This window comes from Nocardioides sp. (assembly GCF_044226765.1).
GTDB lineage: Bacteria > Actinomycetota > Actinomycetes > Propionibacteriales > Nocardioidaceae > Nocardioides.
Genome location: NZ_JBGAGJ010000003.1, coordinates 1 through 57,671, shown reverse-complemented (window position 1 = coordinate 57,671; position 57,671 = coordinate 1). Strand labels below are relative to the sequence as shown.

At 71.5% G+C, this 57,671-nt stretch carries 44 protein-coding genes and 3 pseudogenes (1 of these 47 running past the window's edge); 20 read left to right on the top strand and 27 right to left on the bottom strand.

Annotated features, from left to right (window positions below; genetic code table 11):
• Positions 1-1,140 carry the 5' portion of a hypothetical protein gene (locus tag ACILRH_RS07880; RefSeq protein ID WP_395692177.1) on the bottom strand. It extends 459 nt beyond the left edge of the window, so the window shows 1,140 of its 1,599 coding nt (coding positions 1-1,140); its start codon is at positions 1,138-1,140; the stop codon falls past the left edge of the window.
• Positions 1,141-1,266: 126 nt separating this feature from the next.
• Here ACILRH_RS07880 and ACILRH_RS07875 point away from each other — a divergent pair, with 126 nt between their 5' ends.
• Positions 1,267-2,382 (top strand): acyltransferase family protein, encoded by a 1,116-nt coding sequence (locus ACILRH_RS07875; protein WP_395692176.1) that lies wholly within the window; start codon positions 1,267-1,269, stop codon positions 2,380-2,382.
• Here ACILRH_RS07875 and ACILRH_RS07870 read toward each other — a convergent pair.
• From ACILRH_RS07870 to ACILRH_RS07845, 6 genes are read right to left on the bottom strand one after another with little or no spacing between them, the layout of a single operon-like run.
• A complete protein-coding gene (locus ACILRH_RS07870; protein WP_395692174.1) occupies positions 2,333-3,514 on the bottom strand; it encodes a CDP-glycerol glycerophosphotransferase family protein in 1,182 nt (393 codons plus the stop codon). The genes ACILRH_RS07875 and ACILRH_RS07870 overlap by 50 nt on opposite strands.
• Positions 3,511-4,797 carry a lipopolysaccharide biosynthesis protein gene (locus ACILRH_RS07865; RefSeq protein ID WP_395692172.1) on the bottom strand — a complete coding sequence of 429 codons (1,287 nt, stop codon included), beginning with the start codon at positions 4,795-4,797 and terminating at the stop codon, positions 3,511-3,513. Before ACILRH_RS07865 ends, ACILRH_RS07870 begins: the two co-directional genes overlap by 4 nt.
• Positions 4,794-7,082: a hypothetical protein gene (locus tag ACILRH_RS07860; protein ID WP_395692171.1), complete on the bottom strand. Its 2,289-nt coding sequence runs from the start codon at positions 7,080-7,082 to the stop codon at positions 4,794-4,796. The genes ACILRH_RS07865 and ACILRH_RS07860 overlap by 4 nt, the downstream gene beginning before the upstream one ends.
• Complete coding sequence (locus tag ACILRH_RS07855; RefSeq protein WP_395692170.1) at positions 7,075-7,971, bottom strand: hypothetical protein; 897 nt, start codon at positions 7,969-7,971, stop codon at positions 7,075-7,077. The genes ACILRH_RS07860 and ACILRH_RS07855 overlap by 8 nt, the downstream gene beginning before the upstream one ends.
• Positions 7,968-9,071 carry a glycosyltransferase family 4 protein gene (locus tag ACILRH_RS07850; protein WP_395692169.1) on the bottom strand — a complete coding sequence of 368 codons (1,104 nt, stop codon included), beginning with the start codon at positions 9,069-9,071 and terminating at the stop codon, positions 7,968-7,970. The genes ACILRH_RS07855 and ACILRH_RS07850 overlap by 4 nt, the downstream gene beginning before the upstream one ends.
• Entirely contained in the window at positions 9,068-9,523 is a 456-nt protein-coding gene (locus tag ACILRH_RS07845; RefSeq protein WP_395692167.1) for a hypothetical protein, read from the bottom strand. Before ACILRH_RS07845 ends, ACILRH_RS07850 begins: the two co-directional genes overlap by 4 nt.
• Before the next feature lie 53 nt (positions 9,524-9,576).
• Here ACILRH_RS07845 and ACILRH_RS07840 point away from each other — a divergent pair, with 53 nt between their 5' ends.
• The 3 genes from ACILRH_RS07840 to ACILRH_RS07830 all read left to right on the top strand — a co-directional run bounded on the left by ACILRH_RS07840 (position 9,577) and on the right by ACILRH_RS07830 (position 13,127).
• The gene (locus ACILRH_RS07840) at positions 9,577-10,701 is read left to right on the top strand and encodes a glycosyltransferase family 4 protein (protein ID WP_395692165.1); all 1,125 of its coding nucleotides are present in this window, start codon (positions 9,577-9,579) and stop codon (positions 10,699-10,701) included.
• A 436-nt stretch (positions 10,702-11,137) separates the two neighbouring features.
• Entirely contained in the window at positions 11,138-12,250 is a 1,113-nt protein-coding gene (locus tag ACILRH_RS07835; protein WP_395692163.1) for an IS110 family transposase, read from the top strand.
• Complete coding sequence (locus ACILRH_RS07830; RefSeq protein ID WP_395692162.1) at positions 12,240-13,127, top strand: glycosyltransferase family 2 protein; 888 nt, start codon at positions 12,240-12,242, stop codon at positions 13,125-13,127. The genes ACILRH_RS07835 and ACILRH_RS07830 overlap by 11 nt, the downstream gene beginning before the upstream one ends.
• A 73-nt stretch (positions 13,128-13,200) precedes the next feature.
• Here the strand turns inward: ACILRH_RS07830 and ACILRH_RS07825 are convergent, their stop codons facing one another.
• The gene (locus ACILRH_RS07825; RefSeq protein ID WP_395692160.1) at positions 13,201-13,629 is read right to left on the bottom strand and encodes an Hsp20/alpha crystallin family protein; all 429 of its coding nucleotides are present in this window, start codon (positions 13,627-13,629) and stop codon (positions 13,201-13,203) included.
• Positions 13,630-13,731: 102 nt separating this feature from the next.
• Here ACILRH_RS07825 and ACILRH_RS07820 point away from each other — a divergent pair, with 102 nt between their 5' ends.
• The gene (locus tag ACILRH_RS07820) at positions 13,732-14,025 is read left to right on the top strand and encodes a MerR family transcriptional regulator (protein ID WP_395692159.1); all 294 of its coding nucleotides are present in this window, start codon (positions 13,732-13,734) and stop codon (positions 14,023-14,025) included.
• Positions 14,026-14,189: 164 nt separating this feature from the next.
• On the opposite strand, the gene ACILRH_RS07815 is transcribed toward ACILRH_RS07820, so the two are convergent.
• Both ACILRH_RS07815 and ACILRH_RS07810 read right to left on the bottom strand, forming a co-directional pair.
• Positions 14,190-15,173 (bottom strand): histone-like nucleoid-structuring protein Lsr2, encoded by a 984-nt coding sequence (locus ACILRH_RS07815; RefSeq protein ID WP_395692158.1) that lies wholly within the window; start codon positions 15,171-15,173, stop codon positions 14,190-14,192.
• 358 nt (positions 15,174-15,531) lie between these two features.
• Positions 15,532-16,968: an amino acid permease gene (locus ACILRH_RS07810; RefSeq protein ID WP_395692156.1), complete on the bottom strand. Its 1,437-nt coding sequence runs from the start codon at positions 16,966-16,968 to the stop codon at positions 15,532-15,534.
• Positions 16,969-17,047: 79 nt separating this feature from the next.
• On the opposite strand from ACILRH_RS07810, the gene ACILRH_RS07805 reads away from it, so the two are divergent.
• Together ACILRH_RS07805 and ACILRH_RS07800 are read left to right on the top strand one after the other, a co-directional pair.
• The gene (locus tag ACILRH_RS07805; protein ID WP_395692154.1) at positions 17,048-17,941 is read left to right on the top strand and encodes a DUF1295 domain-containing protein; all 894 of its coding nucleotides are present in this window, start codon (positions 17,048-17,050) and stop codon (positions 17,939-17,941) included.
• A gap of 56 nt (positions 17,942-17,997) precedes the next feature.
• Positions 17,998-18,384, top strand: a complete 387-nt coding sequence (locus ACILRH_RS07800; protein ID WP_395692152.1) for a hypothetical protein — start codon at positions 17,998-18,000, stop codon at positions 18,382-18,384.
• 18 nt (positions 18,385-18,402) lie between these two features.
• On the opposite strand, the gene ACILRH_RS07795 is transcribed toward ACILRH_RS07800, so the two are convergent.
• Positions 18,403-18,876, bottom strand: coding sequence for a TspO/MBR family protein (locus ACILRH_RS07795; protein ID WP_395692150.1), 474 nt, complete (start codon positions 18,874-18,876; stop codon positions 18,403-18,405).
• 52 nt (positions 18,877-18,928) lie between these two features.
• On the opposite strand from ACILRH_RS07795, the gene ACILRH_RS07790 reads away from it, so the two are divergent.
• The 4 genes from ACILRH_RS07790 to ACILRH_RS07775 all read left to right on the top strand — a co-directional run bounded on the left by ACILRH_RS07790 (position 18,929) and on the right by ACILRH_RS07775 (position 22,820).
• Entirely contained in the window at positions 18,929-20,413 is a 1,485-nt protein-coding gene (locus ACILRH_RS07790) for a gamma-glutamyltransferase (protein ID WP_395692149.1), read from the top strand.
• Between the two features lie 10 nt (positions 20,414-20,423).
• A complete protein-coding gene (locus ACILRH_RS07785; protein WP_395692147.1) occupies positions 20,424-20,858 on the top strand; it encodes a hypothetical protein in 435 nt (144 codons plus the stop codon).
• 438 nt (positions 20,859-21,296) lie between these two features.
• Positions 21,297-21,605, top strand: coding sequence for a hypothetical protein (locus ACILRH_RS07780; RefSeq protein ID WP_395692145.1), 309 nt, complete (start codon positions 21,297-21,299; stop codon positions 21,603-21,605).
• Between the two features lie 123 nt (positions 21,606-21,728).
• Positions 21,729-22,820 (top strand): IS110 family transposase, encoded by a 1,092-nt coding sequence (locus tag ACILRH_RS07775; RefSeq protein WP_395692143.1) that lies wholly within the window; start codon positions 21,729-21,731, stop codon positions 22,818-22,820.
• Positions 22,821-23,109: 289 nt separating this feature from the next.
• Here the strand turns inward: ACILRH_RS07775 and ACILRH_RS07770 are convergent, their stop codons facing one another.
• The 4 genes from ACILRH_RS07770 to ACILRH_RS07755 form a co-directional block, all read right to left on the bottom strand.
• Positions 23,110-24,123 (bottom strand): IS481 family transposase, encoded by a 1,014-nt coding sequence (locus ACILRH_RS07770; protein ID WP_395692141.1) that lies wholly within the window; start codon positions 24,121-24,123, stop codon positions 23,110-23,112.
• A gap of 183 nt (positions 24,124-24,306) precedes the next feature.
• Complete coding sequence (locus ACILRH_RS07765) at positions 24,307-24,768, bottom strand: hypothetical protein (protein ID WP_395692139.1); 462 nt, start codon at positions 24,766-24,768, stop codon at positions 24,307-24,309.
• A gap of 585 nt (positions 24,769-25,353) precedes the next feature.
• A complete protein-coding gene (locus tag ACILRH_RS07760) occupies positions 25,354-26,706 on the bottom strand; it encodes a DUF222 domain-containing protein (RefSeq protein WP_395692137.1) in 1,353 nt (450 codons plus the stop codon).
• A gap of 83 nt (positions 26,707-26,789) precedes the next feature.
• Positions 26,790-28,166 (bottom strand): peptidoglycan DD-metalloendopeptidase family protein, encoded by a 1,377-nt coding sequence (locus ACILRH_RS07755; RefSeq protein WP_395692136.1) that lies wholly within the window; start codon positions 28,164-28,166, stop codon positions 26,790-26,792.
• Between the two features lie 169 nt (positions 28,167-28,335).
• Between ACILRH_RS07755 and ACILRH_RS07750 the strand changes: the two genes are divergently transcribed.
• Complete coding sequence (locus tag ACILRH_RS07750) at positions 28,336-28,602, top strand: hypothetical protein (RefSeq protein WP_395692134.1); 267 nt, start codon at positions 28,336-28,338, stop codon at positions 28,600-28,602.
• Between the two features lie 91 nt (positions 28,603-28,693).
• Positions 28,694-30,196, top strand: a complete 1,503-nt coding sequence (locus ACILRH_RS07745; protein ID WP_395692133.1) for a S8 family peptidase — start codon at positions 28,694-28,696, stop codon at positions 30,194-30,196.
• 117 nt (positions 30,197-30,313) lie between these two features.
• Here the strand turns inward: ACILRH_RS07745 and ACILRH_RS07740 are convergent, their stop codons facing one another.
• From ACILRH_RS07740 to ACILRH_RS07730, 3 genes are read right to left on the bottom strand one after another with little or no spacing between them, the layout of a single operon-like run.
• Positions 30,314-31,513, bottom strand: a complete 1,200-nt coding sequence (locus ACILRH_RS07740) for a cysteine desulfurase-like protein (RefSeq protein ID WP_395692131.1) — start codon at positions 31,511-31,513, stop codon at positions 30,314-30,316.
• Between the two features lie 7 nt (positions 31,514-31,520).
• Complete coding sequence (locus tag ACILRH_RS07735; protein ID WP_395692130.1) at positions 31,521-33,104, bottom strand: S8 family serine peptidase; 1,584 nt, start codon at positions 33,102-33,104, stop codon at positions 31,521-31,523.
• Positions 33,071-35,551 carry a hypothetical protein gene (locus ACILRH_RS07730; protein WP_395692129.1) on the bottom strand — a complete coding sequence of 827 codons (2,481 nt, stop codon included), beginning with the start codon at positions 35,549-35,551 and terminating at the stop codon, positions 33,071-33,073. The genes ACILRH_RS07735 and ACILRH_RS07730 overlap by 34 nt, the downstream gene beginning before the upstream one ends.
• 160 nt (positions 35,552-35,711) lie before the next feature.
• Between ACILRH_RS07730 and ACILRH_RS07725 the strand changes: the two genes are divergently transcribed.
• Complete coding sequence (locus ACILRH_RS07725) at positions 35,712-40,778, top strand: fibronectin type III domain-containing protein (protein ID WP_395692127.1); 5,067 nt, start codon at positions 35,712-35,714, stop codon at positions 40,776-40,778.
• 4 nt (positions 40,779-40,782) lie between these two features.
• On the opposite strand, the gene ACILRH_RS07720 is transcribed toward ACILRH_RS07725, so the two are convergent.
• Together ACILRH_RS07720 and ACILRH_RS07715 are read right to left on the bottom strand one after the other, a co-directional pair.
• Positions 40,783-42,042 carry a lipase family protein gene (locus ACILRH_RS07720; RefSeq protein WP_395692125.1) on the bottom strand — a complete coding sequence of 420 codons (1,260 nt, stop codon included), beginning with the start codon at positions 42,040-42,042 and terminating at the stop codon, positions 40,783-40,785.
• Positions 42,043-42,289: 247 nt separating this feature from the next.
• Positions 42,290-43,822, bottom strand: a complete 1,533-nt coding sequence (locus ACILRH_RS07715; protein ID WP_395692124.1) for a M1 family metallopeptidase — start codon at positions 43,820-43,822, stop codon at positions 42,290-42,292.
• A gap of 626 nt (positions 43,823-44,448) precedes the next feature.
• Between ACILRH_RS07715 and ACILRH_RS07710 the strand changes: the two genes are divergently transcribed.
• From ACILRH_RS07710 to ACILRH_RS07700, 3 genes are all read left to right on the top strand, one after another.
• Positions 44,449-46,428, top strand: coding sequence for a cutinase family protein (locus tag ACILRH_RS07710; RefSeq protein ID WP_395692122.1), 1,980 nt, complete (start codon positions 44,449-44,451; stop codon positions 46,426-46,428).
• 1,159 nt (positions 46,429-47,587) lie between these two features.
• A complete protein-coding gene (locus ACILRH_RS07705) occupies positions 47,588-48,091 on the top strand; it encodes a hypothetical protein (protein ID WP_395692121.1) in 504 nt (167 codons plus the stop codon).
• A gap of 20 nt (positions 48,092-48,111) precedes the next feature.
• Positions 48,112-48,393 (top strand): DUF2442 domain-containing protein, encoded by a 282-nt coding sequence (locus ACILRH_RS07700; protein ID WP_395692119.1) that lies wholly within the window; start codon positions 48,112-48,114, stop codon positions 48,391-48,393.
• A 32-nt stretch (positions 48,394-48,425) separates the two neighbouring features.
• Here ACILRH_RS07700 and ACILRH_RS07695 read toward each other — a convergent pair.
• The 5 genes and pseudogenes from ACILRH_RS07695 to ACILRH_RS07675 form a co-directional block, all read right to left on the bottom strand.
• Positions 48,426-48,665, bottom strand: a pseudogene (locus ACILRH_RS07695) (HIRAN domain-containing protein); the annotation flags it as partial.
• Between the two features lie 28 nt (positions 48,666-48,693).
• A pseudogene (locus ACILRH_RS07690) lies at positions 48,694-48,921 on the bottom strand (integrase core domain-containing protein); the annotation flags it as partial.
• 7 nt (positions 48,922-48,928) lie between these two features.
• Positions 48,929-49,621, bottom strand: coding sequence for a transposase (locus ACILRH_RS07685; RefSeq protein WP_395692117.1), 693 nt, complete (start codon positions 49,619-49,621; stop codon positions 48,929-48,931).
• Positions 49,618-50,037, bottom strand: coding sequence for a transposase (locus ACILRH_RS07680; RefSeq protein WP_395692115.1), 420 nt, complete (start codon positions 50,035-50,037; stop codon positions 49,618-49,620). The genes ACILRH_RS07685 and ACILRH_RS07680 overlap by 4 nt, the downstream gene beginning before the upstream one ends.
• Positions 50,038-50,272: 235 nt before the next feature.
• Positions 50,273-51,322 (bottom strand): annotated as a pseudogene (locus ACILRH_RS07675) (IS3 family transposase); the annotation flags it as partial.
• Here ACILRH_RS07675 and ACILRH_RS07670 point away from each other — a divergent pair.
• Both ACILRH_RS07670 and ACILRH_RS07665 read left to right on the top strand, forming a co-directional pair.
• Entirely contained in the window at positions 51,321-51,758 is a 438-nt protein-coding gene (locus tag ACILRH_RS07670) for a hypothetical protein (RefSeq protein WP_395692113.1), read from the top strand. The pseudogene ACILRH_RS07675 and the gene ACILRH_RS07670 sit on opposite strands and share 2 nt — an antisense overlap.
• Positions 51,755-52,444: a hypothetical protein gene (locus tag ACILRH_RS07665; protein ID WP_395692111.1), complete on the top strand. Its 690-nt coding sequence runs from the start codon at positions 51,755-51,757 to the stop codon at positions 52,442-52,444. Before ACILRH_RS07670 ends, ACILRH_RS07665 begins: the two co-directional genes overlap by 4 nt.
• Positions 52,445-52,613: 169 nt before the next feature.
• Here the strand turns inward: ACILRH_RS07665 and ACILRH_RS07660 are convergent, their stop codons facing one another.
• Both ACILRH_RS07660 and nrdR read right to left on the bottom strand, forming a co-directional pair.
• A complete protein-coding gene (locus ACILRH_RS07660; RefSeq protein WP_395692110.1) occupies positions 52,614-55,538 on the bottom strand; it encodes a vitamin B12-dependent ribonucleotide reductase in 2,925 nt (974 codons plus the stop codon).
• A gap of 174 nt (positions 55,539-55,712) precedes the next feature.
• Positions 55,713-56,186, bottom strand: coding sequence for a transcriptional regulator NrdR (gene nrdR / locus ACILRH_RS07655; protein WP_395692108.1), 474 nt, complete (start codon positions 56,184-56,186; stop codon positions 55,713-55,715).
• 532 nt (positions 56,187-56,718) lie between these two features.
• On the opposite strand from nrdR, the gene ACILRH_RS07650 reads away from it, so the two are divergent.
• Positions 56,719-57,501 carry a SigB/SigF/SigG family RNA polymerase sigma factor gene (locus ACILRH_RS07650; RefSeq protein WP_395692106.1) on the top strand — a complete coding sequence of 261 codons (783 nt, stop codon included), beginning with the start codon at positions 56,719-56,721 and terminating at the stop codon, positions 57,499-57,501.
• The last annotated feature ends 170 nt before the right edge of the window (positions 57,502-57,671 follow it).

Below are 57,671 nucleotides of genomic sequence, written 5' to 3'. Positions count from 1 at the left end.
CCGGACGTCGCGCCACAGCAGCAGCACGAACCGACCGTCGCGCCGCTGGGTCAGCAGGTAGCGGGCGTCCGTCGGCAGCCCGTCGGCGGTCACGGCGAGCCGGCCGGGTGTGAACGTCGGCCCCGGGTCCGCCAGGAGCGCGAGCAGGCTCCGCATCGCCGTGTACGCCGGCTTGGGGCTCAGGTCGTGGCGCAGCAGCCCGAAGTGCGCCTCGGTGTCCGTCGCGCCGGGGTCGTCGAAGGAGTCGATCAGCTCGTAGGAGTACACCCGCCGCTCGCCGGCCAGGACGTGGTCGAGCAGCAGCCGCGGCAGGTAGGTGGCCGAGACGTCCTCGGGCACGGGCAGGTGGTGGCCCGAGCCGTTGACCGCGTTGGTGTAGCCGGCCTCGGTCGTGACGAGCGGCGCGGTCGGGACGACCGTCCGGACCGCCTGGGTGATCTGACCGATGACCGCCGACGGCTCGTAGCCGCCGGGGTACATGTGCGCGTTGGCGAGGTCGCTCCAGGCCGACAGGTCGCCGAGGTCGGCGTAGCTCCAGGAGAACGCGAGGGCCGGTGCCAGCACCGGGATGCCGGCGGTGGCCGGTTCGGCACGGGCCGCCGTGAAGAGGTCACGCTGCCAGGCGGTCACCTCGGCGGGCCAGTGGTCGCCGCCGCCGAACAGGTCCCACTCGTTGGCGCCCTCGAGGGCGTCGACCGAGCCGACGGGCAGGTGGTCGGCCACGGTCTCGACGTACTCGGTCGGGGTCGCACCCGTGCCGGGGCGGCCCATGATCAGGTCGAAGCCGATGCCGCGGGCGGCGACCGCGCGGATCGCGCGGTACTCCCGTGGCGCGTCGAGGTAGAGGTCGTCGCGGACGTGGCGCACCCCGAGGTCGCTCAGCGCGTCGGCCACGGCCTGGTAGTCCAGGTAGGGGGTGTCGAGGAAGTTGAGGTGGATGCCGACGCCGTACGCGTCGACGACCGAGCCCGAGCGGACCGCCGGCAGCGCGACGATCCGTCCCGCCCGGAGCGTCGGACCGGCGGCGGGCCGACGCGGCCCGACGGCGTCTGCCGCGGCGGGCGGCGTCGCCACGAGCGACGCGCCGAGCGCGGCGACGATCAGGGCGGCAGCCGTGAGGACCGCCGTGACGGCAGCCATGTCGGCAGCGGGGCGCAGGCTCCTGCGGTGGTGCGACACCGTTCTCCCTCCACGGCCAGCGCAGCGCTGGTCCGTACCTCCCCGTGCCCCGCATAACGGACGTCCGGTGGTCGTCGTTACGCGCACGTGGGAGAGACGGCGCGGTTCGCCTACCTTGACGGGATCCGGGCCGTCGCGATCGCTGCGGTCCTCGCCCTGCACTGGGTGAGCTGGTACGTCCCGCTGTTCCACGGCGGCTCGATCGGGGTCGACGTCTTCTTCGTGCTCAGCGGCTTCATCATCACCACGCTGCTGTGGCGCCCGGAGCAGGCCGGCTACCGGGCGTTCGTCCACCGCCGCGTGCTCCGTCTCTACCCCGCCCTCGTCGGCCTGGTCGCCGGCTCCGTCGTCCTCTACGCCGCCGTGCCGTGGGCGCCCGCGGGTCCGGTCGAGGTCGCCCGCCGCGGCGTCCTGGTCCTGACCCAGGCGTCGTCGGTGTGGGCGACCGACCAGTCCGGCAGCCTCTGGCTGCCCGGTCTGCAACCCTTCGGCCAGACCTGGTCACTGGCCGTCGAGTGGTACTTCTACCTGCTCTGGCCGCTGCTCGTCCTGCTCGCCCGCCGGCGCGGCTGGAGCGCCGCTCGCCTGGCCCGGCTCACCGCCGTCGCCGTGGTCGCGCTCTACCTGGTTGCGCTGCCGCTCCCGACGTTCCCCTTCTACTTCGGCCCGCTCGCCCGCTTCGCCGAGCTGCTCGCCGGCGGGGCGCTCGCGCTGCACCTGAGCGCGGGGGCGCGACCCACCAGCCGCGGCGGGCTCCCCGCGTCGGTCGCGCTCGCCGCCATCGCGGCGTACGCCCTGCTCGGCGCCGACGGGCACAGCCCCGTCTACGGGTTCGTCGGCATCCCGGTCGGCGTCGCAGCCACCCTCGTGCTGGTCCACCACGGGTACGCCGGCGGTGCCGGCCCCACCCGCTCCCCGGTGCACCGCCTGCTCAGCCACCCCGCAGTGGCCGCGGTCGGCCGGTGCAGCTACAGCCTCTACCTGTGGCACGTCGTGCCGTTCCTCCTGCTCGAGGACGCCCCGGCACCGCGGCTGGTCCTGGGGCCGATCGCGGTGGCGGCCGCCGTCGGCCTGACCTGGCTGAGCTTCCGGTGGCTCGAGCGCCCGTTCCTGCGCGGCCGGAGCGACGCGCTGCGACCGGCGGCCGCCGGCCTCACGTCCGGGAGCCGGGCGGCAGCACCCCGGCCGCGACCAGCGCGCTGACCAGGTCGTCCGCCGCGGACCGCGACCGCTGCAGGCCGATGCGCTCGGCGACCTCGTGGCGCCGCGCCGCCCCCAGCCGGCCGTCGGCGTCGAGGTCGGCGAGCAGCTCCACGAAGGGGCGGTCGGTGGGGTCCACCACCTCGCCGGGCACCCAGTCCAGCACGTCGGGCGGGTGGAGCGGCCGGTCGTAGGTGTCGCGGTCCGGCACCAGGAAGGCCAGCGGCCGGTCGAGCAGCAGGTAGTCCACCCACACGCTGGAGTAGTCGGTGACCAGGCCGGCCGAGGCGCCGAGCAGGCCGTAGATCGTGACGCCGGCGGCGACGAGGTCCGGCTCCTCGACCACCACCGCGCCGGGCCACCGGCGCCGGTCGGCGTCCATCGGGTGCGGCTTCACGACCAGCTGCAGCCCGCGCTCGCGCAGCCGCGCGAGCAGCTCCGGCACCAGCGCGGCCAGGCCGTCGTCCGCCTCGTCCGCCACCGTGCCGACCACCTGCACGGCACCGACGGGGCGGGGCCGCCGGAAGGTCGGCATCCAGACCACGAAGGGACCGGTGATGCCGAGCCGCTCGAGCCGGTCGGCCGGGGGCGGGTCCCAGAGCCGGTCGGTGCGCGGGTTGCCGGTGAGCAGCACCCGTTCGGGCCGGACGCCGAAGAGCGAGGCCTGCCAGGGCGAGAACAGCCGCGTGCTCCCGACGAACCAGGTGCTCGCGATCAGCGCCCCGACCCCGCGACCGGGGGTGACGTCCTTCGGGCCATCGCCGTGCCAGAGGTTGACGACGGGCTTGCGGGCGACCGGGCGCGGACTGCCGTAGAGGCCGTGGGTGAACAGCACCGCCTCGGCACGCAGGTAGGCCCACAGCCCCCGCAGGCTCGCCTTCGGCACGAGCACCAGGTCCTGCGCCGCGAGGACGGCGACCTCGGCCGGGACCGGCCCCCGGTCGCGCAGCCACACCACGCGGCCGGCGTACCCCCGCAGCAGGGCGGCCGCGGTCTCGACGCCGTTGCCCTCGGTCTCGGGGCTGGCCGAGACGACGACCGAGTGGCTCTGCGGGACGACGTGAGACAGCGCGCGCAGGACGACCCGCAGGGTGTGGAGGACGACCGTCAGGGCACCGTTGCGCACCGTCGTCACGCGGGCTCCATCTCCTGGACCGGCACCGGGGCGTCGTCGTCGAACGGCACCACGGTCGCGGTCAGCAGCCACCCGAGCGCGCCCCCGACAGCGTGGCCGATGCCCCAGGCCGCGGCCACCCAGGCCGTGCCGTGCCCGGCCAGGGCGGCCGCCAGCACCAGCATCACGACGGTGCTCACCACCTGGGTCCCGATCATCGCGGCGAGGTGCCCGGCCAGGCGCAGCCGCATCATCCCCCAGTAGTTGAAGGCCGCGCCCACGCAGGCGAGCGCCAGCACCCGCAGGGTGGCGGTGCCGGTGCTCGCGTAGTGGTCGCCGAAGATGGCCAGCAGCCACGGCGCGAGCACCACCATCGCCACGCACCCGACGAGGGACCCGGCGAGCAGCAGCAGACCACTGCGTCGTACGACGGCGTGCCGGTCGGTCCGCGCCCGCTCGACCTCGGCGTAGGTGAGGTTGGCGACCGCGAGCACGACCGCGTTGAGCAGTGCGGCGACCTGGAAGCCGATGAACCAGGTGCCCGCCCGCGCCGAGCCGAGCGCGTTGACCACGATCAGCGGGAAGACCAGCAGCGGCAGCACGGTCAGCACGTAGGTGACGTAGCCGGCGGCGGCGAAGCCCCGGTTGGCCAGCAGCTCGGGCGACGGGGTGGGCCGGCGCGGGCCCGGCAGGCCACGCAGGATCACCACGATGCTGGCGACGGCGCACGCGCCGACCGCCAGGCCGACCGAGCCGTAGAGGCCGAACGCCCCGGCCCCCGCCAGGAGGAACGGCAGCCCGATCTTGAGCGCGCCGAGGAGCACCCCGTTGAGCCGCAGGTAGGCCCAGACCCGGTCCAGCGCCAGGAACACGCTGTCGGTGAGCACGTTGAGGGCGGTCAGCGCGACCAGCACCGCGAACACGAGGACCGGGACCGGCGAGGACAGCACCTCCCCCAGCCGGGGCGACACGACCGGCAGCAGCAGCGCGTAGCCCAGGGCGAACGCCGCCCCGGCGGAGGCGACCACCAGCGCGGCGGTCACCACGTCGGCGGCGCGCCGGGTGCTGGCCGGCAGCGTGCGGACGATCGCGATGTTGAGACCCAGCTGGGCGAACAGCGCCAGGGCGTCGCCGGCCGCGACCAGCGAGCCGGCCAGCCCGACGTCCTCGGCCGGCGCCAGCCGGGCCGCGACCACCCAGAAGACCGCGCCGGAGCCGGCCATCAGCATCGTGGTCGCGAAGACCAGCACGGAGTTGCCGAGCAGCCGGCTGCCGGTCCTGGACCGTGTCGTGGGGTGATTCATCGGTAGACCCGGGCCTGGGGGGCGTCGAAGAGCAGGTCGAGCCGTCGGTCGACGCTCTCGAGCGGGTAGCGGTAGGTCAGCAGGTCGCCGGTCCAGAAGACCGTCGACTCCCCCCGGTCGAGCACCTGGCCGTCGACGAGGACGTAGGAGTCGCGCGACAGCAGGGTGGGGTAGAGCCGGTCCGCCACCGGCGCCCGGTTGAGGCTGAGGCCGAGCAGCCGCACGTCGAGGTTGCGATTGGCGATGAGCCGCTCGTTGGTGCGGTCGGCGTGGTCGACGGCACCGAGCCACCGCAGCCCCTGCATCTCGGAGTCGGTGACGTAGAAGCGGTCGTAGTAGGTGCCGGCGTTCGCCAGCGCGATCCGCTGCTGGGTGCCGGCCAGCACCACCAGCAGCAGGACCGGCACGACCGCGGCCAGGAACCGCCGACGGACCACCAGCCACATCCCGGCGGCCAGCACCGGGGCGACGACCAGCAGCGTCTGCTGGAAGGCCCGCAGCACGCCGTAGTCGACCGACAGGTTGGGCACCAGCACGATCAGACCCAGCGCCGCCATCGACCCCCACACCAGGAGCGCGACCTCCCGCGGCAGCGGGTCGCCGTCGTCGGTGAGCCGGCGCCGGCGCAGCAGCCGCACCAGGCCGAGCAGGAGGAAGCCCTCCATGACCACCGCGCAGAGCGCCTTGACCGGGGTGGACGGCTGGGTGCGGACCTCCGGCGCGAGCTCGGCCGGACCGGGGCGTGGGATGACCCGCAGCGCCGGGGGGATCTGCTCGCGGCGGTAGTCGAGCGTGGCCTGCACGAAGGAGTGCATCCGCTGCTCGGGCGTGGTGCGGTCGCCCAGGAGCCGGCCGAGCACGAAGTACGAGGTGTCCGACGACCCCGGCCCGGACCCGTGGCCCGTGATCGAGCGGATCGTGTCGCCGAGGACCTCGCGGGCGTGGCCGCCGGTGTGGGTCACCGGCCCGGCCCAGGCCAGCGTGGCGGCGAGGAGCCCGGCGACCACCGCCGGGTGCAGCAGCACCAGGGGTTCGCGGGGCTCAGGCTCCTGCGGGTGGTCGCCGCGGCGCCGCCGGACCAGGGCGAGCACACCCACCCCGACCAGGGCCGCCACGAGCGCCATCAGCAGGACGTACGTCGTGGAGTAGTGCGACAGCACGATCCCGGACGAGAGCGCGAGCACGAGCACCCGGGCGCGTCGCGGCGGGAGCGCCTCGGTCGCGGCGAGCAGCACCAGCGCGAGGAAGAAGAACGCGACCTCCTGGCGCACCAGGTAGGGCATGTCGGTGAAGAAGGTCGGGAACGCGACCGTCAGCACCGCCGCAGCGACGGCGAGGTGGCGCGGGACGAAGCGGCGCGCGAACAGGTAGGTGAGCACGGGCACGGTCGCGAAGAGCAGCTGCAGCAGGACCGTGAGGACGACCGGCCCCGGGAGACCGGTCGTCTGGGCCAGCACGGTCGGGAGGACGGTCACCGACAGGCAGGCGTTGTAGGCACTGGGCAGCGCGCCCATCGACCAGCTCTGCGCATGGTCGGTGAGCGAGAACGCGAGGTACTCGGCCTGGATGTCGTGGCCGGTGACCTGCCAGCCGCGCAGCGACGTCGCGAGCAGCAGACCGGCGGACACCAGGCCGATCACCCAGCCGTCCACCACCACCTGGTCCCGGGCGGACGGGCGCCCGAGCAGCAGCGCGAGCAGCGCGGCACCCGAGACGACGACCGCGGCCACCGCCACGGCTCCCGAAGCGCCGTTGTTCAGACGGACCGCGCCGGCGACCGACAGCACCAGCGCGGCAGCGGCCAACGTCGGAGCTGTCTCGAACCGGGCCGCGAGCAGCCGGCGACCGGCCCGGCGCACCTCGTTGCGGGTCACGAGCGGCACGTTCGCGCGCCGTCGCAACAGGGCCACGTCGACCACCAGCCACGCGGCCGCGAGCGGCGCCGGCGCGAGCGGCCGGTCGACGCCGACCCAGGGCAGCGCGGTGTCGAGCACCAGGCCACCCACCAGCAGCCCGAGCACGGCGAGCCCGAGCGCGTAGGGCAGCCGGTGGCGCAGGCCGTCCGGCAGGCCGCGGCGCTGCAGCACCAGCGTCGGCAGCGCCACGAAGGTCACCAGCGCGACCGCCGGGCGCAGCACCGGCACCGGCAGGTCCAGGGCGACGACCAGCTGGGCGGCGACCAGCGCGACCAGCGGCAGCAGCCGCCCGCGCGGGCGCCGCGGCACCGGGGTGATGTCCACGGAGACCGGCTCGACCGGGTCGAGCACGGCGGTGTCGTCACGCACGGCCGACCTCGGGGCTGCGCTCGGATCCGGGCTCAGGGTCGTCGACCGGCGTGCCCCAGCGCGACAGCGGCAGGTCGGTGGCCTCCGGCCACCGCAGCAGCACCCGCTCGTGGATGGCGATCATCCGCTGGAGGAGCTCGTGGGGCGAGGCGTGGTCGGCCGGGTCCAGCGGCTCGTGGAGGCGGACCAGCGGCCCCTCGTCGTCCTCCTCCGAGGTCAGGACGACGACCGGGGCGCCGGAGTCGCAGGCCAGCCGGGCCGCACCGAAGGAGCCGAGCACCCGACGGCCGGCCAGGGTCACGGGGGTGCGGCCGGGCACGTCCGAGGCGATCGCGACCACCTGGCCGCGGCGCAGCAGGTCCAGCAGGCCGTCGGTGCCGACCGCCGAGCTGACCGCGGTGCCGCCGTTGGCGGTCCCGATCCGCACGTGCTGCTGGAGCCACACCGGGGCCTCGGGCCCCAGCATGTAGGGGTGCACCACCATGTGTGCGGGCACGCCGAGCCGCGCGATCGAGGGGAACGCGCCGTCGTAGTAGCCGTGGTGGACGAAGTTGAGGACGACCCCGCGGCCGGCGAAGCGGGCCCCACGCAGGAACCCGAGGCCGTCGACGCGCAGGCTGGTCAACAGCTCCGGGTGCCACCGCAGCTCGCCGCGCCGGGCCTGGTAGCGCACGTAGGCACGGGCCACCCGGTCGACCTCGGCGTCGAGCCCGGCCGCGGGGCGGGTGTGCTCGAGCAGGAAGCGCATCTGGGCGCGGGCGTCCTCGCGGACCGAGGCGCGCCGCCACGCCAGCCGGGTGCGCGCGGCGACCAGCGCCGGCAGCAGCGCGGTGGGCACCCGGCTGCGGACGCTCGCGGCGAGCCGCTCAGCCCTCCGGTCGACGGTCATGCGACTCCCTCCACGACCGCCGGCCCGGCGGCCTGCGCGACGACGTCCTCGAGCACGGCGAGCCGGTCGGCCACCCGGCTCCCCCAGTCCCAGCGCGAGGTCTCGACGACCGGCGGGTCGGTGAGCACGGCCGCCAGGGCCGCAGCGAGGGCGGTCGGGTCGCCGGGTGGCACCAGGCGGCCGTCGACCCCGTCTCGCACCACGAACGGGATGCCGCCGACCGCGGACCCCACCACCGGGCAGCCACAGGCGAGCGCCTCGGCCAGGGTCATCCCGAAGGACTCCGCCTCGGTGAGCGAGGGCAGCACGGTGACGCCCGCCCGGCGGTAGCAGGCGGGCAGCTCGGCGTGCGGACGGGAGCCGTGCCAGGTGACCAGGTCGGCGACGCCGAGGGCTGCGGCCCGCGACTGCAGGGTCCGCACGTCGTCGCCGTCACCCACCACGTCCAGCCGGACGCCGGGCACCAGGTCGCGTAGCAGCGCCAGGGCGTCGAGCAGCACGTGCAGGCCCTTCCACCGCGAGGTCCGCTCGACGCGGCCGACGTAGAGCACGCTCCTCGACCTCGGCTCGGACCCGGGCGAGAACGTCGCCTCGTCGACACCCGGCGGGATCAGCCGCGCCCGGCCGGTCGCCTGGGCCAGCGACACCGGCGAGACCGCGACGAGCGCGGCGCACCGGTCGAAGACGCGGGGCAGCACCCGCCGCTCGTAGGCCCGCAGCAGCCGGTCGACGCGACCACCCTTGGCCAGCGAGCCGGCGTGGTAGGTGAGCACCACCGGGGCCGGGGAGAGGTACGCAGCGAGGTCGGCCAGGCCGGGCACCGGGGCGTGCGCGTCGACGACATCGACCCCCCGCAGGTGCCGGCGCAGCTGCCAGGCCCACAGCGGGTTGACCGGCGTGTTGGAGACGGTCCACCAGGTGCCCAGCCGCACGACCGGCACGCCGTCGTACGTCATGTGGCGGGTGCGCCGCGAGCGGCCGGTCGTGACGACGCGGACGTCGTGGCCGGCGTCGCGCAGGGTCCGGACCACCCAGGCTGCGTACTGCTCCACGCCGCCGGGGTCGGGAGGGAACCGGGGCGTGACCACGGCGACCCTCATCGCGGCGCCGTCCGGTCGCCACCGCACCGGGCGTGCACGACGCGACCGGCCTCGGGGAGGCGGACCACCACCGGCCAGGTGCGGGCGTGCGGCCGCGGCAGCACCCGGGTCACCCGGGTGACCTCCCCGGGGCGGGTGGCCACCGTCCCGGTGTGCCGGTGCGGGCCGACCGTGAGGACGTAGCGCAGGACCTGGTCGCCGGCGAGCTCGCTGCCGACGTCGAAGGCGACGCGCACCCCTGCCGCCCTCCCGGAGCGGTCGGGTCCGCACGGCGCCACGGTGCCGGCCGGTGTCGGAGCGAACGCGAGCGCGACGTACTCCTGCTGCTGGTGGGTCGCCGAGAGCGCGAGCTGGTCGCGCACCCCGGGCACGAGCAGGGCGAGCGCCGCCACCGTCCCGGCGCCGAGCGCGGAGACGGGAACGACACGTCGGTACCAGCCCTCCCCAGCCACGTCACCCCAACGCGAGGGGTGTCGGGCTGGTTACGCACCGGCATACTCCCCGCGTGACCCTGTCTAATCCACCGGCGCGGCTGCTCCACGTCGCCCACCAGGTGCTGCCGCACCTCGGCGGCCTGGAGACCGTGGTCGGCGCGGAGACCCGCGCGCTGGTCGCGCGGGGGTGGCAGGTGGCGGTGGTCAGCAGCGCGGGGACCGTCGGCCCCGGCACCCGGGTGGAGGACGGAGTCCGGACGGTGCGGGTGCGCGCGTGGAACGGGTTCGAGGAGCGCTTCGGCGTCCCGTTCCCGCTCCTCTCCCCCCGGCTCGTGCCCGCCGTGGCGCGCGAGGTGCGCCGCGCCGACGTGGTGCACGTGCACGACGTCCTCTACGTCAGCAGCTGGGTCGCGGCCGTGTGGTGCGTGCTGCTGCGCACGCCGTACGTCGTGCACCGCCACGTGGGCTTCGTCCACCACTCCTCGGCGCTGGTGCGGCTCGTGCAGCGCGTCGTGCTGGGCACCGCCGGGCGGTTCGTGCTCGCGCACGCCGCTGCCGTGCTGGCGATCGACGAGCACGTGGCGACCGGGCTCGACCGGGTCGGTCCGCCGGTGGAGGTGCTCGGCAACGGCGTGGACACCGAGCGCTACCGGCCCTCCGAGCTCGCCTCCGGCGACGGCCGGCGCGAGCGGCCGGTCGTGCTGTTCGTCGGGCGGTTCGTCCCCAAGAAGGGCTTCGACGTCGTGGCCGCCGCGGCGTCGGACGACTACGAGATCGTCTTCGCGGGCGGCGACCGTCCTCCCGGGGTCGACGACCCGCGGCTGCGCTTCCTGGGCCCGGTCCCGGCAGCGGACATGCCGGCGGTGTACGCCGGCGCCGACGTCATGGTGGTCGCCTCGGTCGGCGAGTGCCCGCTGACGGTGCTCGAGGCGATGGCATCCGGGCTGCCCGTGGTGCTGCGCGAGGACCCGGCGCTGCACTCCCCCTGGACCGCCTGCGACGGGGTCCGCTTCGTCGACATGGCGGCGGGCGACCTGGGCCGCACGCTGCGCGAGCTGGTCGCCGACCCGGCGACGATGCAGCGGATGGGGGCCGCCGGCCGGGCGCACGTCGCGACGGCGTACTCCTGGGACGCCCACGTCGACCGGCTGGCGGATGTCTACCGGCGCGTAACCCGCGGTTCGCTCCCCCGTTAGCGAGGTCAATGGCGATCTCGGGACCATCGACCAGGTCAGGGGACCGCTATGTCTTGGACTGAGACGCACCAGCAGACCGGGTGGGCCGAGCGCTACCGAGTCGCGGCGATCGTCCCGTGCCACAACGAGCAGGCCGCGGTGGCCACCGTCGTGGCGGACCTGCGCGCGGCGGTCCCCGGCATCACCGTCTACGTCTACGACTGTGAGCAGAATCGGGGGCTGCCTGGCCGGGGTCTGACCCTTGCTTACGACTGGCCGCGGTGCCTTGGCGTTGATCTGTCGGCGCCGGTCAGGTGGCGATCAACGCACATACCGGCTGGCCGGGAGGGCGGTGACCGAATAGGGGCCTGATCGCCAAACCCGACCTCATCACAGTCCTGTCCTACCCGCCCGACCAGCTGGCTTCGACCACCCAGCCAGACCAGGAAGGGCAGCCATGACCAGCATGACCGTCGGACCCACCGAGCAGGTAGTCAGCCGGCAGATCATCATCGGTGTCGACACCCACAAGTACGCGCACGTCGCGGTCGCCTTGGATCACCTCGGCGCACGGATCGCTGCGCAGCATGTCGCTGCGAACCGCGAGGGCTACGCGCAACTCGAGGCCTGGGCAGCCTCGTTGGCCGGTAACGGTCGAGTGCTCGCCTACGGCGTCGAGGGCACCGGCAGCTATGGCGTCGGCCTGGCCAGCTTCCTGCGCCGCGCCGGGCACCGCGTCATCGAGGTCAACCGTGGTGACCGGCGCAGTCGCCGCAGCAACGGCAAGAGCGACAGTCTCGACGCCGAGGCGGCCGCGCGGGCGGTGCTCGGTGGCCAAGCAAAGGCGATCCCGAAGTCAGCCGACGGGACCGCTGAGATGATCCGGCAGATCAAGATCGCCCGGGACACCGCACGCAAGGCAAGGACCAGTGCGATTGTCACGCTCAAGGCGCTCATCGTCACCGCCCCCGCGGACCTGCGCGAGCACCTCGCCGGGACGTCCGACAAGGTGCTCATCGATCGCTGCGCTTCATTGCGTCCGGGTGCGGTTACCTCACCCACTGCGAGCGCGAAGCACGCGCTGCGAACGCTCGCGAAGCGCTACCAAGCGCTAGCCGCCGAGATCCGCGATCACGACACGATCCTCGACGACCTCACCCGCGCCCACGCACCGACACTGCGGGAGGGGCTGGGCATCGGCGCTGACACCGCAGCCGAGGTGCTCATCGTCTTCGGCGACAACCCAGAACGTGTCCATTCCGAAGCTGCCTTCGCCAAGCTCTGCGGCACCAGCCCGGTCCCAGCCTCATCAGGCATGACGAACCGGCACCGACTTTCACGAGCTGGCCACCGCGAAGCGAACGCCGCCCTCTACCGAGCCGTGATCGTCAGGATGCGGTTCCACCAGCCGACGATCGACTACGTCGCCCGACGCACCGCCGAGGGGTTGTCGAAACGCGACGTCATCCGCTGCTTGAAGCGCTACCTCGCCCGCGAGGTCTACCAAGCCGTGATGACCGACCACCGCGCCCGGCAGGTGGATGCGTCCCAACGGAGTCTTGACCTATAGGGGCGTCAACGCCAGCACCGACCGCACCGTCGAGCTGGCCCTCGAGGCGGGGGCGACGGTCTGCAGCGAGCCGCTCAAGGGCAAGGGCAACGTCGTGCGGCGCGCTTTCGCCGACATCGACGCCGACATCTACCTGCTCATCGACGGCGACGACACCTACGACGCCGCGGCCGCGCCCGCGATGATCGAGCGGCTCGTCACCGAGAACCTCGACCAGGTCGTCGGCGTCCGGCGCGGCTCGGCCTACCGCGCCGGGCACCTGCTGGGCAACCGGGTGCTCAACCGCATCGTGTGCGGGATCTTCGGCGACACGATGGGCGACATGCTCTCGGGCTACCGGGTCTTCTCGCGGCGGTTCGTGAAGAGCTTCCCGGCGGTGTCGCGGGAGTTCGAGATCGAGACCGAGCTGACCGTGCACTCGCTCGCCCTGCGGATCCCGTCGGCCACGGTCGACGTCGACTTCCGTGACCGCGCCGAGGGCTCGGAGTCCAAGCTGCGGACCTACCGCGACGGCTGGAAGATCCTCAACGTCATCCTCACCCTCACCCGCCACGAGCGGCCGATGCACTTCTTCGGCATGCTGTCGGCGGGACTCGGCGCGCTCGCCACCCTGCTCGCCGTCCCGGTGTTCCTGGCCTACCTGGACACGGGCATGGTCTGGCGGCTGCCAACGCTGGTGGTCGCCGGCTTCCTGGTCATGGTCGCGTGCCTGCTGCTCGTCACGGGCCTGGTCATCGACGGCACCCGCAAGTCCCGCCACGAGGCGAGCCGGCTGGCCTACATGCGGCACCCGGCGGTGCGCGGCACCTACGTCCGCGACCCGGCGTACGCCGGCGACCTCACGCTGCCCGTCGTCCCCTCGCCCCGCTCGGGCTGAGCCGGACGCCGGCACCCTCCCGGGTGGGGAGGACGCCGGCGCGGTGGACTGGGCTTCGTCCGGCTCGGTGGCCTCAGCCCTGGATCGCGGTGTGCTCGGAGGAGCCGACGCCCGAGATCTCGATCTTGCGCGGCTTGGCCTTCTCGGCGACCGGGACGACGAGCCGCAGCACGCCGTCGGCGTAGCCGGCCTCGATGCGGTCGAGGTCGAGGTTGTCGCCGAGCACGAGCTGGCGGCTGAAGACACCGCGCGGCCGCTCGGAGGCCAGCGCCTCCCAGTCGCCGTTGCGGGCGACCCGCTCGGCGCGGACGGTCAGCACGTTGCGCTCGACGTCGATGTCGATGCTCTCGGCGGAGACGCCGGGCAGGTCGAGCTCGATCACGAACCGGTCACCCTCGCGCCAGGCGTCCATCGGCATCACCGCGGGACGGTTGGTGGTGCCGAAGACCTGCTGGGTCAGCCGGTCGAAGTCCCGGAACGGGTCGGTGGTGCGCAGCAACATCGGGGAGTCCTCCTGGTTCTCTGCCGGGGGCCGCGAGGGGCCCGGATCTGTATTGCTGGTTACGGTTTTGTTGTAGCGCAAGTGTGAGGCAGAATCAAGACCGTGACGCCCCCTCCCGTCCCGCGTTCCCGCGGGGTCTTCGCGATCTCGGTCGCCGCCGACATGGTGTCGATGGAGATCCAGAACCTGCGCGTCTACGAGCGTCGCGGGCTCCTCGAGCCCGACCGGACGGCCGGTGGCACCCGTCTCTACAGCGCCGACGACATCGACCGCCTCCACCGGATCCGCGAGCTGCTCGCCGACGGTCTCAACCTCGCCGGCATCGCCCGGGTGCTGCAGCTCGAGGACCGGGTGCGCCGGCTCGAGGCGCAGGTCGAGCGGCTCCGCCGGAGCTGAGAGGCCGCGGTCTGAGTGTGCTCCCGCTTCCTCAGGCGCCGCAGGTTCATCAAGGGATGCAGGTCAACCGGCACCTCCGGCGGCGTGCCCACCACGGGAAGTGCCGGTTCACCAACGGACCATGATGAAACTGAAGGCGGCAGTGATCCGGCAGCCCGCACCCGTCAATGCCCTGTCGGCGGGTCGTGGGCGCGCAGGAAGGCCTCGCGGACCTCGCCGGAGACCCGGCCGCGGTCGGAGACCGCCAGCCCCTGTGCCTGCGCCCAGGCCCTGACCTCCGCGGCGGTCGGCTCTCGGGGCGCGAGCGGGGCCGCCGCCGGGAGGTCGGCGAAGTACGCCGTCGCCGGCTCCTCGTGATCCGCAGCGGCCAGAGCGGCCCCGAGGAAGCGGTAGGTCCACTCCTGGGCGAGCTTCCTGGTCTCGCAGAACACGATCGGCACCTGCGGGAAGCGGACCTGGCACTCGGCGAGCCCCTCGGCGATCACGGCCGGACGCACGACCTCGTGGCGGAACACCTGGGAGTAGCGGTCCTCGACCACCACCGCCGCGTGCGGCACCGACGCGAGGGCCGCCAGCTGGAACTTCAGCTTCCCCGTCGTCAGCGAGCTGACCAGGTCGCCGAGGTTCTTCCGCTCGACCGCGCCCACGACCTCACCTCCTCGCAGCACCGCGTAGTCGCCGGCGGCCAAGCGCGCCCGCGTGGTCTCGACCTGGTGGTCGCGGAACGACCACGCATAGCGCTCCTGGGTGTCGACGACGATGTCGACGCGCGGCAGGCCGCTGGCCCGAGCGGTCGGTGTGCGAACCGCCGGACGAGCCTGCTTGGTGGTGCGGGCCGTCTGCCAGAAGATCACCTGCCGACCCCCGCGCACGAAGGACATCACGAACTGCGACCGGTTCTCCCGGCCCCGGTCGAGCACCAGGTCGATCGACGCACCGCGGCGGACACAGGCGCGGGTGGGCACGCGCTCGACGATCTCCGCGTCAGCCGGCCACTCCTCCATCCGGTGGCAGTAGACCTTGCTGGTGCGCGGCCACGTCTCGCGAGCCTTCAGCAGGATCCCGCGCTCGCCGTACGGCACCCGCAAGATGTACGGCAGCGACGTGCCTTCCTCCGGGTTGCGCGCGATCACGAAGTCGTCGGGCACTGCTGGAGTCTCGCAGATCAGGCGGCTCCTGCACCCGGCTGAGCGATCCGCCGACACAGGTCGGACGCCGGACCGACGAGCTTGTGGGAAAGGGCGAGCAGGTCATCCGGGTCGCTCGCCGCGAGCTCCTCGTCCCCACGGTCGAGGAGGAGCGGGTGCACGAGCGCCGCTTGTCACGCCCGCAGTGGCAGGTCCGCGGGTCGCCGCAGGTTCATCAAGGGGATGCAGGTGAACCCGCACCTCCCCCGGCGTGCCCGCCATGGGAAGTGCAGGTTCACCAACAGACCATGATGAAGCTGCGGCGGGAGTGATCAGAGCGACAACGGCCCGCCCCAGGACAGACAGAGCCCACACACCCTCAGGCGGTGTCCTTGGTCTGCACGACCTCGCCGTGCCCGAGCTTGCTGTGCCGGTAGCCGTAGCCGGCGTAGATGAGCACGCCGAGCAGGAACCACACGGCGAACCGCACCCAGGTGGCCGGCTGCAGCTGGGTGATCAGCCACAGCGAGAAGCCGATGCCGAGCAACGGGGTGAACGGCATCAGCGGTGTGCGGAAGGTCCGCGGGAGGTCCGGAGCGCGGTAGCGCAGCACGATCACCGCCGCCGACACGACGACGAACGCGAGCAGGATGCCGATGTTGGTCAGCTCCGCGGCGTCCCCGATCGACACGAACCCGGCGATGCCCGCCGCGACGACGCCGACGATCCAGACCGGCCGGCTCGGCGAGTGGTGCTCGTTGGTGCGCGCGAACCACGCCGGCAGCAGCCCGTCGCGGCTGATGGCGTACCAGATCCGCGAGGCCCCCAGCGTGAACGAGAAGAGCACGGTGATGATCCCGACGATCGCACCGACGGCGACCACCTTGGCGAAACCGCCCAGCCCGACGCTCTCGAACGCCGCGCTGAACGCGGCCGTGTCGGAGAGGTCGGTGTACTTCACCATCCCCGTCAGCACCGTCGCGGCGAGCAGGTAGAGCACCATCGCGATCGCCAGCGACAAGATGATCGCCTTGGGCAGGTTGCGCTCGGCCTCCTTGGACTCCTCGGCCGCCGTGCTCATCGCGTCGTAGCCGAACACCGCGAAGAAGACGGTTGCCGCGCCGGTCGCCGCGCCGCTGAGTCCGTAGGGGAAGTACGGCGTCAGGTTGCTCGTGTCGACGAAGAAGACGCCGACCACGACGACCGCCAGCACGATCGCGATCTTGACCCCGACCAGCCAGGTCTCGATCCGCACGCTGGTGCGGATGCCGCGGTTGAGCAGCCAGGCGACCCCGAGGCACAGCAGGACCGCGAAGAGGTCGATCCGGTGGCCGTCCCCGGTGCCGGGCGCGCCCAGCATCCAGGCCGGCAGGTCGAGTCCGACGGCGTCGGCGAGGAACGCGATGTACTGCGAGACGCCGATCGCGACGACGGCGACGATGGCGGTGTACTCCAGCAGCAGGTCCCAGCCGATGAACCAGCCGACCGCCTCGCCGAGCACGGCGTAGCCGTAGGTGTACGCCGACCCCGACGACGGGATCAGCCCGCCGAACTCGGCGTACGACAGCGCGGCGCACGCGCTGGCCACGCCGGCGATGAGGAACGAGAACGTCACCGCCGGTCCGGCGTCGTTCTTCGCGACCGGCCCGGCGAGCGCGAAGATCCCGGCGCCGATGATCGCCCCGAGGCCGATCGCGGTCAGCTGCCACAGGCCGATGCTGCGCTCCAGCCCGCCGTCCCCCACGGACTCCACCGGCTTGCGCCGGAGGATGCCGCTGCGTGCCGTGACCCGACGAGACGACTCCTGATCGACCATGCGCATCCTTACCCCGCAGCGATCCCGCGCATTCGGCCGCCGGTGCGCTCGCGGGCCGCTACGGTCGGGGCCCGGGGAGATGGGGACCGGGCAGGAGCAGGCGGGCAGGGGCGTCTCGCTGGCGCACGTCCTGCTGGCGTACGTCGTCGCGTTCGGTCTGGGGCTGGCCTGGCTGACCTGGGGCCCGAGCACCGGCGCCCTGTGGGCGGACGGGCTCGTCGCCGACGTGATCGCGACGGTCGTCGTCTTCGCGTTCAGCCGGTTCCACCACAACTCCAGCTTCTACGACCCCTACTGGAGCGTGCTGCCGCCGGCGCTCGCCCTCTACTGGTGGGCGGTCAGCGACCCGGACCCCGTGCGCGCCTGGCTGGTGATGGGCGTGATCCTGGTCTGGTCGGTGCGGCTGACCGGCAACTGGATCTACACGTGGCCGGGCCTGCACCACGAGGACTGGCGCTACGGGATGCTCCGGGAGGGCCGCAGTCCCGCGATGGCGTTCCTGGTCGACTTCTTCGGCATCCACCTGGTCCCGACCCTGCAGGTGTTCCTCGGCATGGTGCCGATCTACGTCGCGGTCACCCGCCCCGGGCGGCCGGTGGGCTGGCTGGACGCGCTCGCGGTGGTGGTGGGACTCGGGGCCGCGGCCATCGAGCTGGTCGCCGACACCCAGCTGCACCGCTTCGCGCGCACCCGCACGCCCGGCCACGTGATGGACAGCGGGCTCTGGGGGTGGTCGCGCCACCCCAACTACTTCGGTGAGGTGACCTTCTGGTTCGCCCTCGCGATCTTCGGCCTGGCGACCTCGCCCTCGGACTGGTGGTGGGTCTTCGTCGGTGCGGTCGCGATGGTCGGGCTCTTCGAGGGCATCAGCATCCCGATGATGGAGAAGCGCAGCCTGGAGCGCCGGCCGACGTACCAGGACGTGATCGACCGCGTGCCGCGGCTGGTCCCGCGCCCCCCGCGACGCGGGTGAGAGCGCTCTCATCCCGATCTCATCGCGGTCCCACCCGGGCCGTCCAGCCTGAGGGCATGAAGACGACACTCATCGCCACCGCAGCCGCCCTGCTCACCGTCCCGGTGCTCGCCGCCGGACCCGCCCAGGCCTCCGGGGGCTCGGACGCCGTACGCCGGGCCGGCTCGTGCTCGGGCGCCACCGCCTGGACGATCAAGGCCAAGCCCGACGACGGCCGGGTCGAGGTCGAGACCGAGGTCGACAGCAACCGCGCCGGCCAGACCTGGCGCTGGTCGCTGCGCCGAGACGGTGTCCTGGTCGACTCCGGCCGAGCGACCACCCGCGGACCGAGCGGCTCGTTCTCGGTCACCCGCCGCCCGGCCGGCGCGGCCGGTGCGGCGTTCGCGTTCCGCGCCACCAACCGCGCCACCGGCGAGACCTGCCTCGCGCGGGTCAGCCTCTAGACGCGCCGACTCGGTCGGTCACCTCGACCGGTTCCGCCACCAGACCGAGGCGTTCAGGGCGGTCGCGAAGCCGGTCCAGGCGACGTACGGCGCGAGCGCGGCCGCCGCCCTCCGGTCGTGCCGAGCGGCCTCGCGCAGGAGCGCGACGTTGAGGACGTCGAGCCCGGCGATCACCGCCAGGCCGGCCCCCGGCGACTGCCGCGCGAAGAACACCCAGCACCACCCGGCGTTCGTCGCGAGGTCGGCCGTGGTCAGCGCGAGCACGCGGCGCCCGTCCCGCGGCGACCGCCGCCGGGCGCGCTCGAGCGCCCGGCCGGTGCCCCACCCGATCAGCCCGTAGAGCGGCGTCCACACCAGCGGGAAGGCCGCCGGCGGCGGCTGCCAGTCCGGCTTGTCGAGCGAGGTGTACCAGTCGCTCGCGGGACGTGTGCCGAGGCTGCCGGCCACGGCGGCGGCTGCGGTGAGGGCGGCGGTGACCAGACGGGGGCGCATGCCCTCCAGCCTGCCCCACCGCCGGGCACGGACCGCTGGATACGGTGAGGACGTGCCCGACGTCGCGATCGCCACCCCCAACGAGGCCGCCGCGGACGCCGGCGAGGCGGTGGCCCGCGCGGGCGGCAACGCGGTCGACGCGGCCGTCGCCGCCGCGCTGGTGACGATGGTCAACGAGGTCGGGCTGGTCTCGCTCAGCTCCGGCGGGTTCGTCACCGTGCAGCCGGCGAGCGGCGGGACGCCGTACACGGTCGACGGCTGGATGGACATGCCCGGCCGCGGCCGCGAGCTCGGCGGCGGCACGTGGGACGTGCACACCGAGTACGGCGGCGGCGTCGACGTCACCATCGGCCCCGGGTCGGTCGCGGCCCACGGCTCGGTGGCCGCGCTCGAGCAGGCCCACGCCCGCGACGGCAGCCTGCCGTGGCGCGAGGTCGTCGCGCCGGCGGCGGACGTGGCCCGCGGCGGGTTCCGGCTCTCGGCGGCGTCGCGCTACTACCTGGACTACGTTCACGACTCGATCTTCGGCTGGGACGACGCCAGCCGGGCCGCCGTGCACGACGAGCAGGGTGAGGTGGTCACCGACCGGGTCGTGGTCCCGGACCTCGCACGGTCACTCGACCTGGTCGCCGACGAAGGCGCGGCCGTCCTGCACACCGGCGAGCTGGCGGCGCTGATCGCCGACGACGTGATCGCCCGCGGCGGCATCCTCGGCCGCGAGGACCTCGCCGCATACTCCCCCGCGGTCCGCAACTCGCTCACCACCCGGGTGGGCGGCTGGACCCTGGCGACGACCCCACCGCCCTCGGTCGGCGGGGTCTGCGTCGCTGCGATGCTCCGGCTGCTCGACGGCCGCCCGCACGAGCGGTGGACGCCCGAGGACGTCGAGTGGCTGGTGCGGGTCCAGCGCGCCGTCCTCGCTCACCGGCTGCAGGTGCTCGACACCGCGCCCGACCTGGAGGCCGACGCGACGGCGTACCTCGACCTGGTCGACCGCTCCTCGCTGCAGGCGCTGGAGTCGGGGTCGACGGCCCACTGCTCCGCGACCGACTCCGAGGGCCGGGCCTGCGCGGTCACCGTCTCGTCGGGCTACTTCTCCGGGATGATCGCGCGCGGCACCGGGATCTGGCTCAACAACACCCTCGGTGAGCAGGAGCTGAACGGCAGGGGCCTGCACACCCTGCCCCCGGGCTCGCGGCTCATGTCCAACATGGCGCCGACGGTCGGCCGGCACGCCGACGGCTCGGTGCTGGCGATCGGCTCGCCGGGTGCCGGGCGGATCGCCACCGCGATCGCGCAGGTGCTGGCCGGGTTCGTCGGCGGCCTGCCGCTGCAGGAGGCCGTGCACCACCCGCGCGTTCACGTGCACGACGCCGGGCGGGCCACCGAGGTCGTCAAGCGCGAGAGCGACGAGGGGCTGACGATGTACTACGGCGGCGTCGCCGCCACGCTGCTGCGCCCCGACGGCCGACTGGTCGCCGCCGCCGACCCCCGCCGCGAGGGCGCGGTGCGGGTGGTCCGCCGAGCGGCCTCCTAGGCTCGCAGCCATGTCCCTCCTCGACGCGCCGCCGACCTCGGCGCCACGCACGGTCGCCCGGGTGGCGCTCGGCGCGATCCTGGTCTTCGCCGGGATCAGCCACCTGACCTACGCCCGCGAGGAGTTCGTCGCGCAGGTGCCGGACTGGTTCCCGGTCGCCGACGACCCGGTGGTGGTCGTCTCGGGCGTCGTGGAGATCGGGCTGGGCGCGGCCCTCATCGCCTTCGGTCGCGGCCGCATCGGGATCGGTCTCCTCGCTGCGGCGTTCTTCGTCGCGGTCTTCCCGGGCAACATCGCGCAGTACGCCGAGCACACCGACGCGTTCGGCCTCGACACCGACCGCGCGCGCTTCATCCGCCTCTTCTTCCAGCCGGTGCTGGTGGTCTGGGCACTCTGGTCGACGGCCGCCTGGCGCGACCGCCCGTCGCGGCGCCCGCGGCCCTGACCCGCGCCCCTCATCCGATCCGCCCCAGCCGCCATGTTCGTGATGATCGCCGGGCGGCTCGCCGACCAGCGGGCGAGATCCGCCTCGATGACTCCGTCGCCGCCCTGACCCCTGCGGTGCTGTTGACGCATTCGCAGACGTATACCGCGGTTGAAGCGACCATGACACCGCAGCAGCGACCGTGTGCACCGACCTCGCATCGGCATGGGTGCGCGCTTGTCGCGGCAGATGCGGATCCTCGAGCCAGAAGAAGGGCAGGTGCGGGTCAGCGGTGTGTTGTCCACCGTCTCAAGCAGCCGATCGGTGGCTGGTTCACCACTGGGGGGCGGACGCCCGGATCTCGGCTGCTTGAACCGCGCAGATCGCGGCAGGTCCGTGCGTTGGGGACTTCACGTGGCGAACGGGCGCGCGGCCAGTCACGATGTAGCCGCCATGACGATGAGTGACGACGAGCGGCGCGCCGCCGTTGCCGAGTGTGAGCGACGACTTCACATCATGTCGGCCTTGGCCCGGGCCTTGGACGATCCGCAGATGGTTCTGGGCTTGCTTGTGAGCGCCGCAGATGTCGACGCCGCTCGAGCGGCTCTCCGGGTCAGTCTCGGCGTCGACGAGGTGCAGGCCAACGCAATCCTTGACCTGCAGTGGCGACGGGCGCCGAAGAGCGAGCGGGAGACGATTCGCGCCGACCAGGACCATCTGACTCAGGTGCTGAGGGACCTGCAGGCCGGCAGGACCGGCCCGGGCTAGACGGTATGGAGTGACCTCTCAGGGCTGCTGAGGGTTGTAGGCCGGGGCCCCACTCACAAATGGTCGTGGGTTACCGAGTAGGGCTGGCCTGCTCGGCCTATCCAACAGTTGTGGGAGGCCCCGGTGTTCACCGAGCGTACGAGCGTTGGGCTCGACGTGCACGCACGATCAGTCGCGGCGGCGGCGATCGATGGCGTCACGGGCGAGTTGGTCCAAGCGAAGCTGACCCCTTCGCACGAGCACATCCGGTCCTGGATCGAAGAGCTGCCGGGTCCGGTGGCGGTCACCTATGAGGCCGGCCCGACTGGGTTCGGGCTTCAGCGTCACCTGGATGCAGCCGGGATCCGGTGCGTGGTCGCGGCGCCATCGAAACTGCAGAGGCCCTCGGGCGATCGGATCAAGACCGACGCCAAGGACGCGGTCCACCTGGCCCGGCTGCTGCGACTCGACGAGATCACCGCAGTGGCGACTCCCACCGCGGACCAAGAGGCCGCCCGCGACCTGGTCCGTGCTCGCGAGGACTGCCGTGGTGACCTGATGCGGGCCCGGCACCGGCTGTCCAAGCTGCTGCTGCGCCACGGGATCGTCTACTACGGCGGTCAGGCATGGACCGGGAAGCACGACGCTTGGCTGCGGCACCAAGCCCTCCCGCAGCTGACCAGCCGTGCGACCCGGCTGACCTTTGACTCCGACTACGAGAACGTCTTGACGGCCAAAGCTCGCCGGGACCGGCTCGACACCGCGATCGGCCAGATGGCAGGCGATTCCGAGTTCACCGACCTGGTGCACCGCCTCGGATGCCTGCGTGGGGTCAGCACCCTGACCGGGTTCGCACTTGCGGTCGAAATTGGTGACTGGCACCGGTTCACCGGCAACACCATCGGCTCCTTCGTCGGTCTGGTGCCCAGCGAGTACTCCTCCGGGTCCTCACGTGTTCAGGGGTCGATCACCAAGACCGGCAACACCCACGTGCGTCGGCTACTGGTCGAGGCGGCCTGGCACCACCGTGCCCGCTACGTCGTGGGCAAGACCATGCGGGATCGGTGGGACCTGGCCCCCGCAGCTGCTCGGGTTCGTGGCGACGAGGGCAACCGGCGGCTGCACCAGCGGTGGGTGAAGTTCATCGACCGCAAGAAGAAGCCCACCATCGCCAACGTCGCGATCGCCCGCGAACTGGCCGGCTGGTGCTGGTCCCTGGCCGTGCTCGAGGAGTAGCCGACCACGATCTGCTTCGTCGTTCACGGCGGCCGGTGGCAGCGCGTGGAGCGACCCGCGAAACACCTATGAGCAGCCGACACCCTCGTCCGCGACGCTCGACGCTAGACAAGCGGTCCCGCTCCTGCCGAAAGCACCGTCCTGCGGTAACCAACCCGCGCATATCAGTCTGACCGCGCGTCGCCAACGACACGCTCACCAGCAACCACGACGGCGAAGCACGAGGCGCCCGCCCCGCAACGATCGGGACGGGCGCCTCACCCTGCTCTTGACAGGCGGCCACTACATATCAGATGTTCTGCCCGGGCAGGTTGGGCACGCGGTCGATGGGTGACTTGCCGTTGAGGCTGGTGTGGCCGCGGTGGTGATTGTAGTGGTGGAGCCAGTCGGGGTAGGCCTCTGCGCGGTCGGCCTCTGAGAGGTAGACGCGGGCGTAGGCCCACTCCTCGAGCAGGGTGCGGTTGAACCGCTCGACCTTGCCATTGGTCTGGGGCCGGTAGGGACGGGTGCGGCGGTGCTTGACCCGCTTGCCGAGGGTCTTGGCCCACAGCCGGGAGCGGTAGCAGGCACCGTTGTCGGTGAGCACGGCTTTGACGGTGATGCCGTGGGCGGCGAAGAACGCGCTGGCGCGCTTCCAGAACGCCGCGGCGGTTTCCTTGCGCTCGTCGGGGAGGATCTCGGAGTACGCCAGCCGGGAGTGGTCGTCCACGGCGTGGTGGAGGTACACGTAGCCCCGCGACGACGCAGCGCCGGCGCGGGCCGCGCGATCACGGTGCCCGCCAGCTCGTCGGTCCTGTGCGGATCCGCGGCCGAAGACCCGCCAGCCGCCACCGTCGGGGATCTTGCCGAGCTTCTTGATGTCGACGTGGACCAGGTCGCCGGCAGCGGGGTGCTCGTAGCGGTTCTTCTCGCGCGAGGAGGTCTTGATCCGGGTGCCGGTGGCTGGGTCGGTCCACTTCAACCGGGGACATCCGAAGCGGCGCAGGACCTGGTGGACGGTCGAGGGGTTCAGCCCCAGGTGGTAGGCGATCCGTGCCGGTCCCCAGCGTCGGGTCACCCGCAGCTTCACGATCCGTCGTTCGACCCGCTGCGGCAGCCGGTTCGGGCAGCGGTGCGGCCGCGATGGCCGGTCGACCATCCCGGCCTTCCCGAACTCGCGGTACCGGGTGGCCCACCGGCGCGCGGTGGTGATGGCAACCGAGAACCGTTCGGCCGCCCTGGCATAGGTCCAGCCCTGGTCAACGATCAACTGGGCCAGCCGCAGTCGCCCGGCAGGAGTCAGGGTCGCGTTAGCGTGGGACACGAAGACCTCCGTGGTGAGAGTGGTTGCTGTGGTAGCTCCACACCTCACCCGGAGGTCTTCGTCATGATCCAGCCGACCCGCCGTACCTAACGTCCGTGGTCAGAACAGCTAGACCGTATGCCTGGCGATTTGCCTGGTGGGCGACCCCGAGTCCAGTCGGAACAGGCTTCCTGGCGAACGTGTCTAGTCACTCAGGGTGGGAGCCGGGGCCTTCGTCTCAGTGCTGTCGTGTGTCACGTACTTTCGCCAGAAGGCACGGAAGACCAGGGCGGGAGCCTGCCACAGGCCAAAGCAGATCGTGCCTACGAAGAGCGCGAGGCTGAGGCTGCCGAGCGGGTCCACGCCGTTGAACAGGTATCCGGTATCAGGGTTGCGCTCTGCGTGCAGCCCAACGAGTAGGAAGAGTCCGGTCCACAGCGCAACAGCCGAGGTCCAGAGACCCATGAGGGTCCAAACCTCTTGCTTGACGGTCAGGTTCGGCCGCCCATACGACCGCGCCATGGCGTACGACCCGACCCCTACGTAGGTCGGGACAAGGAGCCAGATGAAGAAGTCCTCAACGCCGTGTACGTCCCACGGCCGCGAAAGCACGACGATCCAGAACAGTCCGACCAGGACAAGGCTGGCGAGCATGAGCGGGTCCACCCGCGCCCCCTGTCGGCCGTTCTGCACCCTGGCAGTCTAGGGATCACGATCGCGCACGCTGCTGGTTTCCCCAACAGGCTGGGCGTTCAGCGAAGTGGGGGCTGGCGACCAAGCCGAGTGGCAGCGGCGGAACCCGGGGGACGACGGCTCCGAGAGGCACGTGAGGAGGAGTTGGGCGAGGAGTTCCTTGTCCTTGCCATCTGAGTGCACGGACATCGGCTGCCACGACCACACCTCGCGCCAGATCGGGCCGTTCCTCGCAGCGCGGACTCTGGAGGTCATGCGGACGGAGCAAGGGGTGACACCGTCCGCATGACGTCCCAGGGGTGACCGGATCTCGGCTGCTCCGGTAACGCCGCGACGGCGCGCAAGACCGCACCCAGAAAGACCCGTCGAGATGTGGACGACCTCCAGGCGCTCGGCGATCGGCGCCGAGCGCCTCCCTCTGAGCACCAGGACAACGGGCACCAGCTCAGCGTCGAAGGCGCGAAGTGCAGAGAAGCCCCGCAACCCGCTGACCGTGCGGAAGCGTGCGGCAGCTCCCCCGCCTACCTGGTGATTCGCAACTGCCAGTAGCCGGCAGGCTCAGGCGGCCCGGTAGGGCGGTGCGACGTGCCAGGTGATCCGTCCGTCGTGGCTCAGAGGTGGTGGGTGCCAGGCCGGTCTTCGGGTGACGGGGTCGATCGTGAGGGTCCAGGCGGTCTGGTGCACGGTGACGTGGTGGCGGCGGCACAGCAGGGCCAGGTTGTCCAGGCTGGTCGGGCCGCCGTCGGCCCAGTGCACGACGTGGTGGGCGTCGCAGGCCTGGGGCAGTCGCTGGCAGCCGGGGAAGGCGCAGTGCCGGTCGCGTGCGACCAGGGCGCGCCAGATGCCGGTGGTCACCAGGCGCTGGGCACGGCCGACGTCGAGGACCTCGCTGTGGGTGCCCAGGACGACGGGGATCACCTCGGCGTCGCACGCCATCTGGCGCACCGCGGACGCCGACATCGGCTGACCTCCGGACATGGAGCCCGCCGCGGCGGCGAGGTCATCGTTGAGCTTGTCGAAGTCCACCACGACCGACATCCGCGGTGACGCCCCGTGCGACTCGGGCAGCACCTCGGCGGTCTGTAGCCGCCGGCACGCCTCGACCAGGGCGTCCCACAGCCGGGCACCGAATTCGCGCGGGTCGCGGCCGTCGTGAGCGCAGCCCGGCTCCGGGCACGGCGTGCCGGGTCCCGAGGCCGGGTGCCGCGAGACACCGCCACAGGCGCCCGGCTGCGTGGTGACCGGCGCCGCCAGCGGCAGCAGCGCCGCCTTGACCTCCTCGACGCTCTCGGCATCGGCGTAGCCGGTGATCTTGACCCCACCCAGCGCGTCGGGGGTGAACCCGAGGAACCGGGCCTGGTGGGCGGCCCGCTCGCGCCGCGGCAGCTCCTGGTCGTCACCGAACAGGCTGCCGTCGGGATCGATCTCGGCCACCACGTCGGACCAGGCGTGGTCGAGGTCCGTGGCGTCGAGGTCGCGCGCCTTCTCCAGCAGCACCCGGGCGGCCGCCTGCCGCACCGCATCGGCGCGCGGCAGCTGACCCACCCGGTTCGCGATGACGCGCGCCTTGTCAGCCGACAGCCAGCCGTCCGCCAGGGCACCACGCACCTGCGGCAGGTGGCGCAGCCGCTCGGCGAGCCGCAGCGCGCCACCGCCGGCGCCCTTGCGGCCACCGGAGACCGCGGTCAGGAAGTCCTTGGTCGACGCCCACCCGACCGCAGCCGTCGCCCCGGTCTGCTCCAGCCGGCCGGCCACCTCGAGTCGGGCGGCGTCCAGCCGGGCCCGCATCCGCTCCAGCTCGACGGCCAACCCCGGCAGCTCCTCGGCCGGCACCACGTCCCAGTCGACCGCCGCCAACGCTCCGAACGCCGCACCGGCCACCGCGGCTGCGGTCGCGGCGGGGGTGGACATGTCGCGAGTCTAACCGAACATACGTTCGAAAGCAAGGCCCTGTTCGAGACACGTCTCAAATCACGCCTCAGTAGTCGGCGCGGTCAGTAGCTCCAGCCGATCAGGTTGTGTGGGTAGACCTGCTTCGCCTTGCCGTCGAGCTTGATGTCGATGTGAAGATGAGGGCCCGTGACGCACCCACGGTCCCCCGAGTACCCGAGCAGCTGCCCCGCACTGACGCCCTGGCCGTTGCTCACCGAGAAGCTGCGCATGTGGGCGTAGTCGAACCGGTAGGTGTGACCGTCACGGTTCGACGTGACGAGCAGATCCTGCTGGACGCGTCCGATCGCTGCGGGGACCGGGCACCAGGCGGAGGTCACAGGGTAGGCGGGCGGGATGGTCACGGTCCCGCCGTACATCGCGTAGACGGGCGTGCCGATCGGCACCGGGAAGTCGTCGCCGTTGTGGCCGGAGTAGGTGGTGAGCTTGGCGTGCGGCTGGATCGGGTAGATCCAGCCGTTCATGCCGGGGAGGGTGGTGGTCTGGCCGCCACCGCAGTTGGGCTCGTTGGCCACGAACCCGATGACCCCCTTGGGGACCAGACCGTCCACCGTCGTCTTGAAGTCCGCATCGGCCACCCAGTCGCCCCAGAGGAGCCGGTGCCAGGTCGAGCTCCTGGCGGTGCCGGGCGTCGCGCTCCCGTCGACCGCCTGCCCGTTGGTGACCCCGCAGACGACCGGCAGCCGCGTCCCCACCGGATAGACCCGGAACTGCGTGCTGTTGAGCGTCGGCTGCGACTGGCTCTGGGTGCCCGAGACGTTGCCCGCCTTGGACCCGGCGTAGACCGTGATCCAGCCGACCACGTTCGGCGCCCAGACGGCCTTGCCCTTGTCGTCGTAGACGACCAGGTTGCCGTCGTCCTGGAGCACCAGCCGGGTTCCACCCGATCCCCACGACCCCGTGCTCCACCTCGCCGAGCCGCCGTCGTAGACGACGGCGTTGCCGTCGCCCTGCATGACGAGCCGGAGGCCGGAACCGTGCGTCCCCGACGCCCACACCGCAGTGGACCCCTTGTACTCGACGAGGTTGCCGTCGCTCTGCTGGACCAGCGTGTACTGCCCACTGGGCGAGTGCAGGTACTGCCCGGGCTGCAGCGTCTCGCCGGCTCGCAACACGCTGGGCACCGCGACCGTCACGACCTGCGCGGTCTCCGACCTGGCCGCGTAACCGGCCGCCGTGCCCGTCACCGTCACGGCGATCGCCGCGGCCTCGTCGACAAAGCCGAGCCGGTACGTCGGCCCCGTCGCGCCGCTGACGACTGCGCCGTTCCGGCTCCACCGGTACCCGAGCCTGGCAGCGGGGCTCCACGTCCCAGGCACGGCGGTCAACGTCGAGCCGACGGCCGCTGTGCCGGAGATCGTCGGGCGTGACCCGACGAGCAGGCCGCGGCCCACCTTCTTCGCAGCGGAGGTTCTGCTCATCGGGGCGAGGCCCGCCCGGCGGGCGGTGACGGTCACGTGGATGCGGTTGCCGGCTGCAGCCCCAGGGAGTGTCCACGACCTGCCGGTGGCGCCCTTGACGGCTCTGGGGCCGAGGTACCACTGGTAGGACAGGCTGGTCGGCCGCGGCGTCCACCTCCCCGGGTTCGCGGTGACGGTCGACCCGACCCGCAAGCTCCCGCTGACCGTCGGCACCGGCTTCGTGTCGAACGTCCTCGACGCCGAGGCGGAGCCGGACGGGCCGACCAAAGCCAGGACGACGGCCGACACCACGAGCATCACCGAGGCCGCGCGCCCCGAATCCCACCGGAACAACACGCTTCCCCCTGCGTTGCTTCACGACCCGGACAACGAGGGGAGTCTGTCGGACGCCCGGGCGACCGTCGGGGTTATCGGGCGGTCCATACCATCGGTCTAGACCACACCCTCTTCTCAGCCGGCCCCGACAGCGTGTTGGATGGTGCGCCTGCGCCTGATCCGGCGCAGGACTCTCTCGGGAAGGGATCCTCATGGTCCGCATGTCCGTGCGACGGCCCGCTCTGCTCGCCACCGCGAGCGCCGGTCTCGTCGCTGCTGCCCTCGTCGCCGTCACCGGCCCCGGTGCCACGGCGCAGCCGGCCGCCCACCACCACAACCACCAGCCGCCGTCCACGCCGGTGCCGATCGAGACGCCGGACGGCGCGGTGTCGTCGTACCTGCTCAACGCCCGCACCACCAACGCCAACCAGGTCCAGCGCGTCGAGCGGGCCGTCACCGAGGCCGGCGGCACGGTCGTGCAGGCCTGGCCGCAGATCGGCGTCGTCGTCGCGCACGCCACCACGTCGACGTTCCGCGAGGACGTCAAGGACGAGGCGCGCGGGTCCCTGCTCTCGGTCGGCGCCACCCGCACCGTGCCCGTCTCGGAGGGCACGCCGGCCACCTTCGCCGCCCGCTCGCAGCGCGTCGACAAGGGCGAGGCGACCACCGAGGTCACGCCCGACCCGCGCGAGGGCGAGCAGTGGGACATGCGGATGATCAAGGCCGACCAGGCCCACCAGGTCACCGACGGGCGCCGCAGCGTGCTGGTCGGCGTGCTCGACAGCGGCATCGACCCCGACCACCCCGACCTCGCCGCGAACATCGACACCGCGGACTCGGTCAACTGCTCCGACGCCGGCCGGCCCGACACCTCGCCGACCGGCTGGTGGCCCACCACCAGCGACCACGGCACCCACGTCGCCGGCACCATCGCCGCCGCGCGCAACGGCGTCGGCATCGTCGGCGTCGCGCCGAACGTGCGGCTCGCCTCGGTCAAGGTCGTGAACGACGACGGGTTCATCTACCCCGAGTACGCCGTGTGCGGCTTCATGTGGGCGGCCCTGCACCACATGGACGTGACCAACAACAGCTACTACGTCGACCCGTTCATGTTCTACTGCTCCGACCAGCCGGACCAGGCGGCCGCGAAGACGGCCGTCGACCGGGCGGTGCAGTGGTCGATCCACCGGGGTGTCGTGTCCGCGGCCGCGGCCGGCAACGCGTCGTACGACCTGGCGAACAAGACCACCGACGCCACCAGCCCCGACGACGCGGCGACGCCGACCCAGCGCGTCATCAACAAGGGCTGCCAGGACATCCCCACCGAGCTCGACGGCGTGGTGACAGTCTCGTCGCTGGAGCAGTATCCGGCCGGCTCGACCGAGAGCCGCCTGTCCGGCTTCTCCAACCGTGGCCTCGGCGTCATCGACGTCGCCGCCCCGGGCTCGCGGATCCTGTCGACGATCGTGGCCAACAACGGCTACGGCCTCAAGAGCGGCACCTCGATGGCTACGCCCCACGTCGCCGGCGTGCTGGCGCTGATGAAGTCGGCCCACCCGGGCTGGTCACCGGCCACGATGCTCGCGAAGCTGCGCGCCGAGGCCGACGACAAGGCCTGCTCGGCCGCCACCGCCGGCGCCCCGTGCGTCGGCCCGGCGACGGACAACAGCTACTTCGGCGAGGGTGTCGTCGACGCCCTCGACGCCGTGCGCTGACCGCCGGCTCGGTGGTCGAGTAGCCCGCGAGGAACGAGCGGGCGTATCGAGACCAACGGCCCGTGGCTCCCACTCGACCGGGAGCCGCGGGCCGTTGACCTGTCCAGGTCGGCTGACCTACCGCGCGACCTCGGCCACGCCGGCGAGCAGCCGGTCGACGTCGTCCTCGTTCGAGTACGGCGCCAGGCCGGCCCGCACCGCGCCACTGTCGCCGAGGCCGACCCAGCGGGACGCCTCGATCGCGTAGAAGTGGCTCGCCGGCGCGTTCACGCCCGCCGCGGCCAGCTGCTCGTGCACGTCGCGGCCGGACCGGCCGTCGACGGAGAACCAGGCGGTCGGCGTACGTCGCGCGGGTGAGCCGTGCAGCGTCACCCCGTCGATGCCGCGCAGCCCCTCCAGCAGCCGGCCGAAGAGCTGCTCCTCGTGCTCCTCGACCGCCCGCATCGACTCGAGCACGCGGGTGCGCCGGTCGGGGGCCGAGGACGCGAGCCCGGCCAGGTAGTCGATCGCGGCGGTGGTGCCGGCGAGCAGCTCGTAGGGCAGGGTGCCGAGCTCGAACCGCTCGGGCACGTCGTCGCTGGAGGGCAGCAGCTTGTCGGGGTGCAGCCGCTCGAGCAGCGCCGGCGCCGCCACGACGACGCCGTGGTGTGGGCCGAGGAACTTGTAGGGCGAGCACGCGTAGAGGTCGGCCCCGAGCGCCGGGACGTCGACAGGTGCATGGGGCGTGAGGTGCACGCCGTCGACGAAGAGCAGCGCGCCGACCGCGTGCACGGCCTCGGCGATCGCGGGCAGGTCGGGCCGGGTGCCCAGCACGTTGGACGCGCCGGTGACCGCGACCAGCCGGGTCCGGTCGGACAGCTCGGCGCGCACGTCGTCGACGGTGAGCTCGCCGGTCGCCCGGTCGAAACCGACCCACCGGACCGTCGCGCCCGCCCGCTCGGCCGCCTGCACCCACGGCCGGATGTTCGCGTCGTGGTCGAGCCGGGTCGCCACGACCTCGTCACCGGGCTCCCACTCCGCGGCGAGCGCCCGCGCCACGTCGTACGTCGCCTGCGTCATCGACCGCGCGAAGACGACCCCGCTCCGGTCGCACCCGAGCAGGTCGGCCACCGCGGCCCGCGCGCCGCGCACGACGTCCTCGGCCCGCAGCTCCGCCGCGGTGACGGTGCCGCGGTTGGAGATGCCCGACGTCATGGTCGCCGCGACCGCCTCGGCCACCTGGCGCGGCACCTGCGTCCCGCCCGGCCCGTCGAAGAAGGCGGTCCCGTCCTCCAGAGCGGGGAAGTCGCGCCGGATGCGAGCCACGTCGAGAGTCATGCAGCCATCATGGTCGACCGCCGGAGCTCCGCGCGGCCCGGGACAGCGCTGGGCCGCGCTGGTCGAGAGAGGCGCCCGAGAGGTGCTCGTAGAGCGCGTGCGCATCGATCCAGCCCCAGCCCGAGGCGCGGTCGTAGCCGCGACGCGCCTGGCAGCAGTCGTTGCCGAACAGCGCGTTGCTCCCGGTCACGACGTCGTGGACCACCCCGCGGCCGAGCGTCGGCAGCAGCGGCCGCAGCGACCCGAGCCGCTCGTCGAGCCCGCTGTCGAGGAGCGCCACGACGGCCGCCGCCCCGGGCGCCGAGGCGCTGGTGCCGCCGACGTCCTGCCAGCTGCAGCCGCCGTCGTCGCAGACCGGCTCGGTGCCGAACTCGGCCGGGTCGGCGAGGAAGGAGACGTCGGGCAGCGCCCGGCCAGGGTAGAGGTCGCTGGTCCCGCCGCCGCCGGCGTACGGCGGCTCGTGCCAGACCGCTTCGTCGCTGATCCGCCCGGCGTCGAACGTGGCGGTGGTGCCGCCGACGGCCACCACCGACGGCGACGAGGCCGGGAAGAGCGCGACCGGCTTCTCGCTCGCGGGGTAGCACCCCGCGACACCGTGGTCGCCCGCGGAGGCCAGGGTGGTGGTGCCCCTGGCTGCCAGCACCGTCAGCAGCCACTCGTCGACCGACGCCTCGGCGGCAGACATGTCGTCCTCGCAGGTGGTGACGCTGGTGCTGAGCACGTCGGGGTCGCGGACGAGGGCCTGCGCCAGCGCGAAGGTCATCGGCTGGTAGTCGTCGAACCGGAGCACCTCGACCTCGGCGCCGGGCGCGATGGTGGAGGCGACGATCGCGTCCATGGTGACCTCGAGGCCGGTGCCCACCTCGGGTGCGCCCGCGACGGTCGTCGTGCGCACGCGGGCGTGGGGGTAGCCGTAGCACCGGCTGAAGACCGTGACGCTGCGCGGGTCGAGCTGCTGGGTCGCGAGGAGCATCAGGTGGGTTCCCGCCCCGTCGATCCCCTGCCGGCGCAGCGCGGTCACGCCGTAGTGCTCGGCGATGCCGGATCCGTCCGCCGCGCCTCGGCGAGCCTCCGCGCAGCCGGTCGTGTCGGACGGGCTCGCCGTCGGTGTGGCGGTCCCGGGCCGTACGGTGCCCGCCAGGCCGACGACCTCGCGCACCGTGCCCCGCAGTGCCGCCGGCACCGCGAGGGGCTCGGTCGGTACGGCGACGACCGCGCCGTCCGCGCCCTGCTCGAGGTGCAGCTCGGCGCCGAGGGTCTCCTCGGCAGTCCTCGCGCTGACCTCTGCGACCAGCACCCCGCCTCCGGGCACCGGGGTGGCCGTGATCCCCAGTCGGCGGAGGGCCGCCCGGGCTGCGGCCGGGTCTCCGCCGTACCGCCGCTGGACCTGGGCGGGGGTCAGCCGCTCACGCCGCGCGACCGCAGCCGCGAGCCCGGCGTCGTCGCGCGGGAGCCCGAAGGCCACGGCAAGCCGGGCGTCACCGGGCACGCCGGCGGGCCGGTCGTCGTCACGTGAGGTCGTGCATCCCGCAGCGGCGACCAGCGCGAGCAGCCCGCTCAGCGCGAGGACTGCAGGCCTCGACCTTGGCATGTGAAGCGCTTCCCACCGTCCTGATCGGGCCGGACGCAGTCCCACGTCCACGAGATGAACCCGAAGGCGAGCGGCGACGACTTCGGCGCCTTCAGCGCGGCCGGCACGTTGGGGGCCGCCTGGACCGCCGCCCGGACGCCCTGGGCGACGCCGCCGATGACCTTCATGCCGATGCCGATCGATCCCGGGAGGGCCGAGGCCAGGCCGTTCCAGACGAGGAAGACGTCCGCGATCCACGAGCTGGTCGACGGCGGGGCGGGCGTGACGACCTGATGGTTGCCGAAGCTTCCGCCACCGCCGCCGGCACTGGCGTCGGGGTAACCGTCGGACTGGCCACCGTTGCCACCACCGCCGCCGCCGACGCCGCCACCGCCGCCGCCGCCACCGCTGCCGGCGGACGTGTCGAGGTAGCCGCTGCCACCGAGGCCCTGCTTGCCACTCGTGTAGGGGCCCTGGCCCTCGGCGCCACCGAAGTCACCGTGCAGCAGGCGGCCACCGCCGTAGCCGCCGGTGCCGCCGTAGCCGTTCTGCCCGTTGGTGCCGCCCTGGTCTCCGCTGCCGCCGTCCTGGTGCTCCGACCCACCGCCGCCGCCCGCGCCGCCACCGTTGAGTCCGTGGGAGCCTTGGGCGTTCTGGGTGTCGTCCCCGACGACGCCACCGGCTCCCCCGGCCGCGTCGGCGGCTGCGCCGCCGCCACCACCGGCGACAGCGACCGCGCTTCCCTCGCTCAGGTCCGGCGCACCCAGCTTGCTGGTGACGACGACCGCCGACGACCCGCCACCGCCACCTCCGTAGTTCGCGGTCTTCGACCATGTGCCGGGACACCCGACCTGGGGCGCATAGATCTTGTCGGGATCCAGACTGACCACACCCCCGCCACCGACGTAGCCGCCCGAGCCGCCCGGGGTCAGGGTGCCCTGGTCGTCGATGGCGCCGCCGCCGGCGGCACCGATCACGTAGAAGCCGGCACTCGTGGCGCCCGTGGGGAGCACGTACCGCCACGTGGTGGCGCCGCTGTTCGACCCGCCGATGGTGCAGGTCGCGAAGACCGCGCGGCAGCTCGCCGTGCAGTCGGCGCCACCGAGCACGTCGGGCCGCCACTGGATGGCGACGAACCCGTCCTGGTCCAGACCCTGCGACTGGGTCGGATCGCCGCCCCAGGAGACGCTGCCACCGCCGCCTCCGCCACCGGAGTCGCAGCCGTTGCACTTGTGGTTGGCGTCGGGGACGTCGGTCGAACCGGCACCGCCGCCGCCGTACCCGCCACCGCCGCCGCCACCCGGCCAGGCGCCGTAGCCACCCTGCCCGCCGGGGTTGAACCCGACCCCACCGGGTCCGCCGCCGTAGGCGGCACCGCCGGTGCCGTCGAGCCCGTTGCCGCCCTTGGCGGCGCCCGAGCCACCGGTCCCGGACCCGTCGTGGTTGCCGCCGCGGCCCACCTGGTCCTGGGGGTGGCCGGGGTCGGAGTGCCCGTCACCGGAGGCGTAGGAGCCCTTGCCGCCACCGAGCTGACCGTCCCCTCCGAAGGCGTCGCGAGCAGCGCCGCCACCCCCACCTGCGACCACCAGGATCGGGTGGCCCTGGGCGTCGGCCAGGCCTGCCTTCTGCGCGGTCGCGCTGGCCTGCTGGTAACGCTGGTCGTCGGTCGACACCTTGTCGGCGACCGTCGGGTCGGTCACGCCGATCCAGAGCACCGCGGTGCTCCCGCCGCCCGCTCCGGCGCTCCGGTCGCCGCTGCTGTTCGGCGTGCCGACCGTGACCGGCTTGCAGCCGACCACCACCTGCAGGACGTCGCCAGGCGCCAGGAGGCCGTTGTCCGCGTTGAGGGCGTCGGGCCAGGGCTTGGTGTAGTCGCGGCCGTCGAACTCCGCGAAGCCGCCGAAGCCACCCAGCGCGCTGAACGGCTTCTTGGAGCTGTCCGCCGTGTTGCCGCCCGAGGCCCCCCACGCCTGGACGACCACCGTGTCGGCACCGGGCGGCACCACCCAGAGCTGCGGGTCCGGCTTCTTCTCGCACGCGATGGACGACTTGTCGCTGCCCGTGGAGGGACCGAAGACCCGGATGCGGTTCGAGCCGAAGGAGCACTCGTCCGCGCCGTTGACGGGGTCCGCCGTGAGGTTCTGCTTCATCAGCGGGCTCTGCTGCAGCGCCGCGTAGTTCTTGTCCCCGCAGTGGAGGGGCTGCATCGTGTCGGCCAGGCGGGGCGAGCAGTCCATCGAGGCGATGGCCTTGTCGGTGCACACGACGGGGTCCTTGACCCCGTCGGCCGCGTCGTCGGTGGCCGCGACGCCGGCCGAGGCCACCTGGCCCTCCGCGCCGGCGGCAGAGGTGGACGGGGACGGCGTGGGAGCCGACGTATCGCTGCCCCCGCTGCTGCAGCCGGCGAGGACGGCAGCAAGGACGGTCAGGACGACGAGCGCGCGCGAGAGAACCCCGGGTGTGGCCACTCACCACAGGATGGGAGCCCGGCCACGCACCTCGCGGCAGAGCCGGCCAGACGAGGGCAGCGGTCTAGTCCCTCGGTCTGGACCGCTGCGCTGGACCACCGACGGCCGACGTCCGCTCCGTTCGGCAGCGGCAGCCCGCGATGTCACCTAGCCTCTACCGGTGGGGTCTCTTGGGGGGCGGCGCCTCGCGCCGTTGATGGTCGTCGCTGCGCTCGCTGTCGGCACGCTGGCGCTCGCCACGCCCTCGGCACAAGCTGCGCAGCCACCCCGCCCCGACCCTCGTGCCACGGTCACGGCAGCCCGTCCCCAGCCCCTGCTCGACGCCCCCACCCACGGCCCCGAGGCGATCCGCGACCTCGGGGACGACCTCCCCACGGCGGCCGAGCGAAGCGACCTCTCCCCTGCCGAGCTGCGCAGCCTGCTCCGTCAGGACCACACCGCGTGGGTCGACCGGCAGGGCGCGGTGGCGTTCATCGACCCGGGTGCCGACACCGCCGGGCGGCGGGCGGCGCGAGCGACACCGCAGCCCGCGATCTCCCTCGCCGACACCTTCCGGCTGCACAGCGACCCCAGCGCGAACCTCACGATCCTGCTCGACTTCGACGGGGCGAACGTCTCCGGGACGGCGTGGAACAGCTCGTACGGTGTGACGCCCAGCGCCCAGCCGGCGTGGGACCCGGCCGGCAACGGCCCCGACTTCACCGACACCGAGAAGCTGATGGTCCAGCAGGTCTGGGCCATGGTCGCCGAGGACTACGTGCCCTTCGACGTGGACGTGACCACCGAGGACGAGGGCGCGGACCAAATGGTGCGCACCTCGGACGCCGACCCGACGTGCGGCACCCGGGTGCTGATCACACCGAGCGACGACGCGTTCGCCAAGATCTGCAACCGCGGGTGCGGAGGGGTCGCCTACCTCAGCGTCTTCGACGAGCTGGGGTCGACCCACGAGCCCGCGTGGGTCTTCCCGCAAGGGTTGGGCAACGACGCCAAGAACGTCGCGGAGGCCTCCAGCCACGAGGCCGGCCACAACCTCGGGCTGCAGCACGACGGCACGTCGCAGGTGGGCTACTACGGGGGCCAGGGCGTGTGGGCCCCGATCATGGGCGTCGGCTACGACCGCCCGCTCGTGCAGTGGAGCGCCGGCTTCTACCCCGACGCCAACAACCCGCAGGACGACCTGGCGCAGATCGCGTCGTACCTCCCCCGGCAGGCCGACGAGGCCTCCGGGTCTCCCGACTCCCCGTCCGTCCTCCCCACGGACAGCGCGGTGATCGGCACGCGCAACGACGTGGACACCTACCTGCTCGGCAGCTGTACGCCGGGCAGCTCGGTCGACGTGCTGCCTGCGGCGACGTCCCCCGACCTCGACGTGCGTGCCTCGCTCGTCGACGGCGACGGCACCGAGCGCGTGGTGTCGCAGCCGGCGTCGACCTTCGACAGCCGGACCACCGCCGGGGGTCTCGGCGCGTCCCTCACCGTGCCGGCGAGCGGCGACCACTGGGTCGTCACCGTCGACGGCACCGGTGAGGGCTCCTGGTCGGCCGGCGGGTACGACGACTACGGGAGCCTCGGCCGCTACACGATCAGCGCACCCGGGTGCGACGGCCAGCTGGTGGACGGAGTGCCGAGCCAGCCGCGGGACGTCGCCGCCACCGTTGGAGGCGAGACGAGCCTGACCCTCACCTGGTCCGAGCCCGAGACCCCCGGCAACGGTCCGGTCACCGGCTACCGCGTGACCCGCTCGGGCTCGGCCACCGCCGTCACATTGCCGGCCGACGCCCGAAGCCACACCTTCACGGGCCTGACCGGCGGGACGACGTACCAGCTGTCGGTGCGCGCCGTGAACGCAACCGGTGCCGGCCCCTTCGTGACCACATCCGGCACGACCGACCCGCCGGTGACCACGCCCCCGAGCGCGCCACGAGACGTGACCGGGTCGTACGCCACGAGCACGGGCAAGATCTCCGCCTACTGGTCGGAGCCGGCGAGCACCGGAACGAGCCCGATCACCGGGTATGTGGTCTACCTGGACGGCGCCTACCTCGGGCAGCTCGCGGCGACCTCGCGAGGTGCCGACATCACGAGCGCGACGTACTTCGCCGAGGGCGACCACACAGTAGGGATCGCTGCGGTCAGTGCGGCCGGCGCCTCGCCGATGGCCGAGGTGACCGTCGCGGTGCCGCATCCGGCGGCGCCGGAAGCGCCTCGCTTCGTCTTCGGCTCGTGGAGCCGGATCACCGGCAAGATCCAAGTCTCGTGGACCACTCCGGCCACCAACGGCACGACCCCGATCACCGGCTACGGGATCTACCTCGACGGGTCCTACCTCGGTCAGCTCCCGGCCACGTCCCGCAGCGCCGAGATCAGCAGACCGGGTGGTTTCTCGGACGGGGACTACGTCGTCGGGGTCGCCGCCGTGAACGCCGTGGGGTCGTCGACCGCCGCGCAGGTGACGGTCACCGTCGCGCACCCTGTCGCACCCAGCGCTCCGCGGGACGTGACGGGCCGCTACGACTGGACGACCGGCTACCTGCACGCGGTGTGGAACGAACCGTCGAGCAGCGGCACCAGCCCGATCACCGCGTACTCGATCTACCTCGACAATGTCTACCTCGGCCAGGTCGCGGGCACCGCCCGCAGCGTCGACATCACCAAGCCAGGAGGCTTCGCCGACGGGCAGTACGTCGTCGGGATCGCTGCCTCGAGCGCGGACGGTCTCTCGCCGATGGCGAGCGTGACGATCACCAAAGCGCCCGAGGCACCGAGTGCGCCGACGGGCGTGACGGCGTCACGCGAGGACGGGGCAGCGACCGTCTCCTGGAACGCTGCGGCTCCGAACGGATCCTCGGTCACCGGCTACACCGTCACCGCCTCTCCGGGCGGAGCCACGGCGACCGTTTCCGGCGGCCAGACGTCGGCCCGGGTCACCGGCCTCACCAACGGCACCGCGTACACCTTCTCCGTCACCGCCACCAACAGAGTCGGCACCTCGACCGCAAGTGCGGCAACGGACCCGGTCGTCCCGGCCGGGGTACCGGCGCGCCCGGACCAGCCGACGGCGACCCGGGGCAACCAGTCCGCTGCGGTCACGTGGGCCAAACCGTCCGGCAACGGGAGCCCGGTGACCGGCTACACCGTGACTGCCTCCCCCGGCGGCGCCACCAAGACCGTGACCGGCGCCGACACGCTCTCGACCACGATGACCGGCCTCACCAACGGCACCGCCTACACCTTCACCGTCAGCGCCACCAACGCGATCGGTGATTCCGATCCGTCGGCGCCCTCCGACCCGGTCACCCCGGCAGGGCCACCAGCGGCTCCGGCGAAGCCGAGCGCCAGCAGGGGTGATGGGTCAGCCACCGTCACCTGGGCCAAGCCGTCGGCCAACGGCTCGCCGGTCACCGGCTACACCGTCACCGCCTACCCCGGCGGCGCCACCAAGACCATCGCCGGCGCCGACACCCTCTCGACCACCATCACCGGCCTGACCAACGGCACCGCCTACACCTTCACCGTCAGCGCCACCAACGTCATCGGCGACTCGGCGGCCTCCAGCGCCTCTGACGCCGTCACCCCGGCCGGAGTCCCAGTTGCTCCCGACAAGCCGATCGCCACCCGCGGCAACCAGGCCGCCACCATCACCTGGACCAAGCCCTCCGGCAACGGCGCCCCCGTCACGGCCTACACCGTCACAGCCACCCCTGGCGGCGCCACCAAGACCGTCACCGGCGCCGACACCCTCTCCACCACCATCACGGGACTGACCAACGGCACCGCCTACACCTTCACCGTCGTCGCCACCAACGCCGTCGGCGACTCCGACCCGTCCGCCCCCTCTGACGAGGTCACCCCCGCCGGCGCCCCGCTCCCGGTCGCCAAGCCGACCGCCGTGCGCGGCGACCAGCAGGCCACCGTGTCCTGGATCAAGCCCTCTGGGAACGGATCGCCCGTGACCGGCTACACCGTCACCGCCTCTCCCGGTGGCGCCACCAAGACCGTCACCGGCGCCGACACCCTCTCGACAACCGTCACGGGACTGACCAACGGCACCGCCTACACCTTCACCGTCACCGCCACCAACGCCGTCGGCGACTCGGCCGCCTCCAGCGCATCCGACGCCGTCACCCCCGCCGGCGTTCCGGCGACACCAGCCAAACCCCGCGCCGTCCGCGGCAACCAGGCCGCCACCATCACCTGGACCAAGCCCTCCGGCAACGGCGCCCCGGTCACCGGCTACACCGTCACCGCCTTACCCGGCGGCGCCACCAAGACCATCACCGATCCCGACACGACCACGACCCTCATCAGTGGTCTCACCAACGGCACCGCCTACACCTTCACCGTCACCGCTTCCAACGTCATCGGCAGCTCCTCCTCCAGCGACCCGTCGGACCCGGTCACGCCCGCCGGCGTCCCGGATCCGCCGGATCAGCCGGCTGTCGTCCGGGGCGACCACCAGGCCACCGTGTCGTGGGAGAAACCATCCGGCAATTCAGCTCCGGTCACCGGATACACCGTCACCGCCTCACCCGGCGGCGCCACCAAGACCGTCACCGATCCCGACACGATTTCGACTGTCATGACTGGCCTCACCAACGGCACCGCCTACACGTTCACGGTGGTGGCAACGAACGCTGTTGGGGACTCCCTGCCTTCGACTGCGTCCAATCCTGTGACCCCGGCCGGCGTCCCCGCCACGCCCACCAAGCCCACGGCGGTTCGTGGCAACAAGCAGGCCGTGGTGTCGTGGACGGCGCCGTCCGCCAATGGCTCACCGATCACCGACTACACGGTGACGGCGAGCCCCGGCGGCAAGAGCATCACCGTCAGCGGTGACCTGACGAGTGCCACGGTCACGGGCCTCACCAACGGCACCAGCTACACCTTCACCGTCACCGCCACCAACGAGGTCGGCACGTCGACGGCCAGTCCACCGAGTGCCCCGGTCACTCCCGCCGGCGTCCCGGCCCGCGTCGCGAAGCCGACGGTCACGGTGCAGAAGGGCACCGTCACGGTTGCCTGGAAGGCACCAGCGCCGAACGGCGCGCCCATCACCCGCTACGTCCTCGACCTCAGCCGGGGCGCGGACCGCACGGTCTCCGGGTCCGTCACGCGCGCGACCCTCCGGGGACTGCCGCGCGGGTCCTACCGGCTGCAGGTGATCGCCGTGAACGCCGTCGGTCGGGCCACACCGAGCCCGGCTGTGACCTGGCGGATCCGCTAGCGCCTCAGCCCGAGCAGGTGCTCGGCGCCGGCACCCCCGCGAACCGCGATGCGAGCCACGGCATCGCGCTGGTCAGGAACGCCACGCCGGTGTTGCTGTGGTCGAGCCCGTTCATCTCCTGGAACGAGACGGGGACGCCCTGGCGGCAGTACTGCGCCGCGAGCCGGCGCTGGTCGGCGGCGATCATCACGCCGTCGCCGGTGCCGTCGGAGTTGCCGGCCATCATGTAGATCGGCGCGCTCGGGTGGCCCGGCACGGTGCCCATCACCAGCCGGTCGAGGAGCCTGCGGAAGACCGGCACATGCAGGAGGTCGGCGTACCGCGGCTTCATCAGGCGCTTGATGGTGAGGTTCGGGAACTCGCCGGAGAACTCACCGATGCACTGGTGGGAGATCGTGCGCACGACCTTGCGGCCCCAGGTCGAGAGATAGGGCTTGAGGTCGAGCCCGACGGCGCGGCTGATGCCGATCATCGCGGCGGGCATCACGTCGGACCACTCGGGCGTGCCGTCGACGTAGGGCAGGTTGTGCCTCAGGTCCACCGGCACGCCACCCATGGCGGTGCCGACCAGGTTCAGCCAGGGGGTGTGTCGCGGCTGCAGCTCGCTGGCCCAGTCCGCGGCGATCGAGCCGCCGGAGTAGCCCATCATCGCCACCGGGACCTTGCGGCCGAGCTTCAGCGCCCGGATCGTCGCGGTGATCCCGTCGAGCGCGCTGGTGCCGGACTCGGGACCGGCGACGTAGTCGAGCCGCTGGTTCTCGAAGTCGGGCACGGTCACGATGTAGCCCTGCGCGTGCAGTGCCTGCACCGTCCCCTGCTCGAGGTCGGTGAGCTTCTGGTTGGGCTTGCCGGGGTTGCCGCCGCGCAGCGTGTACGACGGGTTGCACTTGCTCGACAGCGCGTCGTAGAAGCTCAGGTACGCCGCCAGCCGCGGCGCCGCCGTGCCGGTCACCGGCTCGATCACGGTCGTCACCGTCACCACCGGTCGCCCGCGCCAGTCGCTGGTGCGGTAGAGGATCTGCTCGGCCGGGAGCGGTGTCTGCTGGGTGTCGAGCCCGACCGTCACCTGCCGCGTCTTCAGCGGCGTCCCCGGCGCGATCTTCCGCAGCGGCTTGGCGCCGGTGTAGCGGTAGAACGGGTCCTTGCTCGGCCGCACCAGTGTGCTCGAGGTGTCCGCGCCCTCCGCCGGCGCGACGGCCGGCGCGAGCGTGGCGGCCGACGCCACCACGGTCGTCAGCAGGACGAGGACTGTCTTCGGGCTCATGCGTGCTCAACGAGGCGGCATCGGACCGGTTACCACGCCGGCGCCGCCGGACTTGGCCCGCCGAGCAAGGCTGGATCGATGACTCCCGCAACCTGGACCATCTTCGTCATCGCGATCATCATCGTCGCCGCCATCGCGCTCCGCGCGTTCCGCTCACGCGACTAGCGCGGCCCGGCGGGGCCCACGCAAGGCTTCACCAGGGGCGCCGGGCCTGGACCCGGCGCCCCTGGTGGTCAGGAGCCGGAGGTCACTGCCGCTCGAGCGAGCCCAGCACGCGGTGGGTCAGCTGGATCTGCTGCCACGACGCCGGCGCGTGGGCCCGGGCGTACGACGTCGAGCGCGGCGTGAAGTCCGGCGGGAAGCCGTTCTCCTCCGTCGGCGCCGGGCGCTGGCCGGTGTAGAGCCACGCGTCGAAGAACGAGCCGAGGTCCTCGCCGGACACCCGCTCCGCGAGCCGGATGAACTGCGGGACCGCGCCGTTGCCGTAACGGTGCTTGGCCGCCCAGGTGCGCATCACGGTGAAGAACGCCGGGTCGCCGATGCGGGTGCGCAGCGCCTGCAGCGCCATCGCCCCACGGTCGTAGACCGCGCCGTTGAACTCGTTGTGCGCGCCCGGGTCCCCGATCGTCACGGACCAGAACCCGGTGTTGTCGCGGTAGTGGTCCCAGTACTCCTGGAACAGCTGGGCACCGGTCCCCTCGCCGTGCTTCTCCGACCAGAGCCACTCGGCGAACGACGCGAAGCCCTCGTTGAGCCAGATATCGCGCCAGTTGCGCACCGACACCGAGTCGCCGTACCACTGGTGGGCGTTCTCGTGGACGACCACGTAGATGTTCGGGCCGTTGCGCCAGAAGCCGCGGGTGTAGACGGGTCGGGTCTGGTTCTCCAGCGCGAACCCGAAGTCGGCCGCCGGGGCGACGCCGCCGATGGCGTCGAACGGGTAGGGACCGAACTGCTGCGACTCGAAGTCGATGACCTCCGGGGTGCGGGCGAGGTCGGCGGCGGCGTACTCGCCCTCACTGCCACCGTTCGACGCGACAGCCGTGACGACGGGCAGCCCGTCGTCGGTGACCGACGAGGTGATGTCGAACTGGCCGACCACGAAGAACGCCAGGTACGGCGCCATCGGCTTCGCCTCGCGCCAGTGCCAGGTCCGCATGCCCCGCTTGACGGTGTTGGAGACCAGGACCCCGTTGCCGAGCGCCTCGAGGTCCTTGGCGACCGTGACGCTGACGTCGTAGGTCGCCTTGTCGCGCGGGTGGTCGTTGGCGGGGTACCACCAGGCCGCGATCTCCGGCTCCCCGACGGCGGCGACGCCGTCGGGCGTGCGGATCCACGGCCTGATGCCGTCGGAGATGATCGTGGACGGGACGCCGGCGTAGGTCACGTCGACCGTCATCGCCTTGCCCGCCCGGATCGCCTTGCGCGGCCTCACGACCAGCTCGTGCTCACCTTGGGTGAACGACGCCCGCTGCCCGTCGACGCGCACCGTCGCGACCGGAAGCACGAAGTCGAGGTCGAACCTCGACAGCGCCTGGGTCGAGTGCGCCCGGATCCGCGTGTGGCCGACCAGCCGGTCGCTCGCCGGATCGTAGGCGACGTGGATGGAGTAGTGGTCGACGTCGTAGCCGCCGTTGCCGTAGTCGGCATAGTAGGGGTCGCCGATCCCCGGCGACCCCGGCGTGCCGCCGGGCGGTGCCGCCTGGGCGACCCCGAGTGGTAGCAGCAGGGCCGCGCCGACAGCCAGGGCGGTCCGACGCACGCGTGCAGGTAGTGCCATGTGTGTTCCTCCCGAGAACGGGGTCACGCCGTCGTGACCCTGCTCCCACACAACCACGACCAGCCGACAGCGTCGAGACGATTGAACGCGTACCGCGCGGGTACCGCCGATGCCCAGACCATGCACTTCCAGGCCGCGACCGTCGCCGTGCAGTCGTCACGGGCGGGCCCGGCAGCACAACGTCATGCGTTCGGAGCAAGCCCTTGCTCCGAACGCATGACGTCATGACGGTGTTGCTGATGTCAGCTGTCGTCGGTCATCCAATGACCATCCAACGGCCAACCGGACATTGGGCGGGCAGCGCCTCGACGGGCGGCAGCCTGGTCAACCGAGTCCGTTGCATGGGGAGATGGTAGCCACCACAGCCTCGGACGCTCGCCGACACGACGGATTGTGACACCTGAGGCAGATGGGGTGAGGTGAGGTCGCCGACACCAGGGTCTCCACTCGTGGTCGTGGCTCGGTGCGCCTGCAATAGCCCTCTCCCGGCGACCGGCTCGACCGAAAGGCAGCGGTCCCTGCTGCACGGCCATACGATCGACCGCAGCCGCAGCCGCATGTCCTCGGAGGTCGCACAAGTGTCTGCCCGCTCAGCTACTCGTTTCGGCCGCGGAGCGTGGGTGCCGTTGGTCGCAGCGACCCTCGTCTTGGCAGCGATGCCGGCGGTCACCCTGGCCCCACTGGCGACGGCTGCGGCGCCGTCCGCCGCGGTGCGCTTCGCAGGTGCCGTGAAAGGCTCGGGGCAGGCGGGCGTTGACCGGGCGCCTGCCCGGGTGCAGCGCGGTGGTCTCGACCTCGACGCGCCATGTGCGAACGTCACCATCCTCGGAGCTCGCGGGTCGGGAGAGCCGGACACTGACGGTGACGGATTCGGAACCCGTATCCGGGCCGTGGTGACCGCGATCGAGAACGACGTTCACCGCTACGACGCTCGCCGCATCAACGAAGCCCCGCTGTTGCTTGCCGACTATCCCGCGCTGTCGGTGTCAGACATCAGGCCGCGAAGCCTCCTGGACATCTTCGACAATCCGTACTTCAAGGGCCTCGCGGCCGGTGTCCGGTCCGGGCTGGCGTATCTGAGGCAGCGGGCGAAGGTGTGCCCGTACGAGCGGTTCGTCTTGACCGGCTACTCCCAGGGCGCGATGGTCATGCACCGGATCCTGTACGCGCTGCGGGGTTCTACTGATGCGGCCCTGCTGTCACGCATCGACGCGGCAATGCTGCTCGCAGACGGCGACCGTCAACGCAACGGAAACACTCACTTGGAGGGAACCCCTCCAGCCGGTCAGGGGGGCGTCGGCATCGCCGCGTTCTTCCGTCAGCACGACCGCTTCCCAAACAAGATCCGGGCGAAGGTCTACGACTTGTGCCACAAGGGTGACCTGGTCTGCGATTTCAACATCAACGCAGCCGACATTGCAGGCATGCTCTCGCGGCCGACGAGGACATTGGCGATCCGGACCATCAAAGCCAAACTCGCAGCGGGCGCCAAGATCCATACCGGCTCCAAGTACATCCGCGGTCAGAGCCTGACCAACGAAGCCGAGGACGTAGCCCTCGACATTCGTATGGCGCCGTACCCGAAGGAGGGGGTCACACTGACCGGCGCGCCGGGCGTCACCAAGTCGCTGCAACTTCGGGCCGCCGTCGACCGGAACCGGGGCCTGCAGTGGCGGCCCGCTCCTGGTTCCGACCTTCCGCCCGGGTTCACGCTGACCAGCGGCGGGCTGCTGAGCGGTACCGTCGCCGCGGCAGGATCCGGCGTGGCACAGCTGCAGGTGCGCGCCACCGGGTTCTACCGGGACCCGTCCAACTGGATCCCAATGTCGGTCGCCTGGAACTTCACCGCCTGCGCCACCCCTGCACCTGCGCTCCCCCAGACGCTTCAGCCGTCGCCGGACGGCCAGTTCGTGAGCAGGCGCCAGACGGCGTCAACCATCACCGTCTCGCTGAACCGCGGGTCGGCGGTCGATGACGACGAAGTACAACTAGTCGGCATCCGCGTCAAAGATGAAGGCGGCAACCCGGTCGCAGGGTTCGTGCCCGTCGTCACGACCGCCTTCACCTCTACTGGCGGAACGAACACCTCCACCGTCACGCTGTCGCCGACCGACTCCTTCGGTGGCGTTCAGTTCACCCTGAACCCTCCGGCGAAGGTCACCGGGCTGATGAAGGTCACCGTCACCGAACAAGGCCATCCCAACGGACTCTCCGGGTCAACGTTCTTCAAGAGCGGCCCCGCGGCGACCGTATGGCAGTCACCGACCGTGTCGCTGCTCGCCGGGTCGACGGCGACGGTGTCCGGAACGCTGACGCTCTCCGACGGCACGTTCCTGCCGAGCAGGGAAGTCGACTTGCAATTCGCGCCCACCGGGGACGCGAAACTCGCCCCGCTCGCGAATCAGCCAGCGGGAACCGTCAGCGTCACCGACCACAGCGCAGTCGTCCGCACCGGCCCGACCGGCACCTTCAACATCGCCGTTCAAGATCCGCCCAACCCCGGCGGTGAAGAGCTCGACGACCTGCTCACCGTCACCGCACCAGGACTAGGAGCCGACACGACCTCCACAACAAGCCTGAACTGGTGCGCAACGTTGACGCCATGACCTGCGGAGTCTGCTCGGAGTGTCTTCGTTCTTCTGAGGACACTCGCTTCTGGACGGGGCACTCCCCGTTCCAGTCGGGACACTCGCCTTCCCAGCCCGGTTCCAGCGAGGACACTCCCGACGGCAGGTGTTCCAGCCGAGACACTCCGGGGCGCGCCCAGCCTCGTCGCGGGCGGAGCCGCTCGCTCACCGCGGCTGCGATCCCGGCTGTGCGATGGGCCCCGGGTTAGGCGCCGGGTGAGTCCGGGCCGGCTTGTCGGAGAAGGCGGGTGGCGGTTTTGGCCCCGCAACCGAGTTCGCGGCGGACGCGGTTCGGGGTGGCACCGGCCGCTCGGCGGGCGTCGAGGTACACGTCGAGGCCGTCGAAGCCGAGTCGGCGAGCTTGCTGTTCCCACCGGTCCCGAGCTTCGGCCGGGCGACGTGCCCGGTCTGCGGCAAGCGCTGGTGCCGTGGCGTCTCGCGAGGCGGCGGTGCGACCTTGGGCGCGGCGGCTGCCGGCGGGTTGGGCGGCAGCGCCGAGCCGGTAGAGCTCGCCAGTCTTCGCCATGCGCTGCCCGACTGCCAGGCCTGTGCGGACGCCGTCGTTCGTTGCCCACCGCTGGCGGCCCTCGAGGCGGCGTTGCTCAGCGGTGGCGGGCGCAAGGAGCGACTGCTTGCGGTTGAGGCCGAACTGCTCCCGGTAGCCGGCCAGGTTAGGTCGTGGCGGCGGACGTGCTGGGCCGAGATGGCTGCGAGCGCGTCGCCGCAGACGTGGCAGATGACGAGGCGTCCATCGTCGACGGCCCGCATCGCGCCGTACGGCGCGTGCACCCAGGTGCCGTCGGCGAGCCGATCGAGGGGCACGTGCGGCTCGCGATCGCTCCCCGCGTTGCCCGCCCCGGATGGCCCACTGGACTGCACTTACCCAGCATGGAGGCGGGCGCCGACAACCGGTCGTGGTGCGTCCTGCAGGCGTAACCTCAAGCATGGCGCGAAGGAGCCGCGGACCTGTTGTGGTTCCTCAACGAAGGGGTGCGGGATGGCGGAGCGAGTTCGGACGGGTGTTGGCCGGGTCGCGGCACGAGGTCATTCCTTGGTCGGGGTGTCGTTGGTGGTCGTGGTGATGCTCGTGGTCGGTGTGCCGGCTGCAGGCAGCGCGCAGCCCGGGGACCGGGCGAGGGTGACGACGAGCATCGGGCCGGCTCTGGCGTTCGATGCGCCTATCGATGGGAAGGGCGGCATCGAGAACCCGGTGGCTTGGTGTTCGGACTCCTCTGACCCGCGGACCGTGTGGACGTTGACGAACGTCGGCACGGGCTGGTCGGCGACGTACCGGTGGAGGGGCACGCTGCCTGGTATGTACTTCCCTCGCGTTCCAGTGGGGGTGTACCGGTCCGAGACGACGGCGTGGTGCCATGGCGTGTCGAAGTCGCGGACGCAGCGGCTGTCGGTCGTGGAGAAGACCCTGGCTGGGACTGTCTCGCGGGCCGAGTGGCGTCGCATCCATCGGGGGATGACCCGCGACCAGGTGGCCCACGTTGTCGGTAACAACGGCCGGAGCCCGTCGCGGTGGGCGGGGAAGGTGTCGGTGATCTACGACATGATGCGTTTCTGGGCCTGGTCGACCGTCTCCTACCGCCACGGACGAGTGGTCGCGAAGTACTGGAACCCGGGGCACGACTAGTCGGGACGAACGCTGGTCGCGTGGGGAAGGATGAGGTGGCACAAGAGGCTGTGGATGTCGTTGCTGTCGAGCTTCTCGGCGGTCACCGCGTCCGGCTGACGTTCGATGACGGGCACGTTGTCGAACGCGACCTGTACCGGCTGCTGCGGGGTCCGGTCTTCGACCGCATCCGGAACGACCCAGTGGAGTTCGAGAAGGTCAGCGTCGACGTCGAGCTGGGCGTCCTGTGCTGGCCCAACGGCGCGGACATCGACGCCGAACTGCTGCGCTATGACGACCTGTGGCGCCAGCGTGAGTCGTAGAGCCAGCGCTATCTCATCGGGGGCGCACGAGGTCAGGCCTGCAGCATCGCGGTCAGGTCGTCGCGGCTGCCGAGAAGGATGACGGTGGACTGGTCGTCGTGCCCCGGGCTGGGTCCGCGGAGAACAACCGCAGCCATGTCTTCGCCGGCATCGATGCGGCGTGCGACGCCGGGCGCGCGACCGCGTTGAACGTAACCGAACTTCACCCGTGACCCTGGCGCGCATAGCGCGACGGCGTTCGGGTCGTGCCGGTTGTCGGGTTCGCGGAGGAGGTGAAGCGCCCCAGGTTCTCTGCCGCTCTTATACGGGTTGCGGCTCTCGGTTGAGGGCCGCGTAGTGGGCTTGCTCGTACTCGACTGGGGTCATCATCCCAAGCGAGCTGTGCAGGCGTCGATTGTTGTACCAGTCGACCCAGCCGGCGCTGGCGTACTCGACGTCGGCGATGGTCCGGTAGGGGCCGGCGTGGAAGATCGTGGTGCGGACGCACTCGGTCTTGAACAGGCCGATCACACACTCCATCAGCGCGTTGACGCCCCTATAGGTCAAGACTCCGTTGGGACGCATCCACCTGCCGGGCGCGGTGGTCGGTCATCACGGCTTGGTAGACCTCGCGGGCGAGGTAGCGCTTCAAGCAGCGGATGACGTCGCGTTTCGACAACCCCTCGGCGGTGCGTCGGGCGACGTAGTCGATCGTCGGCTGGTGGAACCGCATCCTGACGATCACGGCTCGGTAGAGGGCGGCGTTCGCTTCGCGGTGGCCAGCTCGTGAAAGTCGGTGCCGGTTCGTCATGCCTGATGAGGCTGGGACCGGGCTGGTGCCGCAGAGCTTGGCGAAGGCAGCTTCGGAATGGACACGTTCTGGGTTGTCGCCGAAGACGATGAGCACCTCGGCTGCGGTGTCAGCGCCGATGCCCAGCCCCTCCCGCAGTGTCGGTGCGTGGGCGCGGGTGAGGTCGTCGAGGATCGTGTCGTGATCGCGGATCTCGGCGGCTAGCGCTTGGTAGCGCTTCGCGAGCGTTCGCAGCGCGTGCTTCGCGCTCGCAGTGGGTGAGGTAACCGCACCCGGACGCAATGAAGCGCAGCGATCGATGAGCACCTTGTCGGACGTCCCGGCGAGGTGCTCGCGCAGGTCCGCAGGGGCGGTGACGATGAGCGCCTTGAGCGTGACAATCGCACTGGTCCTTGCCTTGCGTGCGGTGTCCCGGGCGATCTTGATCTGCCGGATCATCTCAGCGGTCCCGTCGGCTGACTTCGGGATCGCCTGGCAATACCGAGCACCGCCCGCGCGGCCGCCTCGGCGTCGAGGGTGTCGCTCTTGCCGTTGCTGCGGCGACTGCGCCGGTCACCACGGTTGACCTCGATGACGCGGTGCCCGGCGCGGCGCAGGAAGCTGGCCAGGCCGACGCCATAGCTGCCGGTGCCCTCGACGCCGTAGGCGAGCACTCGACCGTTACCGGCCAACGAGGCTGCCCAGGCCTCGAGTTGCGCGTAGCCCTCGCGGTTCGCAGCGACATGCTGCGCAGCGATCCGTGCGCCGAGGTGATCCAAGGCGACCGCGACGTGCGCGTACTTGTGGGTGTCGACACCGATGATGATCTGCCGGCTGACTACCTGCTCGGTGGGTCCGACGGTCATGCTGGTCATGGCTGCCCTTCCTGGTCTGGCTGGGTGGTCGAAGCCAGCTGGTCGGGCGGGTAGGACAGGACTGTGATGAGGTCGGGTTTGGCGATCAGGCCCCTATTCGGTCACCGCCCTCCCGGCCAGCCGGTATGTGCGTTGATCGCCACCTGACCGGCGCCGACAGATCAACGCCAAGGCACCGCGGCCAGTCGTAAGCAAGGGTCAGACCCCGGCCAGGCAGCCCCCGATTCTGCTCACAGTCGTAGGCATCGGCCACGGTCCCGATCGAGGGCCGGATGCCGGCGTCGGCGAGGTGCTCGGTGAAGGTGACGGAGGTGTATTGCGAGCCCGCGTCGGCGTGACCAATGAGCTCGCCGCGGACCACGGGGCGGCCTTCGCGGGCGCGTTGCCACAGCGCCATCCGCAGCGGCACGTCGACCAGCTCGACGGCTTTGGTGGGTGCGACGTTCCAGGCGACGATCTTCTGGGCGTAGACGTCGAGGATGAACGCGACATAGACGAACCCGGCCCAGGTGCGGACGTAGGTGAAGTCCATGACCCACGTCCGGTTCGGTGCGGCCGCGGTGAAGTCGCGGTCCAATAGATCGCCGGCCCGGTTTCCGTCCTTGGCTGGGATCGTGGTCCGGATCCCCTGCGGCAGCGCCGGATCCCTGCAGGCCCAGAGATCTCATCGCCCTGTCCACGCTGCCGGGGAAGCCCGTGGCGTGGCGCGGCGAACGAGCGCGGTCATCTTCCGACGTCCGTAGAGGCCCTCGGGTGTCATCCGCCGCACGCCCTCAGGGTCGACCTTCCAGACCAGGTCGCGGACCTGGTTGACCACCACGGCGTCGCTGATGGTCCGAAGAGCGATGGCCTGGTTGGCTTGCGCCCACTCGCGGTAGGTCCGTGCGGCGACCCGGCAGCCCTGCTCGCGCAGGACCCGGCAGATCGACTCGACCGCGTGACCCTCGGCCCGTAGCTCGTCGATGAACGCGACGATCAGCGATTGCGGGGTCGAGCTCCCCGCGAAGAAAATCGAGGCCCGACGCAGGATCTCGTTGTCCTCCTCGAGCCGGCGGACCTTCGCCTTCAAGTCCTTGATCTCAGCCAGCTCCTGCGACGTCGCGCCCTGGCGCTGTCCACCGTCGATCTGGGCCTGGACCACCCACCGGCGCACGGTCTCCTTGCCCAGACCCTCACGGCGTGCAACGACCTCAGCGGCCGCGGTCACCGAGGAGTACTCCGGCAGATGCTCCAGCACCTGCCGCACGCACCGCTCCTTGACCTTCGGATCGATCTTCTTCGGCATGATTCGCATCCTTCCAACTCACAAGGATGCGGCGGGAAACCTGGGGCGCTTCATCATGACCGCCGACCACTACCGGCAACTCCGGGGCTTCATGGACCCGTGGCGTGCCGCCGCGACAGTTCTTCACGCCCATCACGTCAGCACAGAGGACACCCTCGCTCTCAAGGCCCTCGACGTGACCCCCGACGGCGACATCCCTCGACTCGGGCTGGCTCTCCTGCCCGAAGCGCGGACGCTCCTCGCCGCGCAGCGGTGGCATCAACTCATCACCCAGGACGCCGACCCACCGCTGTTCAAGGAGAAACCACACCCACTACGGGCAGGAATCCGAGCCATCACCCACCAGTTGGACCTACCCCTCGTCCCCTATTGGCGCACCCAGACCAACGACAAGGGCACCGGCAACATCGGTATCCGGATCGAGGAGTTTGCATGAAGATCCGCTTCGACCGGGACCTCATCACCGAACAGATGAATGCGCTCGGCCTATCCGAACGTGCCGTGATCAGTCGCACCGGAATCCCGAACTTCACATTTCGGCAGGCACGGCAGACCGGCCTACTCGAAGGAACCCTCACCCTTCGACAGGTCAGTGCCCTCGCGGATGTCCTAGCCCTCACGGTCCCCCAACTCCTCAGCGATGCTGAAGACGAAGAAGTCCCTACCGATCAACCACGGTCGGCACCCGATGATGCGGCGACCCTCATCCCGCTGCTCGTCCACCTGCCACGCATGGTTTCGGTTGCGCACCTGACACGCGCCCTGCAATGGCCGCGCCCGCGCGTCGCCTTCGCGCTCGACGCGATACCTCATGCGCTCCAAGCCACCGGGTTACGCCTCCACCATCGCGATGGGTTCATCAAGATCGTTGCCGTGAAGCCCACCGACAGGACGCTCAAACAGGCACTCGGACGGGTCCGGCAACTCGGCCTTGGGCTGAACAGCCTTGAAGCCAACGTGCTCTCGCGCATCCTCGACGGACACAACGTCCTCGACCGCATGCCAAGCAACGCAACCCGGGTCGCCGTCGGCTCTCTCAAGAACATGGGCTGCATCGTCCTCAACCAGCACACCGTCTTCGAGGCCACCGACGACCTGAGGCTCGCTCTACCGGACGTCTAAGCGGAAGAAATAGCCGAAGGGCCGGTCACTCCTTGGGAGTGACCGGCCCTTCGTCTTTCAAGCGTTCACGTTCGGTGCAGGAATCTCATGAGAATCAGCGGTGCAGAAGCCCCGTGATACTTGGTGCAGGAATCCATGAGATTCGGTGCAGGATTCGTGAGACTCGATATCAGCTGCAGCCGCTGGTGCTGCCGCAGCCCTCGCAGACGTAGCAGGAGCCGGCGGGGCGCATCTTGGTGCCGCAGGTGAAGCAGAGCGGGCTGTCGACGGCGTGGCCGGTGATCTGCTCCATCAGCTCGGCGCTGGTGTGGGCCGTCTTGGCGGGCTCGGCGGGGACCTCACGCTGGTCGGAGCCGTGGGAGTCGTGGGTGATGACCGGCTCGACCGCCGTCGCCTCCTCGACGATCTCGACGACCGGGGCGTCGATGAGCTCGGCGGCGGAGCCGGTCTCCTCGACGGGCTCGTAGGAGCCGGTCTCGAGGTAGCGCTGGCGCTCCTCGGCGGAGTAGATGCCGAGGCCGGCGCGCTTGTCGAAGGACAGGTAGTCCAGCGCCAGGCGGCGGAAGATGTAGTCCATGATCGACTGGCTCATCCGCACGTCGGGGTCGTCGGTGAGGCCGGCGGGCTCGAAGCGCAGGTTGGTGAACTTCGAGACGTAGGTCTCCAGCGGGACGCCGTACTGCAGGCCGATGCTGACCGCGATCGAGAACGCGTCCATCACGCCGGCCAGGGTCGAGCCCTGCTTGCCGAGCTTGAGGAAGATCTCGCCGAGCTCGCCGTCGTCGTGGGCGCCGGAGGTCATGTAGCCCTCGGCGCCACCGACGGTGAACGAGGTGGTCCGCGAGGTGCGCGACTTCGGCAGCCGCTTGCGGGTCGGGGCGTAGACGATCTTCTCCACGACCTTGGTCGGCTCGTCGGACTCCGCCGCAGCGACGGCCGCGTCGGCGGCGTCCTTCTTCGCCTTGCCGCCGCCGTCGGCGAGCGGCTGGCCGACCTTGCAGTTGTCGCGGTAGATCGCGGTGGCCTTGAGGCCGAGCTTCCACGACTGCAGGTAGACCTCCTCGATCTCCTCCACGGTCGCCGTCTCCGGCAGGTTGACCGTCTTGGAGATCGCGCCGGACAGGAACGGCTGGCAGGCCGCCATCATCCGCACGTGGCCCATCGGCTTGAGCGAGCGCTGGCCCATCGCGGTGTCGAAGACCTCGTAGTGCTCGGTCTTCAGGCCCGGCGCGTCGACGACGTGACCGTGCTCGGCGATGTAGGCGACGATCGCCTCGACCTGCTCCGGCTGGTAGCCCAGCTTCTTCAGCGCCCGCGGGATCGTCTGGTTGACGATCTGCATCGAGCCGCCGCCGACCAGCTTCTTGAACTTGACCAGCGAGAAGTCCGGCTCGATGCCGGTCGTGTCGCAGTCCATCATGAAGCCGATGGTGCCGGTGGGTGCGAGCACCGACGCCTGCGCGTTGCGGAACCCGTTGGTCGCACCCAGCGCAACCACGTCGGCCCACGCCTGGGTGGCCAGCTTGTGCACCTGGCTGTCGGCGATCGAGAGCGTGCGCACCGTGTCGTTGGCGGCCTGGTGCTTACGCATCACCCGCTGGTGCGCCTCGGCGTTGCGGGCGTAGCCGGCGTAGGGGCCGACGACCGCGGCGAGCTCGGCCGAGCGCTTGTAGGACTGGCCGGTCATCAGCGAGGTGATGGTCGCGGCCATCGCGCGGCCGCCGTCGGAGTCGTAGCCCAGGCCCATCGCCATCAGCAGCGCACCGAGGTTGGCGTAGCCGATGCCGAGCTGGCGGTAGTCGACGGTGGTCTTGCCGATCGCCTCGGTCGGGAAGTCGGCAAAGCAGATCGAGATGTCCATCGCGGTGATGATCAGCTCGACGGCCTGGGCGAACAGCGGGGCGTCGAAGGTGTCGTCGTCCTTGAGGAACTTCAGCAGGTTCAGCGACGCCAGGTTGCACGAGGAGTTGTCCAGCGACATGTACTCCGAGCACGGGTTGGACGCGGTGATCCGGCCGGTCTCGGGGTTGGTGTGCCAGTCGTTGATCGTGTCGTCGTACTGCAGGCCCGGGTCGGCGCACTCCCAGGCGGCCTGGGAGATCTTGCGGAACAGGTCGCGGGCGTCGACGCGCTCGATGACCTCGCCGGTCTTGCGGGCGCGCAGTCCGAAGTCGGTGCCGTCCTCGACCGCGCGCATGAACTCGTCGCTGACGCGCACGGAGTTGTTGGCGTTCTGGTACTGCACCGAGGTGATGTCGGCTCCACCGAGGTCCATGTCGAACCCGGCGTCGCGCAGCGCGCGGATCTTGTCCTCCTCGCGCGCCTTGGTCGCCACGAACTCCTCGATGTCGGGGTGGTCGACGTCGAGCACGACCATCTTCGCCGCGCGGCGGGTGGCGCCGCCGGACTTGATGGTGCCCGCGGACGCGTCGGCGCCGCGCATGAAGGAGACCGGGCCCGACGCGGTGCCGCCGGAGGAGAGGAGCTCCTTGGAGGAGCGGATGCGCGACAGGTTCAGGCCGGCACCCGAGCCGCCCTTGAAGATGAAGCCCTCCTCCTTGTACCAGTTCAGGATCGAGTCCATCGAGTCGTCGACGGAGAGGATGAAGCAGGCCGACACCTGCTGCGGCGACGGGGTGCCGACGTTGAACCAGACCGGGGAGTTGAACGAGAAGTACTGGTGCACCAGGAGCCAGGTGAGCTCGGCCTCGAACACCTCGGCGTCCGCGGTGGTGGCGAAGTAGCCGTGCTCGACGCCGGCCTTGGTGTAGGTCTTCACCACCCGGTCGACGATGTGCTTGAGGCTCCACTCGCGCTGGTCGGTGCCGACCGCGCCGCGGAAGTACTTGGTGGTGACGATGGTGGAGGCGTTGACCGACCAGAAGTCCGGGAACTCCACGCCGCGCTGCTCGAAGACCGTCTCACCGGTCTTCCAGTTGGTCTGCACGACGTCGCGGCGCTCCCACGTGAGCTCGTCGTAGGGGTGCACCCCCTCGGTGCTGAAGACGCGCTCGATCGTCAGCCCCGCCGGCTGACCGCTCTTCTGCTGGCCGGTCTGCTGGCCGGTGGCCCCACTGCTCACCGTCTCGGTCATCCCCTGGTCCCGTCTGTTGGAGGTTTGGTTGGTTCGGCCCTGCATCGATCATTGCTGTGACCACCGACAGTCCCGGAGGGACGCGTCATGGCCGGAGTCCTGGCTGGGAAGACGAGGAAGGTTGGTGCGCCCGGCGCGTGCAGCTTCCCCACTACACACGCCGGGCGGTCTGGGTCACCCGGTGGCGGGTGAAGTGGTGAGGTCCCGCTCGGCTCGCATCACGGCGATCTCGTCCTCGAAGTCGTCGGCCGACTCGAAGGAGCGGTACACCGAGGCGAAGCGGAGGTAGGCGACCTCGTCGAGCCGGCGCAGCGGGCCGAGGATCGCCAGGCCCACCTCGTGGGCCGGGATCTCGGCGGCGCCGTCGAGCCGCAGCTGGTCCTCGACCTCCTGGCCCAGGCAGGCCAGCTGGTCCTCGGTGACCGGGCGGCCCTTGCAGGCCTTGCGGACCCCGGAGATCGCCTTCTCCCGGACGAACGGCTCGGTCGCGCCGGAGCGCTTGAGCACGGTCAGCTGCATCATCTCGACGGTGGTGAACCGGCGCTCGCAGGCCGAGCAGGTACGCCGGCGGCGGATCGAGCCGCCGTCCTCGGAGACCCGGGAGTCCAGGACCCGGGTGTCGGTGTTGCGGCAGTACGGACAGTGCATCGCGGGCCCTCCTCCCTGGTCTCGCTCGTGGGTGCTGCTCGGTCGTTCTGGTGAGTGGTGCTGATGGATCTGCTGCGGTATCCGGGCACGGCGAAAAGACCCATCGGACGGGGTGCCGCGCTGTGGATATCGGGGGTGTCACTGTGGAGAACAAGCAGCTACCTGTGAGCCTTCCACCTCCGCGCTGTGCACTAGATGTGGATAACTACATGGTTGTAACTACTAGATGTAGGGGTGACCTTACGCCCGGTCACCAGGGGGCGCAAGCAGTGCGCGCCGAGTTTCTGACCGCCGGCGGTCGCCTGCGGCAAAGGCGCAGGTCAGCGGGCCGACGGGCCGAGAAATCGGTGCTCGCGGCCGGGTGTCGCAGGGCGTGTCGCCGGACCGGGGCCACGGGCGCGGCAGGGCAACGGGTCGCAGGTCGATCCGGGCAAAACCCACCCCATCGGGTGGTTTAACGCTGTACCAGGAACGGGAGGAACAGGACACCGGCCGGCGCGGCCGGGCACAACCGCAGAGAGAGGCTCCACCGTTGACCGCACGGCCCGTCCTCACCGAGACATCCGAGAGCCGCTCCGAGACCACCATGCGCCTGTTCGGCGAACGCGCCACCGCGACCGACGCCGAACGCCGCCAGATCGACGAGGACCTGGTCCGTCTCAACATGCCGCTCGCCCGTGACCTGGCCCGCCGCTTCCGCGGTCGCGGCATCGCCGACGACGACCTCGAGCAGGTCGCCTACGTCGGCCTGGTCAAGGCCGTGAAGGGGTTCGCCCTGGACCGCGGCCACGAGTTCGTCAGCTTCGCCGTCCCGACCATCCGGGGCGAGATCCGCCGCCACTTCCGCGACCTGGGCTGGACGATCCGCCCGCCGCGGTCGATCCAGGAGACCCAGGCCAAGATCGCGGGCTGCGAGAGTGAGCTCTACCAGCAGCTGGGCCGCGCCCCGCGCCCCAGCGAGATCGCCGCCCACCTGGGCATGGACGTCGAGCAGATCATCGACGCGCTCGGCGCCAACGGCTGCTTCGCCCCGGCGTCCCTGGACGCTCCGGGCTTCGGCGAGGACGACGACACCGTCGGCCAGCGCCTCGGCGGCGAGGACGCCGGCTTCGACCTGGCCGAGGCGCGGGCGATGCTCGCCCCGCTGCTGGCCCGGCTGTCGCGCCGGGAGCGGCTGATCGTGGAGATGCGGTTCTTCCGCGGCTGCACCCAGGCCGAGATCGGCAAGGAGATCGGCGTGAGCCAGATGCACGTCTCCCGGTTGATCACCCGGCTGGTCGCGCGGCTGCGCGAGGAGATCACGGTCGCGGCGTAGCGGTCTCGGGGGTTTCGAGACGGTTGCAGCGGGTGGATTCAACCGGTGAGTGCAGCGCCGGGCTTGTCGTGTTCGGACAGTAGCTGGTCGAGGGCTTCGGCGGGGGTGCGCCATCCGAGGCGTTTGCGGGGGCGGTTGTTCATCTCGATGGCGACTTGCTCGAGGTAGCC

Coding starts and splice junctions, on each gene's coding strand:
- ACILRH_RS07865 (WP_395692172.1), bottom strand. CDS start 4,797: ATGAATCACCCCACGACACGGTCCAGGACCGGCAGCCGGCTGCTCGGC.
- ACILRH_RS07855 (WP_395692170.1), bottom strand. CDS start 7,971: ATGACCGTCGACCGGAGGGCTGAGCGGCTCGCCGCGAGCGTCCGCAGC.
- ACILRH_RS07850 (WP_395692169.1), bottom strand. CDS start 9,071: ATGAGGGTCGCCGTGGTCACGCCCCGGTTCCCTCCCGACCCCGGCGGC.
- ACILRH_RS07835 (WP_395692163.1), top strand. CDS start 11,138: ATGACCAGCATGACCGTCGGACCCACCGAGCAGGTAGTCAGCCGGCAG.
- ACILRH_RS07825 (WP_395692160.1), bottom strand. CDS start 13,629: ATGTTGCTGCGCACCACCGACCCGTTCCGGGACTTCGACCGGCTGACC.
- ACILRH_RS07810 (WP_395692156.1), bottom strand. CDS start 16,968: ATGGTCGATCAGGAGTCGTCTCGTCGGGTCACGGCACGCAGCGGCATC.
- ACILRH_RS07805 (WP_395692154.1), top strand. CDS start 17,048: ATGGGGACCGGGCAGGAGCAGGCGGGCAGGGGCGTCTCGCTGGCGCAC.
- ACILRH_RS07800 (WP_395692152.1), top strand. CDS start 17,998: ATGAAGACGACACTCATCGCCACCGCAGCCGCCCTGCTCACCGTCCCG.
- ACILRH_RS07795 (WP_395692150.1), bottom strand. CDS start 18,876: ATGCGCCCCCGTCTGGTCACCGCCGCCCTCACCGCAGCCGCCGCCGTG.
- ACILRH_RS07785 (WP_395692147.1), top strand. CDS start 20,424: ATGTCCCTCCTCGACGCGCCGCCGACCTCGGCGCCACGCACGGTCGCC.
- ACILRH_RS07780 (WP_395692145.1), top strand. CDS start 21,297: ATGAGTGACGACGAGCGGCGCGCCGCCGTTGCCGAGTGTGAGCGACGA.
- ACILRH_RS07760 (WP_395692137.1), bottom strand. CDS start 26,706: ATGTCCACCCCCGCCGCGACCGCAGCCGCGGTGGCCGGTGCGGCGTTC.
- ACILRH_RS07755 (WP_395692136.1), bottom strand. CDS start 28,166: ATGAGCAGAACCTCCGCTGCGAAGAAGGTGGGCCGCGGCCTGCTCGTC.
- ACILRH_RS07745 (WP_395692133.1), top strand. CDS start 28,694: ATGGTCCGCATGTCCGTGCGACGGCCCGCTCTGCTCGCCACCGCGAGC.
- ACILRH_RS07740 (WP_395692131.1), bottom strand. CDS start 31,513: ATGACTCTCGACGTGGCTCGCATCCGGCGCGACTTCCCCGCTCTGGAG.
- ACILRH_RS07735 (WP_395692130.1), bottom strand. CDS start 33,104: ATGCCAAGGTCGAGGCCTGCAGTCCTCGCGCTGAGCGGGCTGCTCGCG.
- ACILRH_RS07720 (WP_395692125.1), bottom strand. CDS start 42,042: ATGAGCCCGAAGACAGTCCTCGTCCTGCTGACGACCGTGGTGGCGTCG.
- ACILRH_RS07715 (WP_395692124.1), bottom strand. CDS start 43,822: ATGGCACTACCTGCACGCGTGCGTCGGACCGCCCTGGCTGTCGGCGCG.
- ACILRH_RS07685 (WP_395692117.1), bottom strand. CDS start 49,621: ATGATCCGGCAGATCAAGATCGCCCGGGACACCGCACGCAAGGCAAGG.
- ACILRH_RS07680 (WP_395692115.1), bottom strand. CDS start 50,037: ATGACCAGCATGACCGTCGGACCCACCGAGCAGGTAGTCAGCCGGCAG.
- ACILRH_RS07670 (WP_395692113.1), top strand. CDS start 51,321: ATGATTCGCATCCTTCCAACTCACAAGGATGCGGCGGGAAACCTGGGG.
- ACILRH_RS07665 (WP_395692111.1), top strand. CDS start 51,755: ATGAAGATCCGCTTCGACCGGGACCTCATCACCGAACAGATGAATGCG.
- ACILRH_RS07660 (WP_395692110.1), bottom strand. CDS start 55,538: ATGACCGAGACGGTGAGCAGTGGGGCCACCGGCCAGCAGACCGGCCAG.
- nrdR (WP_395692108.1), bottom strand. CDS start 56,186: ATGCACTGTCCGTACTGCCGCAACACCGACACCCGGGTCCTGGACTCC.